The organism is Pectobacterium artocarpous, assembly GCF_046159765.1.
Taxonomy (GTDB): Bacteria; Pseudomonadota; Gammaproteobacteria; order Enterobacterales; family Enterobacteriaceae; genus Pectobacterium.
On the sequence record NZ_JBJXVK010000027.1, the window covers coordinates 1 to 52,368 of the forward strand.

64 protein-coding genes, 4 tRNA genes and 6 pseudogenes (1 of these 74 only partly in view) are annotated in these 52,368 nt (G+C 51.6%); 32 read left to right on the forward strand and 42 right to left on the reverse strand.

Translation table 11 applies throughout. From position 1 onward, the window contains the following. Together ACKQAD_RS16570 and ACKQAD_RS16575 are read left to right on the forward strand one after the other, a co-directional pair. Positions 1-519: ribonuclease domain-containing protein (locus ACKQAD_RS16570; RefSeq protein WP_409161163.1), on the forward strand; the 519-nt coding region annotated here is incomplete at its 5' end. Between the two features lies 1 nt (position 520). Then, the gene (locus tag ACKQAD_RS16575) at positions 521-889 is read left to right on the forward strand and encodes a barstar family protein (protein WP_409161164.1); all 369 of its coding nucleotides are present in this window, start codon (positions 521-523) and stop codon (positions 887-889) included. Positions 890-958: 69 nt separating this feature from the next. Here the strand turns inward: ACKQAD_RS16575 and ACKQAD_RS16580 are convergent. Further along, positions 959-1,093, reverse strand: a pseudogene (locus tag ACKQAD_RS16580) (SymE family type I addiction module toxin); the annotation flags it as partial. A 54-nt stretch (positions 1,094-1,147) separates the two neighbouring features. On the opposite strand from ACKQAD_RS16580, the gene ACKQAD_RS16585 reads away from it, so the two are divergent. Next, positions 1,148-1,513: a hypothetical protein gene (locus ACKQAD_RS16585; protein WP_409161165.1), complete on the forward strand. Its 366-nt coding sequence runs from the start codon at positions 1,148-1,150 to the stop codon at positions 1,511-1,513. An 86-nt stretch (positions 1,514-1,599) separates the two neighbouring features. Here the strand turns inward: ACKQAD_RS16585 and ACKQAD_RS16590 are convergent, their stop codons facing one another. The 3 genes and pseudogenes from ACKQAD_RS16590 to ACKQAD_RS16600 all read right to left on the reverse strand — a co-directional run bounded on the left by ACKQAD_RS16590 (position 1,600) and on the right by ACKQAD_RS16600 (position 2,676). After that, positions 1,600-1,944: a SymE family type I addiction module toxin gene (locus ACKQAD_RS16590; protein ID WP_409161166.1), complete on the reverse strand. Its 345-nt coding sequence runs from the start codon at positions 1,942-1,944 to the stop codon at positions 1,600-1,602. Beyond that, entirely contained in the window at positions 1,941-2,270 is a 330-nt protein-coding gene (locus tag ACKQAD_RS16595) for a SymE family type I addiction module toxin (RefSeq protein ID WP_409161167.1), read from the reverse strand. The genes ACKQAD_RS16590 and ACKQAD_RS16595 overlap by 4 nt, the downstream gene beginning before the upstream one ends. Positions 2,271-2,335: 65 nt before the next feature. Then, a pseudogene (locus ACKQAD_RS16600) lies at positions 2,336-2,676 on the reverse strand (helix-turn-helix domain-containing protein). Positions 2,677-2,734: 58 nt separating this feature from the next. Between ACKQAD_RS16600 and ACKQAD_RS16605 the strand changes: the two are divergent. Genes ACKQAD_RS16605 through ACKQAD_RS16615 form a run of 3 tightly spaced genes read left to right on the forward strand, consistent with a single transcriptional unit; the run spans position 2,735 to position 4,206 of the window. Next, positions 2,735-3,640 (forward strand): MTBMA_p00010-related P-loop-containing protein, encoded by a 906-nt coding sequence (locus tag ACKQAD_RS16605; RefSeq protein WP_409161168.1) that lies wholly within the window; start codon positions 2,735-2,737, stop codon positions 3,638-3,640. A 48-nt stretch (positions 3,641-3,688) separates the two neighbouring features. Further along, the gene (locus ACKQAD_RS16610) at positions 3,689-3,964 is read left to right on the forward strand and encodes a type II toxin-antitoxin system ParD family antitoxin (protein ID WP_044209770.1); all 276 of its coding nucleotides are present in this window, start codon (positions 3,689-3,691) and stop codon (positions 3,962-3,964) included. Positions 3,965-3,966: 2 nt separating this feature from the next. Further along, the gene (locus tag ACKQAD_RS16615) at positions 3,967-4,206 is read left to right on the forward strand and encodes a type II toxin-antitoxin system RelE/ParE family toxin (protein WP_409161169.1); all 240 of its coding nucleotides are present in this window, start codon (positions 3,967-3,969) and stop codon (positions 4,204-4,206) included. On the opposite strand, the pseudogene ACKQAD_RS16620 reads toward ACKQAD_RS16615, so the two are convergent. Continuing rightward, positions 4,181-4,380, reverse strand: a pseudogene (locus ACKQAD_RS16620) (SymE family type I addiction module toxin). The gene ACKQAD_RS16615 and the pseudogene ACKQAD_RS16620 sit on opposite strands and share 26 nt — an antisense overlap. Positions 4,381-4,736: 356 nt before the next feature. Beyond that, positions 4,737-5,238: pseudogene (locus tag ACKQAD_RS16625) on the reverse strand (IS256 family transposase); the annotation flags it as partial. A gap of 306 nt (positions 5,239-5,544) precedes the next feature. Between ACKQAD_RS16625 and pvcA the strand changes: the two are divergent. Both pvcA and ACKQAD_RS16635 read left to right on the forward strand, forming a co-directional pair. Then, positions 5,545-6,504, forward strand: a complete 960-nt coding sequence (pvcA, locus tag ACKQAD_RS16630) for an L-tyrosine isonitrile synthase (protein WP_409161227.1) — start codon at positions 5,545-5,547, stop codon at positions 6,502-6,504. Between the two features lie 211 nt (positions 6,505-6,715). Further along, positions 6,716-7,108, forward strand: a complete 393-nt coding sequence (locus ACKQAD_RS16635) for a hypothetical protein (RefSeq protein ID WP_409161170.1) — start codon at positions 6,716-6,718, stop codon at positions 7,106-7,108. A 281-nt stretch (positions 7,109-7,389) separates the two neighbouring features. Here ACKQAD_RS16635 and grxB read toward each other — a convergent pair whose 3' ends face one another. From grxB to ACKQAD_RS16655, 4 genes are all read right to left on the reverse strand, one after another. Beyond that, complete coding sequence (grxB, locus tag ACKQAD_RS16640; protein WP_409161171.1) at positions 7,390-8,025, reverse strand: glutaredoxin 2; 636 nt, start codon at positions 8,023-8,025, stop codon at positions 7,390-7,392. A gap of 462 nt (positions 8,026-8,487) precedes the next feature. Continuing rightward, positions 8,488-8,928, reverse strand: coding sequence for a GGDEF domain-containing protein (locus ACKQAD_RS16645; protein WP_409161228.1), 441 nt, complete (start codon positions 8,926-8,928; stop codon positions 8,488-8,490). 352 nt (positions 8,929-9,280) lie between these two features. Next, on the reverse strand, positions 9,281-9,955 hold the full coding sequence (locus tag ACKQAD_RS16650; protein ID WP_409161172.1) for a MarC family NAAT transporter: 675 nt from the start codon (positions 9,953-9,955) through the stop codon (positions 9,281-9,283). 88 nt (positions 9,956-10,043) lie between these two features. Continuing rightward, entirely contained in the window at positions 10,044-10,532 is a 489-nt protein-coding gene (locus ACKQAD_RS16655) for an SRPBCC family protein (protein WP_409161173.1), read from the reverse strand. A gap of 319 nt (positions 10,533-10,851) precedes the next feature. On the opposite strand from ACKQAD_RS16655, the pseudogene ACKQAD_RS16660 reads away from it, so the two are divergent. From ACKQAD_RS16660 to luxS, 13 genes and pseudogenes are all read left to right on the forward strand, one after another. Continuing rightward, positions 10,852-11,158 (forward strand): annotated as a pseudogene (locus ACKQAD_RS16660) (PM0253 family protein). A gap of 231 nt (positions 11,159-11,389) precedes the next feature. Continuing rightward, positions 11,390-11,884: a nicotinamide-nucleotide amidase gene (gene pncC, locus ACKQAD_RS16665; RefSeq protein WP_409161174.1), complete on the forward strand. Its 495-nt coding sequence runs from the start codon at positions 11,390-11,392 to the stop codon at positions 11,882-11,884. A 107-nt stretch (positions 11,885-11,991) separates the two neighbouring features. After that, entirely contained in the window at positions 11,992-13,065 is a 1,074-nt protein-coding gene (gene recA, locus ACKQAD_RS16670; protein ID WP_015841372.1) for a recombinase RecA, read from the forward strand. Positions 13,066-13,110: 45 nt separating this feature from the next. Then, positions 13,111-13,605, forward strand: coding sequence for a recombination regulator RecX (gene recX, locus ACKQAD_RS16675; protein WP_409161175.1), 495 nt, complete (start codon positions 13,111-13,113; stop codon positions 13,603-13,605). Positions 13,606-13,743: 138 nt separating this feature from the next. Continuing rightward, the gene (gene alaS / locus ACKQAD_RS16680) at positions 13,744-16,371 is read left to right on the forward strand and encodes an alanine--tRNA ligase (protein WP_409161176.1); all 2,628 of its coding nucleotides are present in this window, start codon (positions 13,744-13,746) and stop codon (positions 16,369-16,371) included. Positions 16,372-16,692: 321 nt separating this feature from the next. Beyond that, positions 16,693-16,878: a carbon storage regulator CsrA gene (csrA, locus tag ACKQAD_RS16685; RefSeq protein ID WP_005972168.1), complete on the forward strand. Its 186-nt coding sequence runs from the start codon at positions 16,693-16,695 to the stop codon at positions 16,876-16,878. A gap of 294 nt (positions 16,879-17,172) precedes the next feature. Further along, positions 17,173-17,265: transfer RNA gene (locus ACKQAD_RS16690), tRNA-Ser, on the forward strand. 8 nt (positions 17,266-17,273) lie between these two features. After that, positions 17,274-17,350, forward strand: a tRNA-Arg gene (locus tag ACKQAD_RS16695). Between the two features lie 72 nt (positions 17,351-17,422). Continuing rightward, a tRNA-Arg gene (locus tag ACKQAD_RS16700) sits at positions 17,423-17,499 on the forward strand. A 44-nt stretch (positions 17,500-17,543) separates the two neighbouring features. Further along, positions 17,544-17,620 (forward strand) — tRNA-Arg (locus ACKQAD_RS16705). A 388-nt stretch (positions 17,621-18,008) separates the two neighbouring features. Next, positions 18,009-18,437, forward strand: a complete 429-nt coding sequence (locus ACKQAD_RS16710; RefSeq protein ID WP_409161177.1) for a YqaA family protein — start codon at positions 18,009-18,011, stop codon at positions 18,435-18,437. Positions 18,438-18,519: 82 nt separating this feature from the next. Beyond that, on the forward strand, positions 18,520-20,073 hold the full coding sequence (gshA, locus tag ACKQAD_RS16715) for a glutamate--cysteine ligase (RefSeq protein ID WP_409161178.1): 1,554 nt from the start codon (positions 18,520-18,522) through the stop codon (positions 20,071-20,073). Between the two features lie 151 nt (positions 20,074-20,224). Further along, positions 20,225-20,740 (forward strand): S-ribosylhomocysteine lyase, encoded by a 516-nt coding sequence (gene luxS, locus ACKQAD_RS16720; protein ID WP_409161179.1) that lies wholly within the window; start codon positions 20,225-20,227, stop codon positions 20,738-20,740. A gap of 69 nt (positions 20,741-20,809) precedes the next feature. On the opposite strand, the gene ACKQAD_RS16725 is transcribed toward luxS, so the two are convergent. Next, the gene (locus ACKQAD_RS16725) at positions 20,810-21,604 is read right to left on the reverse strand and encodes a cytochrome C assembly family protein (protein WP_409161180.1); all 795 of its coding nucleotides are present in this window, start codon (positions 21,602-21,604) and stop codon (positions 20,810-20,812) included. A gap of 169 nt (positions 21,605-21,773) precedes the next feature. Here ACKQAD_RS16725 and ffh point away from each other — a divergent pair, with 169 nt between their 5' ends. The 5 genes from ffh to rplS all read left to right on the forward strand — a co-directional run bounded on the left by ffh (position 21,774) and on the right by rplS (position 25,313). Further along, positions 21,774-23,135 carry a signal recognition particle protein gene (gene ffh / locus ACKQAD_RS16730; RefSeq protein WP_409161181.1) on the forward strand — a complete coding sequence of 454 codons (1,362 nt, stop codon included), beginning with the start codon at positions 21,774-21,776 and terminating at the stop codon, positions 23,133-23,135. Positions 23,136-23,293: 158 nt separating this feature from the next. Beyond that, positions 23,294-23,542 carry a 30S ribosomal protein S16 gene (gene rpsP / locus ACKQAD_RS16735; RefSeq protein WP_225085518.1) on the forward strand — a complete coding sequence of 83 codons (249 nt, stop codon included), beginning with the start codon at positions 23,294-23,296 and terminating at the stop codon, positions 23,540-23,542. 18 nt (positions 23,543-23,560) lie between these two features. Continuing rightward, a complete protein-coding gene (rimM, locus tag ACKQAD_RS16740) occupies positions 23,561-24,109 on the forward strand; it encodes a ribosome maturation factor RimM (protein WP_409161182.1) in 549 nt (182 codons plus the stop codon). 38 nt (positions 24,110-24,147) lie between these two features. Further along, positions 24,148-24,903 (forward strand): tRNA (guanosine(37)-N1)-methyltransferase TrmD, encoded by a 756-nt coding sequence (gene trmD / locus ACKQAD_RS16745; protein WP_409161183.1) that lies wholly within the window; start codon positions 24,148-24,150, stop codon positions 24,901-24,903. A gap of 62 nt (positions 24,904-24,965) precedes the next feature. Continuing rightward, positions 24,966-25,313: a 50S ribosomal protein L19 gene (gene rplS, locus ACKQAD_RS16750; protein ID WP_010285987.1), complete on the forward strand. Its 348-nt coding sequence runs from the start codon at positions 24,966-24,968 to the stop codon at positions 25,311-25,313. A 162-nt stretch (positions 25,314-25,475) separates the two neighbouring features. Here the strand turns inward: rplS and ACKQAD_RS16755 are convergent, their stop codons facing one another. From ACKQAD_RS16755 to ACKQAD_RS16820, 14 genes are all read right to left on the reverse strand, one after another. Then, a complete protein-coding gene (locus ACKQAD_RS16755) occupies positions 25,476-25,694 on the reverse strand; it encodes a DNA-binding transcriptional regulator (RefSeq protein WP_103161059.1) in 219 nt (72 codons plus the stop codon). 87 nt (positions 25,695-25,781) lie between these two features. Next, a complete protein-coding gene (locus ACKQAD_RS16760; protein WP_409161184.1) occupies positions 25,782-26,942 on the reverse strand; it encodes a phage late control D family protein in 1,161 nt (386 codons plus the stop codon). Then, positions 26,939-27,424, reverse strand: a complete 486-nt coding sequence (locus ACKQAD_RS16765; protein ID WP_409161185.1) for a phage tail protein — start codon at positions 27,422-27,424, stop codon at positions 26,939-26,941. Before ACKQAD_RS16765 ends, ACKQAD_RS16760 begins: the two co-directional genes overlap by 4 nt. Before the next feature lie 4 nt (positions 27,425-27,428). Then, a complete protein-coding gene (locus tag ACKQAD_RS16770) occupies positions 27,429-30,254 on the reverse strand; it encodes a phage tail tape measure protein (RefSeq protein ID WP_409161186.1) in 2,826 nt (941 codons plus the stop codon). Next, positions 30,247-30,366, reverse strand: coding sequence for a GpE family phage tail protein (locus tag ACKQAD_RS16775; RefSeq protein WP_409161187.1), 120 nt, complete (start codon positions 30,364-30,366; stop codon positions 30,247-30,249). Before ACKQAD_RS16775 ends, ACKQAD_RS16770 begins: the two co-directional genes overlap by 8 nt. A 14-nt stretch (positions 30,367-30,380) precedes the next feature. Beyond that, complete coding sequence (locus ACKQAD_RS16780; RefSeq protein ID WP_409161188.1) at positions 30,381-30,677, reverse strand: phage tail assembly protein; 297 nt, start codon at positions 30,675-30,677, stop codon at positions 30,381-30,383. 59 nt (positions 30,678-30,736) lie between these two features. Beyond that, positions 30,737-31,258 carry a phage major tail tube protein gene (locus ACKQAD_RS16785; protein ID WP_409161189.1) on the reverse strand — a complete coding sequence of 174 codons (522 nt, stop codon included), beginning with the start codon at positions 31,256-31,258 and terminating at the stop codon, positions 30,737-30,739. Between the two features lie 14 nt (positions 31,259-31,272). After that, positions 31,273-32,442, reverse strand: a complete 1,170-nt coding sequence (locus ACKQAD_RS16790) for a phage tail sheath protein (protein WP_409161190.1) — start codon at positions 32,440-32,442, stop codon at positions 31,273-31,275. Between the two features lie 257 nt (positions 32,443-32,699). Then, entirely contained in the window at positions 32,700-33,341 is a 642-nt protein-coding gene (locus ACKQAD_RS16795; protein ID WP_409161191.1) for a tail fiber assembly protein, read from the reverse strand. Then, positions 33,341-35,770 (reverse strand): phage tail-collar fiber domain-containing protein, encoded by a 2,430-nt coding sequence (locus ACKQAD_RS16800; RefSeq protein WP_409161192.1) that lies wholly within the window; start codon positions 35,768-35,770, stop codon positions 33,341-33,343. The genes ACKQAD_RS16795 and ACKQAD_RS16800 overlap by 1 nt, the downstream gene beginning before the upstream one ends. Then, a complete protein-coding gene (locus tag ACKQAD_RS16805; RefSeq protein ID WP_409161193.1) occupies positions 35,767-36,378 on the reverse strand; it encodes a phage tail protein I in 612 nt (203 codons plus the stop codon). Before ACKQAD_RS16805 ends, ACKQAD_RS16800 begins: the two co-directional genes overlap by 4 nt. Beyond that, positions 36,371-37,279 carry a baseplate assembly protein gene (locus ACKQAD_RS16810; protein ID WP_409161194.1) on the reverse strand — a complete coding sequence of 303 codons (909 nt, stop codon included), beginning with the start codon at positions 37,277-37,279 and terminating at the stop codon, positions 36,371-36,373. The genes ACKQAD_RS16805 and ACKQAD_RS16810 overlap by 8 nt, the downstream gene beginning before the upstream one ends. A gap of 3 nt (positions 37,280-37,282) precedes the next feature. Next, positions 37,283-37,627, reverse strand: coding sequence for a GPW/gp25 family protein (locus ACKQAD_RS16815; protein WP_409161195.1), 345 nt, complete (start codon positions 37,625-37,627; stop codon positions 37,283-37,285). After that, complete coding sequence (locus tag ACKQAD_RS16820) at positions 37,624-38,259, reverse strand: phage baseplate assembly protein V (RefSeq protein ID WP_409161196.1); 636 nt, start codon at positions 38,257-38,259, stop codon at positions 37,624-37,626. The genes ACKQAD_RS16815 and ACKQAD_RS16820 overlap by 4 nt, the downstream gene beginning before the upstream one ends. A gap of 140 nt (positions 38,260-38,399) precedes the next feature. Here ACKQAD_RS16820 and ACKQAD_RS16825 point away from each other — a divergent pair, with 140 nt between their 5' ends. Beyond that, positions 38,400-38,744, forward strand: a complete 345-nt coding sequence (locus ACKQAD_RS16825; protein ID WP_409161197.1) for a type II toxin-antitoxin system RelE/ParE family toxin — start codon at positions 38,400-38,402, stop codon at positions 38,742-38,744. Next, on the forward strand, positions 38,744-39,043 hold the full coding sequence (locus ACKQAD_RS16830) for a helix-turn-helix domain-containing protein (RefSeq protein ID WP_409161198.1): 300 nt from the start codon (positions 38,744-38,746) through the stop codon (positions 39,041-39,043). The genes ACKQAD_RS16825 and ACKQAD_RS16830 overlap by 1 nt, the downstream gene beginning before the upstream one ends. A 37-nt stretch (positions 39,044-39,080) precedes the next feature. Here ACKQAD_RS16830 and ACKQAD_RS16835 read toward each other — a convergent pair whose 3' ends face one another. From ACKQAD_RS16835 to ACKQAD_RS16885, 11 genes are all read right to left on the reverse strand, one after another. Next, positions 39,081-39,710 carry a phage virion morphogenesis protein gene (locus tag ACKQAD_RS16835; RefSeq protein ID WP_409161199.1) on the reverse strand — a complete coding sequence of 210 codons (630 nt, stop codon included), beginning with the start codon at positions 39,708-39,710 and terminating at the stop codon, positions 39,081-39,083. Beyond that, positions 39,703-40,158 (reverse strand): phage tail protein, encoded by a 456-nt coding sequence (locus tag ACKQAD_RS16840; RefSeq protein WP_409161200.1) that lies wholly within the window; start codon positions 40,156-40,158, stop codon positions 39,703-39,705. Before ACKQAD_RS16840 ends, ACKQAD_RS16835 begins: the two co-directional genes overlap by 8 nt. Continuing rightward, entirely contained in the window at positions 40,121-40,363 is a 243-nt protein-coding gene (gene lysC, locus ACKQAD_RS16845) for an Rz1-like lysis system protein LysC (protein WP_409161229.1), read from the reverse strand. Before lysC ends, ACKQAD_RS16840 begins: the two co-directional genes overlap by 38 nt. Next, a complete protein-coding gene (gene lysB / locus ACKQAD_RS16850; RefSeq protein ID WP_409161201.1) occupies positions 40,248-40,697 on the reverse strand; it encodes an Rz-like lysis system protein LysB in 450 nt (149 codons plus the stop codon). Before lysB ends, lysC begins: the two co-directional genes overlap by 116 nt. Continuing rightward, a complete protein-coding gene (locus ACKQAD_RS16855; protein WP_409161202.1) occupies positions 40,694-41,182 on the reverse strand; it encodes a glycoside hydrolase family 24 protein in 489 nt (162 codons plus the stop codon). The genes lysB and ACKQAD_RS16855 overlap by 4 nt, the downstream gene beginning before the upstream one ends. After that, positions 41,169-41,462: a phage holin family protein gene (locus ACKQAD_RS16860; protein ID WP_409161203.1), complete on the reverse strand. Its 294-nt coding sequence runs from the start codon at positions 41,460-41,462 to the stop codon at positions 41,169-41,171. Before ACKQAD_RS16860 ends, ACKQAD_RS16855 begins: the two co-directional genes overlap by 14 nt. A 3-nt stretch (positions 41,463-41,465) precedes the next feature. After that, the gene (locus tag ACKQAD_RS16865) at positions 41,466-41,669 is read right to left on the reverse strand and encodes a tail protein X (protein WP_039491308.1); all 204 of its coding nucleotides are present in this window, start codon (positions 41,667-41,669) and stop codon (positions 41,466-41,468) included. Then, positions 41,669-42,172, reverse strand: a complete 504-nt coding sequence (locus ACKQAD_RS16870) for a head completion/stabilization protein (protein ID WP_409161204.1) — start codon at positions 42,170-42,172, stop codon at positions 41,669-41,671. The genes ACKQAD_RS16865 and ACKQAD_RS16870 overlap by 1 nt, the downstream gene beginning before the upstream one ends. A gap of 91 nt (positions 42,173-42,263) precedes the next feature. Beyond that, the gene (locus ACKQAD_RS16875) at positions 42,264-42,923 is read right to left on the reverse strand and encodes a phage terminase small subunit (RefSeq protein ID WP_320765320.1); all 660 of its coding nucleotides are present in this window, start codon (positions 42,921-42,923) and stop codon (positions 42,264-42,266) included. Between the two features lie 3 nt (positions 42,924-42,926). Next, positions 42,927-44,018 carry a phage major capsid protein, P2 family gene (locus ACKQAD_RS16880; RefSeq protein WP_400397662.1) on the reverse strand — a complete coding sequence of 364 codons (1,092 nt, stop codon included), beginning with the start codon at positions 44,016-44,018 and terminating at the stop codon, positions 42,927-42,929. A 49-nt stretch (positions 44,019-44,067) separates the two neighbouring features. After that, a complete protein-coding gene (locus tag ACKQAD_RS16885; protein WP_409161205.1) occupies positions 44,068-44,922 on the reverse strand; it encodes a GPO family capsid scaffolding protein in 855 nt (284 codons plus the stop codon). A gap of 139 nt (positions 44,923-45,061) precedes the next feature. Here ACKQAD_RS16885 and ACKQAD_RS16890 point away from each other — a divergent pair, with 139 nt between their 5' ends. From ACKQAD_RS16890 to ACKQAD_RS16900, 3 genes are read left to right on the forward strand one after another with little or no spacing between them, the layout of a single operon-like run. Beyond that, positions 45,062-46,831: a terminase ATPase subunit family protein gene (locus tag ACKQAD_RS16890; protein WP_039537284.1), complete on the forward strand. Its 1,770-nt coding sequence runs from the start codon at positions 45,062-45,064 to the stop codon at positions 46,829-46,831. Then, positions 46,828-47,574: a terminase large subunit domain-containing protein gene (locus tag ACKQAD_RS16895; RefSeq protein WP_409161206.1), complete on the forward strand. Its 747-nt coding sequence runs from the start codon at positions 46,828-46,830 to the stop codon at positions 47,572-47,574. The genes ACKQAD_RS16890 and ACKQAD_RS16895 overlap by 4 nt, the downstream gene beginning before the upstream one ends. Next, on the forward strand, positions 47,571-48,590 hold the full coding sequence (locus ACKQAD_RS16900; RefSeq protein ID WP_336710605.1) for a phage portal protein: 1,020 nt from the start codon (positions 47,571-47,573) through the stop codon (positions 48,588-48,590). The genes ACKQAD_RS16895 and ACKQAD_RS16900 overlap by 4 nt, the downstream gene beginning before the upstream one ends. 50 nt (positions 48,591-48,640) lie before the next feature. Here the strand turns inward: ACKQAD_RS16900 and ACKQAD_RS16905 are convergent, their stop codons facing one another. Both ACKQAD_RS16905 and ACKQAD_RS16910 read right to left on the reverse strand, forming a co-directional pair. Next, complete coding sequence (locus ACKQAD_RS16905) at positions 48,641-48,814, reverse strand: hypothetical protein (protein ID WP_336710604.1); 174 nt, start codon at positions 48,812-48,814, stop codon at positions 48,641-48,643. Between the two features lie 80 nt (positions 48,815-48,894). After that, on the reverse strand, positions 48,895-49,434 hold the full coding sequence (locus ACKQAD_RS16910) for a hypothetical protein (protein ID WP_336710603.1): 540 nt from the start codon (positions 49,432-49,434) through the stop codon (positions 48,895-48,897). Positions 49,435-49,662: 228 nt separating this feature from the next. Here ACKQAD_RS16910 and ACKQAD_RS16915 point away from each other — a divergent pair. Then, a pseudogene (locus tag ACKQAD_RS16915) lies at positions 49,663-49,896 on the forward strand (phage portal protein); the annotation flags it as partial. 299 nt (positions 49,897-50,195) lie between these two features. Here ACKQAD_RS16915 and ACKQAD_RS16920 read toward each other — a convergent pair. The 4 genes from ACKQAD_RS16920 to ACKQAD_RS16935 all read right to left on the reverse strand — a co-directional run. Next, positions 50,196-50,417 carry a 3-isopropylmalate dehydratase small subunit gene (locus ACKQAD_RS16920; RefSeq protein ID WP_039350821.1) on the reverse strand — a complete coding sequence of 74 codons (222 nt, stop codon included), beginning with the start codon at positions 50,415-50,417 and terminating at the stop codon, positions 50,196-50,198. 161 nt (positions 50,418-50,578) lie between these two features. Further along, entirely contained in the window at positions 50,579-50,917 is a 339-nt protein-coding gene (locus ACKQAD_RS16925; RefSeq protein WP_103184679.1) for a hypothetical protein, read from the reverse strand. A gap of 12 nt (positions 50,918-50,929) precedes the next feature. Then, positions 50,930-51,193 carry a hypothetical protein gene (locus ACKQAD_RS16930; RefSeq protein ID WP_240819764.1) on the reverse strand — a complete coding sequence of 88 codons (264 nt, stop codon included), beginning with the start codon at positions 51,191-51,193 and terminating at the stop codon, positions 50,930-50,932. Between the two features lie 4 nt (positions 51,194-51,197). Then, a protein-coding gene (locus ACKQAD_RS16935) for a replication endonuclease (RefSeq protein ID WP_409161207.1) crosses the window boundary here: on the reverse strand, positions 51,198-52,368 show its 3' portion. 1,127 nt of this gene lie beyond the right edge of the window; the window shows 1,171 of its 2,298 coding nt (coding positions 1,128-2,298); its start codon lies beyond the right edge, outside the window; its stop codon occupies positions 51,198-51,200.

The following is a 52,368-nucleotide window of genomic DNA, read 5'->3' on the forward strand; positions in this document are numbered from 1 at the left end:
GGACAGTATTTGTCGCCGGACCCGATAGGGCTGGGTGGGGGGATAAGGCCTCAAGGTTATGTATCCAATCCTTTAGAGTTCTGTGACCCGTTGGGGCTGGCTCGGTCTGTTTGTCAGGCTCGCTATGAAAGGTATAAAGACTATCGCTCACAAGGATATTCGGCTGAAGAGGCTGCGAAATTATCCAAAGGTGCTAACCCTGCAATGATTACCCCTGGCTCTCTTCCTGCTGCGGAAGAAGCAGCAGTAAATAGAACGCTAGGACATATTGATAACGGAGATAAACCTGCTGGAGCTCTTGGGAAAAAATGGGGAACTACATTTAAAAATCATCAAGGTGAATTGCCTGGTGGAAGTGGTGCAAATTCTCCTTATAGCGAGTATCGAGTAGATCCCGGTCCCGGTGTAAGTGGAGCAGGAGCTAGACGAGTTGTTGTCAACAATAATACGGGTGAAACATATTATACATGGACGCATTACGGTGATTCAGGAAACCCATCTTTTGTGAGGATTAGATGATATGTCTTTTAATTTTTTCCAAGCAAATGAATTGGATGCTCTATCTAGTGAGTATGAGAAAAATGGATATGTGATAATTAAATCCTGTTTCAGCCAAGCGAAGGATATATATGACGTCTTTGATGAAATAAAAATGTCTCTACCTTTAGATCCGCCATTATATAGTAGATGCAATTTTGATGCTTTTTCTGATTCTATGTTTAGTGGTTTGGACTCGCTTGAAAATGATAAAGTGTGTATCTTTTTAGTAGATATTAAGAAAGCGCTTAGAGATGACAGTAAAAGTTATAATATTTTACTGGATATATTTTCTGATAACTTGTCTTATCTTGAAACTGAAGGTAAAGAGGTTTTTTTATTTATTAGTTAATTAAAGAAGCCGGGAGGATCTGACGATCCTTTCGGCTTTTTTATTTTATGTTTATGGGTTAGTCAGTCGTTATAAATTAATCTGCGTCTCAATAATAATCCTGCCGCGCTCCACCGTAACGGTAACGGGCATCCCGGTGATAAAACCGGACTCTTCGAGCCAGCGGCCTTTAAGGTTGATGGCAGAGGGCGGGTTGGGCTTGCCAGAATAAAATATGATTTTTATCACGCTGTTGTTATTTATAAAAAGGAGTTTGTTATGAAGAAATATATTAAATATTTAGTGGTTCCGTTCGTGTTGAGTATGCCATTGACTGCAATGGGGGAAGATCCACAATGGCTTGAAGGTGTGTTTGTTAACCAGGACAAAACTTCCCTGAACAAAAGTCTGACATTTTGCCCCGCAGGGCAGGCACTTTATGATTTTGTTAACGCGGCGTATGTCGTGGAAGGAAAAGATGATAATCGCGTTATCACACTGTATTCCAATGGTGCTTTCACTATTAAGGTGTCTGATAACGGTAATGAGTTATTGCCGAACGACAAGTTCACCAAGGAGTGGTTGACGAACAGCAGTTTAAAACGTGACCCAAACCAAAAGTATGAATGTAAACCTCGTATCTGATTATTTTAAATATAAGTCTTGTTAAATAAAAGCCGGAAGCGATTGCAAAGATTCTTCCGGCTTTATTATTTTTAGCGGGTGTATTATTACGCCAGCATATTCCCCAACTCTGCCCGAATGGTTATTTTACCGGGCAGCACGTCAATATTTAACGGCTGGCTGAGTAACCCGCTCAGGGTAAGCCAGTCACCTGCCAGCGTCAGCTCGCCGTTGTCACTCACCCAGTCTGCGCCTTCTGCTTCGTTGCCATCCAGTTCAGCCATCAGCGCGGCGATATCGGTATCCTCATCCAGTCGCGTTAGTATCAGCCCGTTACGGTAAAGCTGAATACGGAACAGGGTGTTGGCGGTAAAACCTGCCAGCGCCAGTTCGTCACCCGTTAACGTCAGCTCCGGCAGTTCACCGTGGTGGAAAGCGTATCTGATGCTCATCGTGCGCCCTCCACGTTCAGGCCGCCGGGAAAACGGTTGAGCCAGTGGGTGACGGCGTACTCATCAAACGGGGCGATGCTGAGGGCTTGCAGGTTGCCCCAGAGTTCATGGATATCCTGCGTGGTAATGACAATGCAACCGGGCATGATGCGCAGCTTCAGCGGTTGCCCGGTGGAGAATCCGGCATCCTTCAGCCACTGCCCGGCGATGTTGATAGCGGGGGGTGTTGTGGTTGCCTTGATGGGTCGATAGCCGACGCGGGTAAAGCGTTCGTGCTGAGCGATTTTAAAAACGGTGGTATCTGGCGTAGAATGCGCGTCAGCCATAGTAACTACTCCTATAGTTGCTTGTGGTGAGCAATGTGTACGGGTGCCAGCCCGTATGCATTGCGCTACTTTAATTTAGATGACCATCGTTCCGCCTCGTACTTGACAATCATCCCTTCCAAGAGTTGCTTGATAACCTTCTGCTGCTCCGGCTCCATGTGGCTGATAGCCTGAAACTGCAAGGCAAGGTCAGCATCGGGCTTCAGCTCATCCCCTTCAAAAACCAGATAATCTGTTGTGACCCGCAAGACCTGAGACAGTTTTTAAGTGCGTCAAAAGAGGGTAAAGCGTTACCGCCTTCGTAGCGCTTTATCTGCGTGACATGAATCCCTGTCGCGTCAGCCAGCGCCTGTTGTGATAAGCCTTTTTGTTTACGCAGGGACGTGGTACGAACACCGACAGTCATAGCATCAGACCATGTTAAAAAGTGGTTCGTCACCGGTCAGCACTGGCGTATCCGTGGCATGGCGTCGGTCAAGGTGGGTAGCGGCGTGGTGTTCGCGGACAGCGTGGACATGATGAGCACCGGGAGCTGGGCGGGGTATGCGCGGCTGGCTGCGTCAGAGTTAGGGTTAGCGGAAAGCGACATCAAACAGCGCTTAGGGCGGGTGCTGCTGGCACTGGAAAATCACCTTACTCAACCCGAAACCGCCAGTGACACTGCGCTGGAACTGGATGAGGATGCGAAAGCGGACGCGCTGGCGCTGCTGCAAGACCCGAACCTGATTAGCCGTCTGACGTATGACCTGGCGGCGGTGTCACGCAATCTGGACAGGCCGTTGGCGGTGTTAATCCAGAGCAGTTCGGCGGCGGGGAAATCCAGCCTGATGAATGCGGTGCTGAATCTCATCCCACCGGAAGAGCGCCTGCAATACTCGGCGATGACCGGGCAAAGCCTGTTCTATCTGGGTGAAACCAACCTGCAACACAAGATACTGGCGATAGCGGAAGAAGAAGGTGTGCGGCAGGCAGCGTATGCCCTCAAGTTGCTTCAGTCGGATGGTGAGTTAACGATAGCCAGCACAGGCAAGGATGATGCCATAGGCAATCTGGTGACGAAACAGTACACGGTGAAAGGCCCGGTGATGTTGATGTTAACCACGGCGGCCATCGACGTGGATGAAGAGCTTCTCAATCGTTGCCTTGTCCTGACCGTCAATGAATCCCGTGAACAGACCGAAGCTATCCATGCGTTGCAGCGCCACATACAGGCTATCTTAGGCCATGAGAAGCTGGAGACGACGCAGATATATACCCGCGTGGCTATCGGTCATCTGAAACAGGTGCATGAGAAGGCGCACCCGGCAGAGCACAAGCCGAAAACGCGACGCAGGAAGAAAACAGCGATGGCTGTTCCTGACAATCGTTAAAAAAATGAGCATGATTAAATCCTACTTGGCGGGAGAAAGGGGTTACCAATGAGAACGACACAGCAGATGAGCATCACGTTGCCGAATGAGATGGCGGCACTGGTCAAAGCGCGTGTTGCCAGCGGCGAATATGCATCAGAAAGCGAGGTTATCCGTGAGGGGCTTCGGGCGCTGCTGGCACGTGATAATGCGGTGGAGAAATGGTTGCAGGAACAGGTTGTTCCGGCATGGAATGCGCTGCAACAGGGTGAAACGGACAGCCTCAGTGGAAACGACATCAGAAACAGGCTGAAAGCCGAGCACAAGAAGGCGACCGGAGAATAAGAATGGAGTATCAGGTAGTGTTCGCCCCCGAAGCGGAGGAACAACTTGCCGCGTTGTATGGTTATATCGCGGAGGCGGCGACACCCAACACGGCGCTCAGCTACACGGAAAGCGTGGTTGATTACTGTGAATCACTGTCGCTGTTCCCGGAGCGGGGGAATGCCCGTAATGACCTTCTGGTGGGGCTTCGTGTAACGAACTACCGTAAAAGAACGGTCATCGCCTTCCCCGCTCCACCGTGACAGTCACGGGCATCCCGGTGATAAAGCCGGACGCTTCAAGCCAGCGACCTTAAGGTTGATGGCGGAGGGTGGGTTGGGCTTGCCGTTGTGCGACGCGTATCCCACAGTGTAGTAACGCTCTGTTCTGGTTGCTTTATTAACTGTGACGTCTGACTTAGAATGTGCCTTAGCCATGATTAACTACCTCGTATAGTTGCTTGTGGTGAGCGGCTTTCATATGCTCGAACACACGGAAGCCGCGCTTCTTCTTTAGCTGCTATTTACTTCGCGAAAACCGGTTCGCATCATGCTTCAAAATCAATGACTCCAGCAGCACCTTAGCTACGGCTTTCTCTTCAGGAGAGAACTGGCTGATAGCTTCAAACTGCAAAAAAATAAAAAATACCTAAATCAATAAGTAATATTAATCTGGGATCGGAAGCAATAAATGAATTTTCTGATTATTGGTCTGGTTATTATTTAAAATTATTTGGTGATGGATTTTTCCCAAAAGACGACCCTGTAAATAATTCTGTGTAATTGTCATCCGATTAAAGGTGATCGCTCAGGCGGTCACCGAACTCGATAATAAAACGGCTTATTGCCAGCCGCCAGTTCTGGATTGGCATGCTCCATTTTTTCGACGCTGACTGTACCGCCAGATAAACCACTTTCCGCACTGAGTCATTTGTTGCGAACACTTTGCGTTTCTTTATCGCCTGCCGTATCACGCTATTCAGCGACTCAATGGCGTTCGTGGTGTAGAGGGCTTTACGGATATCCGGTGGGTAGCCGTAAAAGGTATTGAGGTTTTCCCAGTGCGTACGCCAGCTTTTGCTGATTTGCGGGTATTTCTCATCCCAGACACTGGCAAACTTCTCCAGCGCCATCAACGCCGCTTCCTCTGTCGGTTTCTGATACACGTTTTAGCCCGCTGGTGACCCCTTTGTAGTCCTTCCACGACACGTATTTCAGGCTGTTGCGCACCATATGGATGATGCATAGCTGGATATGTATCTGCGCGTAGACGTTGTTTATCGCATCAGGGAATCCGTCAGAATCCATTCTCCATTCTCCATTCTCCATTCTCCATTCTCCATTCTCCATTCTCCATTCTCCACTAATCCTATCTGCACTGTTGCCATCGCTTGCGGTATTGTGGCTTATCCCTGATTTTAATGCTTAATTATTTTTCTTATGTTTATTTTATGTTTAATGTGAATTATTAGCGGAATAAATAAAAATACTGAATATGTTATTCATTATTTTTTTTGTACTTGATAAGGGTTTTATTTTATTGTTGCTGCGCATAGCTATGCGTTTAATTTTACTCTTTAAGTTAATGAGGTTGTTGTGGATATGATAAATAATGAATTAATTTCATCGCTAATATTAAGTGAGTTAATCCAATATCGGCGTAAATTTACCCATTCAACGAAGCCGGTTAGTGAAGAAGAGTCTCAGGTGACTCAGGTTCAATTACCCAGAATTCGTGCTTTTGTTGAAAAAGGTCGTCGTGTTGAACTTATTCTGCCTGCGTTTCCAGTTAAATCCCCTAGCCCCTATAAAGTGCTGGGTAGAGTGCCAGATATGGCGGAGCGTTTGTCCCTGACCTTTCTTAATTCGTTATGTCAGCGTATTCAGCTTTATTATCCGCCAGGCGCGCATATCCGTATTTGCTCGGATGGGCATGTATTTGGCGATCTGATTGGAACCAGCGATGAAACGATTAACATCTATCAGAATGAGATTGAAAATTTGCTGCATGAACTGGGTGCCGTTCATCTCAGTGTCTTTAACCTTAAAGACGTAGAGAATATGGAACCACTTACCACTGATTATGATCATCTTCGCCAACGGCTGGTTGAGGATTACGCCGAGTCAGAAGAAGAGATCAAGGCGCAGCTTATGCAGAGCGAAGAAGGCTTGCAGCTTTATCGTTCAATAACCCGCTTTCTTTATGAAGATAGTCTACGGCCTGACTATACCGGATCTAATGCGGCGTTACAGAAGGATGCCAAAAAACGCGCGTGTGGCGTGATTCAGCGCAGTTGGGCGTGGGGTAACCTGCTTGCTGAACAATTCCCAGACGCTATCCGATTGTCTATTCATCCTCAACCTTCGGATAGTCTGAAGCTGGGTATTCATATGATGCCGACCAAGGACGATTGGTTGACGCCCTGGCATGGTGTTGCCGCCAATGTGAATGGGCAGTTTGTGCTGATGAAGAATGCCGAAGCACAGCAGTTAGACGGTGAGATTGTGAAGATCCGTGGTATGCCTAGTCATTACTTAGTTAAGTCTCCTGATATGGCATGAGCGTTATCGTTCACTAAGATATCGATATTGTCATCTTATAAATAAATACATTGGCGACTACCGGAGGACGAGCGGTTAAATCGTTGCAAGCCTCCTTACCTGAAAATGCCAGAGTAGTGAGTTTCCTCGCTTATGACGATTGGTTGTCGAGGGTGTCGATATTTATCATCAATAGTGGATACGATTCGATTAATGTCGAAGTGAATGCGCTATGTCCTCCACCGAAGAACTGTATGGCATCAGTCTGGGAGACAACTTTGCTACATGTGTAGCTATGTCGCTGTTATGGGGTGAAACGAGCCCCATAACGCTATTGCGAATCATGGTGCTAAATAGGATACACGCACGGATTTTCTATCGCAGGGTTGCAGTAAATGAAACTATTCTTGGCTGTAATTTTTTTCTATTGATGATTCCTCAAACCAGTTTTTCGGCAGCTAAAACAGATGCGCTGATGTTGCTGAAACATTTAGATGTAACCATTTTTTTCAGTTCTTTTGGGCTGAAGCATTTTCGCAAAGGGAGGTTGTTAAAGGATATCGGTGACTATGTGTTCAGTCAGGAAGATAACAGGGCAGAAGCAATGGAAAAAGATCGAAGTTGAATGTATTCATTACGTATTATCTCGGAAAATGAACAAGAGATTATTGCCTGCTTCGTGGATGATGTCCTCATTAGGCGTTACTTTTCGACAAGTCCTTTCCTGATAAAGAAAACGAAAAATATTCAGGCGTATGCGGTGATTGAACTTGAGCGCGACGTAGAAGGATGTGCTCTCAATCCTAAGAATCAATAATCCTGACCGCCATGAGTAAATAAGCAACGTGATCCGAACGTGGTTAACAATAGGAGCTGCCATAAGCCGCTCCTATTGTTATTTCTGCTTTACAGCGCTTTATCAGTCAACAACGCTACCTTGCTGGCTTCTGATACACGCTCAAGGTACGCCTGAAGGTTAGGGCCGAACTGCACGCCTTTCACGATCGTGAGCGACAGTAAGATCGGGAACAGAATGAAATCGGTGGTGGAAATGGCGCTGACGTTTGCCAGACGCGGTTCAAGCGTTTCGAGTTTTTGTTCCACTTCAGCCATCAGTTCTGGCGTTTTCGCGAGCAGTGCATCCAGATCACCGAAGGCTTTTTCTTCGCGCTGGATGTAAGCATGACGCGCTTCTGGCGTGGAAAGCTCTTTGAAATCGGCTTTCGTGAAGCGGGGAACGGCAAGGTTAAACACCGCGCTGGAAACGGACTTGCACCAGGCTTCAATCTCCGCGTCAACCGGTTTGTCGGCGATTAACGGCGCTTGTTTGCTGTCGACATAGTGGACGATATCCATGCTTTCCGGTATGAAGCTGCCATCTTCTTTTTGCAGGATAGGCACCACTTTGCGGCCCACCATACGCGTCGGCGTGTCGACGTCGCCTTCCATAATGACGGATTGCTCAACAGGCAGATTTTTCAGACCAAAAATCATTCTGGCTCTGACACAGAATGGGCAGTGTTCGTAAATGAAAAGTTTCATGCATCGCCTCGTAATATTTTGAAAAAAGGCGGCAAAAGATTGCCAGCCCTGTCATGACAAGTTATGCCATCAGAGTAATACCGGATACGGTCGGTGGTAAAGCGAATATGGCTTACCGTTGTGGATGGCAAGTAACGTGGTGATGTGCTGGCAATCATGTCGCTGCTGGCAGCGCTGATGAAAACGAAAAAAGCGTAGTTGAGACTAGGAGAGGGGGGAAATAGCCAGACAAGGCGACAGGGAAACATCGCCAATGTTGTTTTACAACCGGCAGACTAACCTTACTTGCTGATGACAATACTATACATTTGGCTTGCTATAGTCCTTACATCCCTTGTCAGTACCTCACATCTCTGTGAGTGTTGTGTTAGTTAACCATCCCTGTCATTAGAATGACCTTACCCGCCTTGTGCGGGTTTTTTTTGCCTGTTTTCTTGCTCGTGGGACGAGTGCTGAACGCATCTATTCTGTGCCGCTGTCGATTAAACTGTCGGGCACCACTTTGGCGACGACCCGGTTTCTGCCTTCATGTTTGGCCTGATAGAGGGCGTCATCCGCAATTTTCAACACGCTGTCTATCTGTTCCGTTCCCGGAATAAAGCAGGTGACGCCTAATGAAATCGTGATGTTTTCAGGAATCGGCAGCGGCTTTTTTTCCACTTTTCTACGCAGCCATTCTGCAATATCAATGGTTTGTTTCATATCCGTATCGGGCAGGCGTGCGAGGAATTCCTCTCCGCCAGTACGGCAAATCAGATCGGAGTCACGTGACCCCTCTTTTATGCTTTTAGCCAGCAATCTGATGACGTCGTCGCCGATATTATGTCCGTAGGTGTCATTCACGCGTTTGAAATGGTCTATATCAATACCGCGCTGTAGGCCAGTTCTTGTTGTGCGGAGGATAACAAACTTTCTGTGGTCGCTGCGAGTTTCGAAGAGTAGTTAAGGTTTGAACTCAATATCTGGTTGGTAATGCGCTTTTTTGTACTTTATAAACAGTAACATAGGCATTGGTCAGCGTAATGAGCATGCTGATAATGGCGAGGAATAAAATGAGTGAACGCAAATTGACAGGGAGTCGTTTTCTTATTTTCATGGTGGCCGCACCTATTTTCCGCCAAGTAAACAGAATCACGCTTTCTTTTTGTTATGTCACACGGGCGGGGCATCGCTTGCGACCAATGAATAAACCCGCCATTCAAAGTTATAGACGCTAATTAGGCTCAACGTATTGATATTTTCCATCATCTTCGACTTAATGGAGAGAATGCACGATCTCCAGCGTACCATTAATGATGAACTGTACCCCCATGCAAACCAGCAGGAATCCCATCAGTCGTGAAATAGCTTCAATGCCGCTTTTACCGATCAAACGCATAATCAGGCCTGAGCATTTCAGACTGAGCCAGACGATCAGGCTGATCAACACAAAAGTCAGCACGGGGGCAACGGTAATCACCCATGGCGTAATATCGACGCCGCTCTTGATTTGCGAAGCAGAACTAATGATGAGGGCAATGGTCCCTGGCCCTGCGGTGCTGGGCATCGCCAGCGGAACGAAGGCAATATTGACCTCATTGGCAGAGAAACTGTCGTTGATTTCTTCTTTTTTGCTTTTGACTTCAGGCGCATTTTCTGGTTTTTGCTGAGGAAAAAGCATGCGAAAACCGATAAACATCACGATGAGCCCGCCGGCAATACGTAATCCGGGAATAGAAATCCCGAAGGTATTCATCACGACCTGACCCGCGTAGTACGCGATGGTCATAATGATGAAGACATAGAGCGAGGCCTGAAAGATTTGACGATTTCGTTCCCCTCGGCTCATGTTGCCGGACATCGCCAGAAATACCGCTACCGTTGTCAGTGGATTCGCAAGTGGCAGGATTAACACCAGACCAATACCAATGACTTGAATCAATTCCAGCATTCTACGTTCCTCTTTTTTTGGGGGGGGGCGCTGTCGCCAGTTCAGGAAAAGGTTCAATGATGACCTGTCGCGAGGTGTCTGGTTCGGCTTAAACCAGTTCACCCTCCGCTAATTTTTTAAAACGATGGAGCGTTTTCGTCAGCATGTCGCGAGAAAACATATCAAACATTTGGCCAATCTTTTTCCCAATCAAGCCTCCCGGTGGATTGTAGCGAATCGTCAGCGTTACGGCTGTACCCGTTTCCGATGCGGCTGGTTGAAAAGAGAGCCTGCCTTCATTGGGAACCCGCGCTCCTTCCAACGAACGCCAGTGGATATATTCCCCTGGCTTCTCATCAATAATACGAGCCTGCCATTCAATGAGCGCGCCAATCGGCGTGTTAATCCGCCAGTTGGAGTCGGTATAGTTCAGTATCTCGATACTGGCGAAATGCCCCATCAGGATCGGCAACGTTTCCGGTTTACGCCAAAGATCAAACAAGCGTTCTGCCGGACTATTGATAGTAATGCTGCTGCTGATCTCATTGGCATAGTTGCCATTTTTCGCTGCGGTTCTTTTTAAGAAAGAGGGAAACACCCGTCATTCTCCCTAATCGATGGTTACCCCTTGATGGGCATATGTACACTATTCTGACTGATATAGGCCAGCGAAGCAAAGCGGGGGAGGCTGCCGATATGAGATAGTGTTGGTGTCGACTATCACAACAGTAGTCAGGATTTTTGCGCGCCTAATGTTGAGTTAATGTTTCTTCCGTACTGTAAGCATCAGACAGAAGCCGAATGCCGTGCCGCAAAAAACCAGGGTTTTTCCATAATAATAACCGTACCCCTTCCACTATTTTTTAGTGGGTTTTTTTATTTGTATTTCTCTGTTTAGGTATTTTATTTTTATATGAATTGATATTTATAATCGTTGCCACGGTCACTGGTTAATATCTTATAAAGAAAAAGATTTCACGTTACCGGAAAAATATAAAGAAAATCATATGGGAATGATAGGGGGTTACTCTATCTTCGATCCTGATGATGAAACCTACCGGTGACGGATTAGAGGAGGACGATTGGACTCTGGAAAATATCGACTGGTTGGCCGATAGCTTCGAAGAAAATAATGTCCCAATCGAAAAATGTTATTTTAGATATTTCTTTCAGGCTATAAATAAGCAGGACTGGCGATGCACCAGTTGCGCAGACTGTATGTAAATCATGCTATGATTAATTATTCCTATCCGCTTTGTACTCTAACCCTACTGAACACGTAGTAAATTAACGCTATTTTCCTCCTGATCACCTGCGGCGTTTTATTCGGTTTCTCTCGTTTTTCATTGCTTTTCATCTTCTTTGCTATGCGCTTCGCATGCCGTGCAGCGGGGCGTCTTTTTCAGGGAAAAGTGTTACCCTGACCCAACAATCCTTGATTAAGATGAGGCGGCAATGACGGAAACTGACATTCTGCGGTTAAGTGTTTTGGTCGGTGAAAAACTGAAGGCGCGTGGTGCCACGCTGACGTGCGCGGAATCCTGCACTGGAGGCTGGCTGGCTAAGTCTATTACTGATGTCGCAGGCAGCTCCGACTGGTTTGACTATGGGTTTGTGACATACAGCAATCTGGCCAAGCAGCGTCTGGTGAATGTGAGCGCGGAGACATTGGAATGGCACGGTGCGGTGAGTGAAGCTGTCGTCAATGAAATGGCAGCAGGGGCGTTGCAAGCTTCCGATGCGGATTTTGCCATATCAGTAAGCGGCATCGCCGGGCCCGACGGTGGGACCGAAGAGAAGCCAGTCGGCACGGTATGGTTTGGCTTCACTGATAAACAAGGCGGGGCATTCGCACGGACGATGCGATTCAGTGGAGACAGAAACGCTGTACGTCTGCAATCGGTCCATTTTGCGCTGCAAACGCTGCTCGACGCGTTTCTGAAAAAATAACCTTGATGCTGTATGCGCATACAGTATAATGTCAGTAATTATTCGGCAATTCATGATTAAGCAGCCGCGTAAAGACAGCAGCTTTACGCCGCATGACAGGAGCAGAAATGGCTATTGATGAGAACAAACAAAAGGCACTTGCGGCAGCACTGGGCCAAATCGAAAAGCAATTTGGTAAAGGTTCTATCATGCGGTTGGGCGAGGATCGCTCAATGGATGTTGAAACCATTTCTACAGGCTCTTTGTCCCTTGATATTGCTCTGGGTGCCGGCGGTTTGCCGATGGGCCGTATCGTTGAGATTTATGGCCCGGAATCTTCCGGTAAAACAACGCTAACCTTACAAGTTATTGCTGCTGCTCAGCGTGAAGGTAAAACGTGTGCGTTCATTGATGCTGAACACGCGTTGGATCCGATTTATGCGAAAAAGCTTGGCGTAGATATCGATAATCTGCTGTGTTCTCAACCGGATACCGGCGAGCAAGCGCTGGAAATCTGTGATGCGCTAACGCGATCTGGTGCTGTTGACGTTATCATTGTCGACTCTGTTGCGGCTCTGACGCCGAAAGCCGAAATTGAAGGTGAGATCGGCGACTCCCACATGGGGCTGGCCGCACGTATGATGAGCCAGGCTATGCGTAAACTGGCGGGTAACCTGAAACAAGCCAATACGCTGCTGATCTTCATCAACCAGATCCGTATGAAAATTGGTGTGATGTTCGGTAACCCTGAAACCACAACTGGTGGTAACGCTCTGAAGTTTTATGCTTCCGTTCGTCTGGATATTCGCCGTACTGGTGCTATTAAGGAAGGCGAAGAAGTCGTCGGCAGTGAAACTCGCGTTAAAGTCGTGAAGAATAAAGTTGCTGCACCGTTCAAACAGGCTGAATTCCAGATTCTGTACGGCGAAGGCATCAACATCCACGGTGAGCTGGTCGATCTGGGTGTGAAACACAAGTTGATCGAAAAAGCGGGTGCCTGGTATAGCTATAACGGCGACAAGATTGGTCAAGGTAAAGCGAATGCCTGTAATTTCCTGAAAGAAAACCCAGCGGTTGCTGCGGAACTGGATAAGAAATTGCGTGAAATGCTGTTGCATAAAGGCAATGAGCTGACGCCTGCCACAGCCGGTAACAGCCATGACGAAGATGCATTCGCCGACGAAGGCAACGAAGAGTTTTAATGGTGGCTGAATTCCCTGCGACAAAGTACATCAGCGGGTAGATGGATGAATAAACCCTTACGCTATGCGATGAATGTGCTGTCTGTTCGGGATTATAGTGAAGCCGAAATACGCCGCAAATGTGCGGCGTATTTATATAAATTAGAAAGCGCAGAAGCAGAAGATGAAGCGGACGACGCTACTGCCCGAGCTGGAGCAGAAGATGTGGAAGCGGCCATTGCTTACTGCAAGGAGCACGGTTGGCTGGATGATGCGCGCTATGCACGCCGCTATATCAGCAGCCGAAGTCGCAAAGGTTATGGCGTCCAGCGAATTAAAATGGAGCTTAGCCAGAAAGGAATCGATAAGACGATATTAGCCACGGCATTAAACGAGAGTGATGTTGATTGGTGCGCGCTGGCGAAATCAGTTGTGGAACGAAAATTCGGGCACCCTCTGTCCGATGAATGGAAAGACAAAGTCAAACATCAGCGATACCTGCTCTATCGCGGCTTTTTTCATGAAGAAATCCAGTCAATTTATACGAATTTTTCAGATTGAACGCATACGGGATTTTACTTCCCATCGAAGAAAATTTATCTTATTCCCACTTTTTTGTTCGTGAGTTGCTCGGTAGCGTCAGCATGCTGGACTAACCTTGCCCGCGACCTGTTCTTCTAGCTTGATTCCAGGACAATTATGAGCAAGAGCACCGCTGAGATCCGTCAAGCGTTTCTCGATTTTTTCCACAGTAAGGGACACCAGGTTGTTGATAGCAGCTCTCTGGTGCCGAACAACGATCCGACATTGTTATTCACCAATGCGGGTATGAACCAGTTTAAAGATGTGTTCCTCGGGCTGGATAAACGTAACTATGTCCGAGCGACGACCTCACAGCGCTGTGTGCGTGCCGGTGGTAAACATAATGACCTGGAAAACGTAGGTTATACTGCACGCCACCACACCTTCTTTGAAATGCTGGGTAACTTTAGCTTCGGCGATTACTTCAAGCATGATGCGATCCGCTATGCGTGGGAATTGCTGACGTCTCCCCAGTGGTTCAACCTGCCGAAAGAGAAACTGTGGGTAACGGTATACGCAACGGATGACGAGGCCTACAACATTTGGGCTGATGAAGTTGGCGTACCGTGCGAAAGAATTATTCGTATTGGTGATAACAAAGGCGGACCTTACGCCTCTGATAATTTCTGGCAGATGGGCGAAACGGGCCCGTGTGGTCCGTGTACCGAGATTTTCTACGATCACGGTGAACACATTGCGGGTGGCCCGCCGGGAAGCCTTGATGAAGACGGCGACCGCTATATCGAAATTTGGAACCTGGTGTTCATGCAGTTCAACCGTCAGGTTGACGGCACGATGCTGCCGCTGCCGAAACCTTCCGTCGATACCGGAATGGGGTTAGAACGAATTTCTGCCGTGTTGCAGCACGTCAATTCAAACTATGACATTGATTTGTTCAAAACGCTGATTGAGGCGGTAGCGAAAGCCGTTGGTACGACAGATTTAACCAATAAATCGCTGCGTGTTATCGCCGACCATATCCGTTCTTGTGCGTTCCTAATTGCGGATGGCGTGACGCCATCTAATGAAAACCGTGGCTATGTCCTGCGCCGTATCATTCGCCGCGCTGCACGTCACGGTAACATGTTGGGCGCTACGGATGCCTTCTTCTACAAACTGGTTGCGCCACTAATTGAAGTCATGGGGCCAGCGGCAGAAGAACTGAAGAAACAGCAGTCTGTCGTTGAGCAGGCGCTGAAGACCGAAGAAGAGCAGTTTGCTCGCACGCTTGAGCGTGGTTTGTCTCTGCTGGACGAAGAAATTAAAAACCTGAAAGGGGATACGCTGGATGGCGAAACGGCCTTCCGTCTTTATGACACCTATGGTTTCCCTGTCGATCTCACTGCGGATGTGTGCCGCGAGCGTGGCCTAAAAGTTGATGAAGAAGGCTTTGAAGCTGCGATGACGGCTCAGCGCCAGCGCGCGCGTGAAGCCAGCGGATTTGGTGTTGACTACAACAGCCTCATCCGTGTGGATGAGAACACGCCATTCTGCGGCTATGAAAAAACGCAGCAGCAAGCGAAGGTTATTGCGCTTTATCACAATGGAAACGCGGTTGATCAGATTGCGGCAGGTGATGAAGCCGTCGTGATCTTGAACGAAACGCCATTCTATGGTGAATCCGGTGGTCAGGTTGGCGATCAGGGGGAACTGAAAAACGTGGGTGCCAGTTTTGCCGTTCAAGATACTCAGAAATATGGTCAGGCCATCGGCCACGTCGGTAAACTGACTCAGGGTACACTGCGTGTTAACGACAGTGTCGATGCAAACGTTGATAGCAAACGCCGCGATCGCATTCGTCTGAATCACTCCGCAACGCACCTGCTGCATGCCGCGTTGCGTCAGGTTCTGGGCGATCATGTCGCGCAGAAAGGTTCTCTGGTTAACGACAGCTATCTCCGTTTTGACTTCTCACATACGGAAGCGATGAAACCTGAGCAGATTCGTCAGGTTGAAGATATCGTCAATGCGCAAATCCGCCGTAACCTTACCGTGCAAACGGATGTCATGGCGCTGGATGACGCGAGAGCGAAAGGGGCGATGGCGTTGTTCGGCGAGAAGTACGACGATCATGTCCGTGTCCTGACGATGGGGGATTTCTCCATTGAACTGTGTGGGGGCACGCATGCAAGTCGTACTGGTGATATCGGCCTGTTCCAAATCATTTCTGAATCGGGTACCGCAGCCGGGGTGCGTCGTATTGAAGCTACCACGGGTGAAAATGCGCTTTCTGCGCTGCACCGTCAGAGCGACGTTCTGCAAGATATCGCGCAACTGCTGAAAGGGGATAGTCACAACCTGACGGATAAGGTACGCTCTGTTCTTGATCGTGCCCGCGCGTTGGAGAAAGAGCTTCAGCAGTTGAAGGCTCAGCAAGCGGCGCAGGAAAGCTCCTCGCTGTCCGGCAAAGCGAAAGAGGTTAGCGGCGTGAAGTTGCTGGTTACGCAACTGGACAATGTGGATCCTAAACTGCTGCGCACGATGGTGGATGACCTGAAGAATCAGCTAGGGTCTGCTGTTATCGTTCTCGGAACGGTGGTAGAAGGCCGGGTTAGCTTGATTTCTGGTGTAACGAAAGATCTGACCGACCGCGTAAAAGCCGGCGAACTGATTGGGTTTGTTGCCCAGCAGGTGGGAGGTAAAGGCGGTGGTCGCCCGGATATGGCTCAGGCTGGTGGTTCAGACGTGTCTGCATTGCCTGCTGCGCTGGCAAGCGTTGAATCTTGGATTACTGCTAAGCTATAAACGATAGATAACGTTTATTCGCGTTATCCAGCAAAAACGCCATAACTTTCTGGTTGTGGCGTTTTTGTCTGCGGAAAAGGATCCGACAAATGGGATAAAACGTGTGCTACCTTCAGATATTCTGAAGTATGACATGCTCAGTCCTGCTGTTGTGATAACAAAAGCACAAGCTACTGATATCGACTAAACTAACAAGTAGTGACAAACCAGAATGTGGTGGTGCTTATACCATCGTCTAGGTTTACGTTTTCACGGCACATGATGGATAATGGCGGGGAGACAGAGAGACCCGACTCTTTATAATCTTTCAAGGAGCAAAGAATGCTTATTTTGACTCGTCGAGTTGGCGAAACCCTCATGATCGGCGATGAGGTAACGGTTACCGTATTAGGAGTGAAAGGCAACCAGGTGCGTATTGGTGTTAATGCACCTAAAGAGGTTTCTGTCCACCGTGAAGAGATCTATCAGCGTATTCAGGCCGAAAAATCTCAACCAACGTCATATTGATTCACAATGCGTCTCGTGTTCGCGGGACGCAATTGTTCTTTCCCGCTTTTCTCCCACACATTTATCGATAGATCCATTTTTACTGTGCACTTCCTTTCTCATGGTAACTGCCTGTTTTTCTGTCGATAAAACAGACTTTTTGTTGTGAAAATGCTCGTCTTGGATGCGAATTGTTCAAACGAACACAAGGTGGGAAAAATTGTTTGACTTATAAGTCTGGGAAAGTAATATGTGCGCCACGCAGTACCGGTGAGCACTAACAAGAAGTTCTGAGTAGTGAATCAGGTAATGTAAGGTGAGGTGGCCGAGAGGCTGAAGGCGCTCCCCTGCTAAGGGAGTATGCGGTCAAAAGCTGCATCGAGGGTTCGAATCCCTCCCTCACCGCCATTTAATATGCATCCGTAGCTCAGCTGGATAGAGTACTCGGCTACGAACCGAGCGGTCGGAGGTTCGAATCCTCCCGGATGCACCATTAAATACTTGCCTTTGTGAGGCAAGCAGTATTAGTAAAAGCAAGTTTTGTCGTAGATAAAGAATCATCAATGCATCCGTAGCTCAGCTGGATAGAGTACTCGGCTACGAACCGAGCGGTCGGAGGTTCGAATCCTCCCGGATGCACCATTCTAAGTATCTCGTTCAATCCCCTTATTTCTGCACCACACTCTGCATCCGTAGCTCAGCTGGATAGAGTACTCGGCTACGAACCGAGCGGTCGGAGGTTCGAATCCTCCCGGATGCACCATATTCTGATGTAAATAAAATCTTTTTCTTGCTTCATGCCTTAGCATGGCTTGATAGCGCAAGAATGGCATTACGTAATCGATGTCCTGTTATTGCGGTAGCAAGTCAGACAATGTTCTCAGGTACACCACGACTATTTTATCAAACGTCCTTTAGCATTATTATGCTCCCTTGCTGATATCAGAACGATATTTCTCTCATCACGTCCGTACCTGAATTCTTATATCCTGCCCGGTCTGTATACCTATATTGAATCGGTGAACAAATAAAGGTTTCTTACTACTATGGCGGTAATAACCTGTTTTTTATAAGGTTATTGAGTAAGCGACAACGTTTTCACTTTACGATAAAGTAAGCTCTCTTTTCAGTGATCATGACGTCCGTACATTGTGAGTGAGTTCTGGGCCGTTTTTTCTCTTTTCTGGAGTAGCCTGCTCAGTGCAACACTGTTGCCCGGCAGTTCAGAAGTGCTGCTGGTGACATTATTACTTGCTGATAGTGTGAAACCTTACCTGTTGATCGCTGTGGCAACGGTAGGAAATACACTGGGCGGGTTAATAAATATTTTTATAGGGCGCTTACTCCCTCAGCCAAAACAACAAGCTGGGTATACGGTGGCTATGCGCTGGTTACAACGTTATGGCTGTGCTGCGCTGTTATTTAGCTGGGTGCCGGTAGTAGGCGATTTATTGTGCGTGTTAGCGGGTTGGCTACGCATGCCCTGGGTGCGATCGGTGATTTTCATCGGTATTGGAAAAGCGCTGCGATATATCGTATTGGCAGGTATAACATTACAGGGTATGGCGTGGTGGTCTTAACCAGATTGCAATGTGAACTGGTGAGTGCTACTGAGTTTCAATTATGCTTACAACCATTACATTTTAACAACGGGAGGTCGATTTGATCCCGGACATTTCAGAAGCACTTTCTTGGCTGGAAAAACACCCATTGGCGGTGAAGGGCATTCAGCGTGGAATTGAACGCGAAACATTGCGCGTAACAGCAAACGGGCATCTTGCTACGACAGGGCACCCCGAGATATTGGGGTCGGCGTTGGCACACCCGTGGATCACGACAGATTTTGCAGAAGCGCTGTTGGAGTTTATTACGCCGGTCGATAAAGATGTCGATCACCTACTGACGTTTCTGCGCGATATTCATCGCCACGTTTCCCGCAATCTGGGCGATGAGCGGATGTGGCCATTGAGCATGCCGTGCTTTATCGATAGCGAGCAAAATATAGAGCTAGCGCAGTATGGCTCATCAAATGTCGGGCGCTTCAAAACGCTGTATCGCGAAGGGCTGAAAAACCGCTATGGCGCGTTGATGCAGACCATTTCCGGCGTGCATTACAATTTCTCCTTGCCGCTGTCATTCTGGCAGGCGCGCGAAGGTGTCGCTGATGCAGAAAGCGGAAAGAAAGCCATTTCTGCGGGGTACTTCAGACTGATTCGCAATTATTACCGCTTTGGTTGGGTGATCCCTTATCTGTTCGGTGCTTCTCCGGCGATCTGTTCTTCTTTCCTGAAAGGGCGGGAAACGGCATTGCCGTTTGAGCGCACGGAAAAAGGCATGCTGTACCTGCCTTATGCGACCTCTCTGCGGCTCAGTGATTTAGGCTATACCAATAAATCACAGAGCGATTTGGGTATTACGTTTAACGATCTGGATACCTATGTCGCCGCGTTAAAACGTGCGATAAAAACGCCGTCTGAGGAATATGCTCGGGTTGGTATGAAGAAGGGAGGGCGTTATCTACAATTAAATACGAACGTCCTGCAGATTGAGAATGAACTCTATGCGCCGATTCGTCCGAAGCGTGTAACACGTGCGGGTGAAACGCCGTCTGATGCCTTGCTGCGTGACGGAATCGAATATATTGAAGTGCGTTCGCTGGATATCAATCCTTTCTCTCCGACTGGGGTGAGTGAAGGTCAGGTACGTTTCCTGGATTTATTCCTTATCTGGTGTGCGCTTGCAGATGCGCCGGAAATGAGCGCTGATGAACTGCTGTGTACGCGTAAAAACTGGAACCGAGTGATTCTGGAAGGGCGTAGACCGGGGCAAACGGTGGGTATGCGGTGTGAAACCATCCAACAGCCGATTGCCGAGGTAGGGAAATCTCTGTTTGCGGATTTACGTCGCGTTGCCGAAGTATTGGACGCGGAAAACGGCCAACCGCACTATCAGCAGGTCTGCGATGAGCTACTTACTGGCTTTGACGATCCAGAAACGACGTTCTCTGGTCGATTATTAGCGTTGATGAAGCAAGAAGGCAATGGTAGCGTGGGGCTGAATTTAGCGGACGAATACCGCAAAATGCTCAGTAGCGAACCGTTGCAAGTGTTGACGGAAGAACAATTGTCTGCTGCGAGCGAGCGGTCCTGGCTGCGTCAACGTCAGATTGAGTCTGAAGATACGATAAGTTTTGACGACTATCTGGCCGCGAATTAAAAAGAAAGGCCACAGAAATTGTGGCCAAATAAACATCTCTAATAGGGATGATGATAATAAATGCGCGTCTTTCAATAAGTCAGACTCGCATAAAAAAGAAAAGTTTCCCGGAAACGAGAAAAAATAAATTTTTCTATGAGGAGGTGGCATTATGCCGTTACTAGATAGCTTTACTGTTGACCATACTCGTATGGCTGCACCTGCCGTTCGGGTTGCTAAAACCATGAAAACCCCTCATGGCGACAATATCACGGTATTTGACCTGCGCTTCTGTCGCCCGAATATCGAAGTGATGCCGGAGCGGGGAATCCATACGCTAGAGCACCTGTTTGCTGGCTTTATGCGCGATCATTTAAACGGGGATGGTGTAGAAATTATCGACATTTCTCCGATGGGATGTCGTACCGGCTTCTACATGAGCCTGATTGGTACGCCGGATGAGCAACGTGTCGCCGATTCCTGGAAAGCGGCGATGGCGGACGTTCTGAAAGTGACCGACCAGCGTAAAATCCCTGAGCTGAATGAATATCAGTGTGGCACCTATGAGATGCACTCGTTGAAAGAAGCGCAGGAAATTGCTCAGCACGTTGTGGATCACAATATTGGTATCAACCAAAATGACGATCTGGCGCTGCCGAAAGATAAGCTGGCCGAGCTACATATCTAGTTTGTCGGATAGATACAAATAAAAAAGAGAGCCAACATTCGGCTCTCTTTTTTTGTGTTCGAGGAAGAGTCAGACGGCAAGGAAGTGTTGTATAACCCGGCTACCAAAGTAGGAAAGCGTCAGCATCAGCGCACCGAGCAGGCTGAACCAGACAACGCGCCGACCGCGCCACCCTTCATGGTAATGTCCCCAGAGCAGCAGAATATAGATGAACCACGCAAACAGGGAGAACACGGCCTTGTGCAGGTTCTCTTTGTTATCGATCAGATCGTCCATGTAGAACAAACCGGTACAGAGCGTCAGCGTGAGCAGAATGGTGCCAATCTGCGTGATGTGAAACATTTTACGTTCAATGCCCATCAGCGGCGGCATGTCAGCAGCAAATCCCAGCTTTTTATTCTTGAGCAAATAATCAAGCCAGGCGAGTTGGAGCGCATAAAGGGCAGCAATTAACAGAGTGGCATAGGAAAAAAGTGCCAGACCGATATGGATCATCAAGCCTGGTGACGCTTCCAGATGCGTAATGAATTCACTTGGCATGAAGCTGGCGAAGGCCAGATTGATCAGCGCAAAGGTGTAGACGATAGGAAGAATAAACCAGCCACGATCGCGCGCGGCGACAATCGTCATCACCGTACAAATGATGAGACTGACCAGCGAACCGATATTCAGCAGGCTAAGGTTTTGGCCGACCTGAACATCGAAAATGCGTTGATAGAGCGCCCCCGCATGGCAGATTAGCGCAGCGCTGGCCGAGAGTATTGCCAGCCGACGATATGCACTGTTCTTGCGCAGCAGACTGGGGATAATCAGTCCGAGGCTGAGTATATAGGCGGCAAGCGCCACAATAGCGAAAACAGACATACAAATAGGTTATTAAATATCAACTAGGTAAAATGAAGAATCAGTATAGCGTTAGTCGCCGTGGGCACCAACAGTTCTCCGTCAGCAGCGCTGAGATCGTTCCCGCTTTTGTGTATAATCTCTTCCATTCGTGTCGCGCTGGCGGCCTGTCTTACGTTGAGCATGAGATATGTTTGAAAATTTAACCGATCGACTCTCGCGCACATTGCGCAATATCAGCGGCCGCGGGCGGTTGACTGAAGACAACATAAAAGAAACGCTGCGTGAAGTGCGTATGGCATTGCTGGAAGCCGACGTCGCGTTACCTGTGGTGCGTGATTTTATCAATCGCGTGAAAGAGCGTGCTGTAGGGCATGAAGTTAATAAAAGTCTGACGCCGGGCCAAGAGTTCGTCAAAATTGTTAAAAATGAACTCGTCAGCGCCATGGGTGACATCAACGCTGAGCTGAATCTTGCCGCGCAGCCGCCTGCGGTTGTTCTGATGGCGGGCCTGCAAGGTGCGGGTAAAACAACCAGCGTGGGTAAGCTGGGTAAATTCCTGCGTGAGAAGCAGAAGAAAAAAGTGCTGGTAGTTTCTGCCGACGTTTATCGCCCTGCGGCGATTAAGCAGTTGGAAACGCTGGCGCAGCAGGTGGGCGTCGATTTCTTCCCGTCAGACGTGCAGGAAAAGCCGCTTGCGATTGTAGAACGTGCGTTACAACACGCTAAGTTGAAATTCTACGATGTCTTGTTGGTCGATACCGCGGGTCGTCTCCACGTTGATGACGCGATGATGGACGAAATCAAACAGGTTCATGCGGCGATTAATCCCGTTGAAACGCTGTTTGTCGTTGATGCCATGACGGGGCAGGATGCGGCGAATACGGCGAAAGCCTTTAATGAAGCGCTGCCGCTGACCGGTGTAATTCTCACCAAAATTGATGGTGATGCCCGCGGCGGTGCGGCGTTATCTATCCGCCATATTACGGGTAAGCCGATTAAATTCCTCGGCGTCGGTGAAAAAACCGAAGCGCTAGAGCCGTTCTATCCTGAGCGCGTGGCATCGCGCATTCTCGGCATGGGCGATGTGCTTTCACTGATTGAAGATATTGAAAGCAAGGTTGACCGTACACAGGCAGAGAAGCTGGCGAAAAAGCTGAAGAAAGGCGATGGGTTTGATTTGACCGATTTTCTGGATCAGCTCAAGCAGATGCGCAATATGGGCGGTATGGCCAGCATGATGAGCAAGATGCCCGGTATGGGTCAGTTGCCTGATAATGTAAAATCGCAAATGGATGACAAGGTGTTGGTACGTATGGAGGCGATCATTAATTCAATGACGCTTCAGGAACGTGCTAAGCCTGAGATTATCAAAGGATCGCGCAAACGCCGTATCGCGATGGGTTCAGGTATGCAGGTGCAGGACGTAAACCGTCTTCTGAAACAGTTCGATGATATGCAGCGAATGATGAAGAAGATGAAAAACGGTGGCCTGGCGAAAATGATGCGCGGTATGAAAGGGATGATGCCACCTGGATTTCCGGGGCGTTAATCACTGAAATTCCGTGGCGTGGATAAACTCTTGGCGTGATTACACGCTTTAGATTGCTTTTTGCGCCAAAATGAGTAAAATTTTCGGGCTTTTTATATGACATACTGGGCTCCGTTCCTCGATGGAGCCCAGTTGTTTTATTCACTAAAGAGGATGTTATGGTAACAATTCGTTTGGCACGTGGCGGCGCGAAAAAACGCCCGTTCTATCAAGTAATCGTGACCGATAGCCGCAATGCGCGTGACGGTCGTTTCATTGAGCGCGTTGGTTTCTTCAACCCAATCGCATCAGGTCAAGCAGAAGCACTGCGCCTGGATCTGGACCGTATCGAGCATTGGCTTGGTCTGGGTGCAACTGTGTCTGATCGCGTATCTTCGCTGATCAAAGACGCTAAAAAAGCAGCATAATCTGTTGCGGTGGTGATAATGAGCAATCAACTCAGCCTAAAACCCCCCGTTAACCCGATTGTTATGGGGAAGGTCGGGTCGGCATACGGCATCCGAGGTTGGCTCAGAGTGTTTTCATCCACCGAAGATGCCGAGAGCATTTTTGATTATCAACCCTGGTTCACCCAGAGTAAAAGCGGTTGGCAGCTTGTCGAAATTGAAAGCTGGAAATATCACAATCAGGACCTGATCATCAAAGTGAAAGGTGTTGATGACCGTGATGCGGCTAATTTACTGACCAATTGCGAAATTGTCGTAGATTCGTCACAACTGCCCGATCTGGGCGAAGGTGATTATTACTGGAAGGATCTTATTGGCTGTCAGGTCGTGACCGTAACTGGTTATGAGCTGGGTAAAGTCATCGATATGATGGAAACCGGCTCGAACGATGTGATGGTAATAAAAGCCAACCTGAAAGATGCCTTCGGAGTCAAGGAGCGGCTGGTTCCGTTCCTCACTGAACAGGTTGTTAAGCGTGTCGACCTGTCTACTCAAACTATTGAAGTAGATTGGGATCCTGGTTTTTGAGCTCTGAATCGACCAGTAGTACCCAGCGGAACGAGACTATGTGGATTGGGGTGATTAGCCTGTTTCCAGAGATGTTCCGGGCAATTACTGATTACGGAGTCACTGGCCGGGCAGTAAAAAATGGCCTGCTGAACGTACAGTATTGGAGTCCTCGCGACTTCACTTACGATCGGCATCGCACCGTGGACGATCGGCCTTATGGCGGCGGCCCCGGAATGCTGATGATGGTGCAACCTTTACGGGATGCGATCCACGCAGCAAAAGCAGCGGCAGGCGAAGGCGCGAGAGTGATTTATTTATCACCTCAGGGCCGTAAATTAGATCAGCAAGGCGTACGTCAACTCGCTACAAACCAGAAGATGATTCTGGTGTGTGGACGGTACGAAGGGATTGATGAGCGCGTAATTAAAACCGAAATCGATGAAGAATGGTCGATAGGGGATTACGTACTCAGCGGTGGGGAACTGCCAGCGATGACTCTGATTGACTCCGTTGCCCGCTTTATACCGGGTGTACTGGGGCATCAGGCTTCAGCAGAAGAAGATTCTTTTGCCGATGGGTTGCTGGACTGTCCTCATTTCACTCGTCCTGAAATACTGGAAGGCATGGAGGTCCCGGCGGTGTTACTGTCTGGAAACCATGCGGAAATACGTCGCTGGCGATTGAAGCAGTCGCTGGGCCGAACCTGGCTTAGAAGACCTGAACTTCTGAAAAGCCTAGCTCTGACTGACGAGCAAACAAGGTTGCTGGCTGAATTCCAACGTGAATATCAGTCTGACCAACAAGAGTATTAGGTGGTTACGCCGGTTTACCGTGCGAACCCAACTATCAGTTTACCTAGGGTAAGAGACATATTATGAGCAACATTATTAAGCAAATCGAAGACGAACAAATGAAGCAGGACGTACCTGCATTTCGTCCGGGTGATACCGTAGAAGTGAAGGTATGGGTTGTTGAAGGTAGCAAAAAACGTCTGCAGGCATTCGAGGGCGTGGTTATCGCTATTCGTAACCGCGGTCTGCATTCTGCATTCACTGTTCGCAAAATTTCTAACGGCGAAGGCGTGGAGCGTGTATTCCAGACTCACTCTCCAGTTGTTGACAGCATCGCTGTTAAACGTCGTGGTGCCGTGCGCAAAGCCAAACTGTACTACCTGCGTGAGCGTACTGGTAAGTCTGCTCGTATCAAAGAGCGTCTTAACTAAGATAGCGCTTTCGCAACATCCGAAAGTTGTTATTTTTCAAAGGCCTAGCGTAATAGCTAGGCTTTTTTTTTATCTAAGTGGCGGCAAAGTGGCGGCAGAGAAAAAGCAGTGGCGACAGATAGGCAAAAGAAAACCCGCTTTCGCGGGCTTTAGGTTGCTGTGTTAAATCCAGAGTGTTCCCTGATTTGACCGATCAGGGTGTGGCGGGACGGGCTTAACATCGCCCGGCGTCATAATAATATCCGCGATGGTTTCCATTGACTTGAATGTGCAACCGCAGTTGATATTCTGGCACTGGTGATAACGTTCTTTTGTCTTGTTCGTAATGTAGCGGCTGGATCTCGCGTGCGCTGCATTTTGGCAGAGTGGGCAATGCATCATTTCGTAAATCGCCTTATCGTCCTGTCTGGTTCATATCATCAATCATATCACTTTATTCGATTTTTCAAATATTGATTTGAAAATGAATTACTGTTCATTCAGCCCATACTCAGCATCGGACAGCAGCACTTCCAGCTCCAGCGCGGTAACGTATCCTGAATTACTCAAATTGTGCGTCACTTTTGAGATAGTCCACGGCTGTTCGTCGATCACCTGTTTAAAGCCACTGACCTGAACGGGCGTTTCTGGGAACAGGTCAGCACGCCCCATCGCTAGTGTGATAGAGAACTCCGCGACACCGCGCTGTAACTTGTCCCATTCTGCTGTTGCCTTACGAATGGCCTGTTCTTTGGTCGCAAAAACCGTAGTTAGTGCCAGCACGTTTTCATCGGTGCCGACCAGATAATCACCCTCGCGGGCTTCCGGCGCTTTCTTGGCCTTTTTCGCTTTAGGGTGTGGCTGTTGGGGTTGTGGTCCCTGATGCAACAGCACTTTTTTCTGACGTTTTACCTTTACCGTTTTTGGCTTTTCAGGCTGCGGCTCTTTGGTATGCAACCAGCTTGCCGTGACGCCCGTGTACGCGCCTCGGTCAGCTAAGCTAAAACTGTGCTGATCGCCGTCGCTGCGTTCAATAATCTGCTGTGGGATAGGTTTGCCGCTGGCCGTCTTCCCCGTTCCGGGACGGATAAACAGCAAACGCCCGGCCTTGATCGCCACTATCGCCCCGTTGCGCTCGGCCAGCCGCGTAATAAATACCGCGTCGGTTTCCTGCGTCTGGTCGATGTGGGGAATTTTTATCCCCGCGAACCCGTCGGCCAGCATCGGCGCAAGGTTGTTACGCTTCGCCACTTGCTCAACAATCGCGCCCAGCGTGGTGTCGTGATAGGACAGCTCACGCCGGGAGTTCAGCGACCCGCGAAAATCGGCACTGCGCGCCCGGATGGTGAGTGTGTCCGGCGTGCCACGGTGCTCTATTTCATCCACCGTAAAATCGCCTTTGCCGATCAATGCTTCTCCTTCCCAGCCCAAAAACACCGACAGCACCGCGCCCCTACGGGGCAACTGCAACAATCCGTCGCTGTCGTCCAGTTCGATGTCGAGCTGGTCGGCCTCAAAGCCCCGGTTATCTGTCAGGCTCAGTGATAGCAGGCGCGGACTGATAACGGTCGTGATGTCCTGCTCATTGAGTCGCAGCAGGTACGCGGGAGCGATTTTACTGCCAGCCCGAACGTTCAGCGGGTTAATCATGCGAATAAGCCTCCAATAGCGGATTGCGCCCGGTTAGCCATTTCCCCGGCGCTGCCTATCAAGCCCTCCGCCTGCTGGCGTAAATCGCCCAGCATGGCAGACAGTGACGAGTCCACGCGGGTTAGCGTGATGGTAAACTCAATCCGCCGGGCGCGGCCATCAGGGAAAAAATCGGTTTTCGTCTGGCTGAGACTGTTCACCACAAACACGCCGTAAATGGTGCCGCTGCCCTCAATCAGCGGCCATGCACGCCCCTGATCGGCCATCGTCTCCAGCATCAGCAACGACAGCGTGCCGCCTGTGATTTCCGGCAATAACTCCCCCGACAATGTGATTTTTTCGTCTTCAATGCCTAAGAACTGCAACGCCGGACGTTGGCCTACGCGGCTGTTTGACGGCCAGCGGTAATCAACATTGCGTTGCATGTTCTGATATGGCAAGGTCTGGAGCTGGAACACAAACAGCCCCAATGTGAGCATCATCGGATTAGCCTCCCTGATAACTGTACTGACTGAATGCGCGTGACCGCGCCGCCCGTTCCCGCTGTTCAAGCTGACGCGTGACTTCCTGCGCGATGCCTTTTTCACTCTGTCCGGGTTGGGTAACGATACTGATCGGCGCGTGAATGCTGACCGGGGATGATGCCGCACTGGCCTGAACTGCTGGAGCTATCGGGCGATAAGCCGACATGCTCATGGTCGCTGAAGCCATCACCGCCGCATCCTGACGGTGTGTGAGGGTAGCCGGTTCTGCTGCGGTTTCCGGCTTACTCACACCGCTGTATCTGGCGGCAATCGCCTTTGCGTCGTTGCCCTGTGGTGTTGGGGCGCGGCTTACGCCTACCTTGAGCGCTGCGGCGTCTTCCGGCGGCAGGATACTGTCAGCGGTCGGCAGTTTCTTCGATTTTTCGTCAACCAGCCCCAGCTTTTCCAGCAGCCACGACACGCCTTTTTTCAGCGACTCCAGCGGGTGCATGATGATGTTAAGCCCGTTAGCCAGTGCCTCACCAAACCGTTTCCCCATGCTGGCCGCACCGTCCAGCTCGGCGGCAGTGGATTTGACGGGCGTCAGTAGATCGCCGAACCAGCCAAACAATGCTTTGATTTTGTCGCCAATCCACGTAAAGACAGGCTGGAGCGGTTCAAACGCCGCAATAATGGGCGCACTTGCTGCAACAAATCCCTCAACCACGCCGCCGATAAATGCCTGAATCGGCTCCCAGTATTTCCAGATAAGTAGCGCGCCACCGACAATCGCGGCGACAGCCAGCCCGACAGGCGACAGCAGCACGCCTAACGCACTGCCAACCAGCGTAATCCCGGTGCGCAGCAGTGCCAGCGGTGACGTAAACAGCCACATCAGCACCCGGCCAAATCCCGACATTGCGCCCCGGATCACGGCCAGTGGATTACCGACCGCCCCGAATACCGAGGTAAGCGCAGAGGTTCCCGCCCGTAGCAGCATCAGCGGCGATTTAGCCAGCCACGTAATCGCACCGCCGAGGCGGGTTAATCCCCCTGACAGCGGCGTGATGCCGCGTGTTCCGGCGGATCGTAATCCGGCACTCAGTAACCCTGCTCCGCCAACTAATGCGTTAATCCCGCTCATGACAGGCCACGCAACCAGCCCGATCCCACCCAGCACCGTGATTAACGCCGTGGCAGCGCCACCCACCATGACAATCTGCCGCGTCAGCTCCGGGTTAGCTTTGACCCATTCATTGACGCGGGTTAACCACGCCGTCGCGGCCTGCGTCAGTTTGCGCAGTGCGCCGTCATCGTCATTGAACAGGTTAAAGCGTAAGCTGGCCAGCGCACCCTGTAGCCGCCCGATATCCCCCTCAAGGTTATCGCGCAGGGTATCGCTCATGCGGTCAGCCGCCCCGGACACATCACCGAGCTTGTTTTCGGCTCCGGCCAGCGCCGCCAGAAATTTCGGTATCTGGTCAATCGACAGGTCTTCAATCGGCGTACCAAACAGGGCGATAGCGGCATTTGCCCGTTCTGCCGGGTCTTTAATTTTCAGCAGCCCGTTGGCGGTTTTCTGCATCGCGACCCGCGCCTTATCGCCCCCACTGGCAATGGCGGTAGACATTTTGGCGGCATTGAGTCCGGCGGCGTCATAGGCTTCAATACTGGCCTTTGACATGTCAGACCCACGAATGCTGAACTCCTTCACCGCGTCGCCTGTCTTGTCCAGCGCGAACTTGCCTTGCTGCGCCATCTCCACTAACAGTGTCATGGCTTCCGAGCCGCTGAATCCCATGTTGCGGAAGTGGGTCGAATATTCATGCAGAATTTCCGGCAGTTCGCCGCGCATCTGCGCCGACACGCGCTGCATCCCTGATACCATCAAGTCAAACGCATCGTCGCTGTTCTTCGCGAGGCCGTTTTTCATCATGATGGCGGCGATCTGGATACTCTCGGTTGCATCACCGCCGAGCGCCGTTTGTATGTCCAGCGCTTTCCGCGATATCCGCGCCAGCTCGGTTTCCCCGACGTCACCCATCGCACCCAATGTGCTCCGCACGGCGGCTACGGCATCCGCTATCTGGTTGAGGTCATTACTCACACCAGAGGCGTTAATATCTTTGATAACGCGGGTGTACTGTTCGCCGTCGGCAGCATTCCCGCCCGTCTGTGCCGCAATGCGCGCCCCGTGTCCGTCTGCCTGTACCGAGGGCGCAATCAGACGGCTTTCGGCATACAGTGCCGCTGAACCCAGACCAAACGCCGCCGCGCTGGTATTGCGTACCCCAGCGGTAATTTCTTTGCCTTTCTCATAGCGCTGTCTGACCGCGTTCAGCTTTTCCTGTTGTTGGCTGACGCGGGACAGCGCGGTGCGCTGTTGGTCAAGCTGCGTCGTTGTCTGGGTGATGTTCGTGCGCAACTGTCGCTCCGCACCGGACAGGTTGCGCGTGCTGACGCCAGCTTGTTCCAACTCAGTACGCTGTCGCTGTACCGACTGGCGCAGCGCGGCATACTCGGTTTTTAGCGTCGCGGCCTGACGTTTTGCCCGCGCCAGCGCCTGCGCCTGCCGTTTGGTGGGATTTTCGCTATTGCGCAGTTCCGCCGACAGCGTGGCGGCTTTAGCCCGTGCCTGCTGGAGTGCTGCGCCTGTTTCGCCTAGCTGACTTTTTGTCTTGCGAAAGCCTTCGATATCAGCCGCTTGTTCTTCCAGCGCTTTGAGCTGCACTTTTGAATCACGGATATCGCCCGACAGCTTTTTACTGGCGGTTTGCACCGCCTTAAAGGGTCGGGTCGCACTGTCCACGGCTTTCAGCAAAACGCTTAACTGTAGAGTGTTACTCATTATGATGTCCGCTACGTTTCAGCGCCTTGTCGCGCCACAGGACCAACTCGGTGAGGGTCATCGGGTACAGCTCGGATGGTGGCCAGTGAAAAATCACCGCGATATCCGCCATCAGTTCATCAACCGTCAGACTTCGGGGGAGGTCGTCTGTGGCGATTTCGGCGTCAAAAAACCGATCACCTTGCCAGCGATGGCAATCATATCCGGCAATTCCATGCGGGTGATTTCGGCCTCGGTGAGTGCCGGGACGGTCATACGCGGTAGCACTTTAATCATCGCGTCGACGTCCGAATTCGCCACCGCAGCCAGACTGACACCGCGCAGCGTTCCGGTAGTCGGTTTAATCAGGGTGATCGTGTCGATGGCAGTTTCGCCACGTTGAATCGGGGTTTCCAGTGTGACCACGTTGTCGTTTTTGTTCATGATAATTCTCTGCATTTAATGTGAAGAAAGACGGCCAGCGCCGGGCTGGCCGGACAGGGTTACGCCAGACCAATCGCCCGGCGATGTTGCTCCAGACGGTCAACGCCGTTGACACGCTCAATCATGTTGATAGTGTCAATCTCGATCATCTCTTTGCCGTCCACGGTCAGTTTGTAATACGTGCATTGGGTCGAAATTTTGGTTTCGGTGTCTTCTCCCTGTTTGCTTTCGCCGCCGTCAATTTCTTTATGACGGCCACGCATCACAACCTCTACCGCGACAATTTCCCCGGTGTCGTCGCGCTGGTACGACCCGGTAAAACGCAGCAGCACCGCATCAGCACCCGGTGCCGCATACTGCGCCAGCAGGGTTTCGTCAGCGAATCCGCCCATCGTCCATTCCATCGCCAGCGCGTCATCGTCCAGCCCAAAATCAATGGGTGCAGTGCCGTTCATGCCGCCGCCGCGGTAGTTCTCCAGCTTGCGCGTGAGCTTCGGCAGCGTAACGGCGGTGGCAACCCCCATGTAGCTCATGCCGTCATTGAACAGGTTCATAAATTTCAGTTTGCGAGGCAGTGCCATAGCGCGGTAACTCCTTAGCTGTTGACCGACGCGGCCAGATTCACCAGATATTTATCGGTGATGCGCTGGCGCAGGGTGAGATTTTCCAACGGAGGAACGGGCGTATAGTCATAATCGATATACAGTTTCCCGGCCTTGAGGGTTTCCTTATCGTTTGCGGTGTCGTCATACCAGCAATCCGCATCAATGATGTAGCCGTTAGATTTCAGCTCGCGGAACTTCGCCTTGATACCTTCGATAATGTCTTTGATAAGCGTCGCGGTAACGGGCTTATCGACTGCCCACAGGTGCGCTTCGGCCATCGTATCGGCCAGCACCTGCGCGGTGCGGGTGTAGTTCTCAAACAGGAATAGCGGATCGTCAGAACAGGTGCGGTTACCCCAGAAGCGGAAACCGTCTTTACGAACCAGCGTGGTAACACCCGCCTCATTCAGCAAATCCGCATCGGTGCCGGGTGCCTGCAAATCCCAATACACCGAGGCGCTGATACCCGTCACGCCGTTCACGCCGACGTTAGACAGGGTTTTATGCCATCCGGTTTCTTGGTCGATTTTGGCGCGTAGACCGAGGGCGCGGGCGGTGGCATATGCCGTAGCGCTGGCGTTGGCCGTGGTGTCCCACGCAATAAAATCCGGCCAGATCACCATCAGTTCACGCTGGCTGAAATTGTCCCGGTAGTTGATGGCGTCCGACAGGGTTTTGCAGCCCCATGCGCTGACGTAACCGAATGCGCGCAACGACTGGCAGATTGAGGCTAATGCGGTGGCAACGGGCAGCGAGTCAAGCCCCGGCGCACCGAGAATGCGCGGCTTCACGCCTGTTACTGACATGGCATCTAACAGGGCTTTCATCCCGGTGTATTTGCCGTTTTCGTCACTGCCGCCGATCACATTGCTGATGGTTTCGGCTTCGTCTTTACCCTCGGCCACGCGCACCACAACGGTAACGGGTTTGGACTGGTCGGCGATGGCAGACAGCGCAGCGGCCAGCGTGCCTTTTTTTCCGGCCTTGCCGACAGCGGACAGCACATTGGTAATCAGCACCGGGGTATTGAGTGGAAAGGTGGCCGCGTCGGCGTCAGATGCGGTGCACACCATGCCGACAATCGCAGTGGAAACAGTAGAAATAACTCGCGTGCCGTCGTTAATCTCGACGACCTGCACGCCGTGGTGAAAATCACTCATAAATTGAGGCTCCGGCTAATAGCACGATTGCAGTGTCAGGAGCGGTTATTGTCTGGCGTGAGGCGAGTGTGGGCGAGTGATGCGGGTACGGTGACGGCTGGCACAACAGCGAGGCAGAAAACAGGCATGAAAAAAGCCCACCGTCTCGCTAACGGTGGGCTTCGCTTTCCCCGGTGTATCATTATTATTTTAAAACCAATCACATAATGACATTTCGGGTGATTGTTTTATAAACGTTTATACAGATCGATTAGGCGTTATTGATCGGCGGTAGCGATCAATTCAGCATCCGGCGCAGTTGGCCAGTCTATATCAGTAGCATTAACATCGATACGGCTCAGCAACACGGCATAGGTCTGCCACGCAGTCAGCGCGGCTTTCTCTTCATCTGTCGCAATGTCCAGATTGACCGCATAGGTCAGTTCATTAATGCGTGATGTTGCAGCAGCTTTGCGTGTAGCAAGTTCCTGCTGTGCGGTTTTGAGCGCGGCGGCGGCTTGCGCGTCTTTGTCGATCACCCATGCTTTACCGTTCCAAACGTCGAATTCAGTAGCCGGTTTCAGCAATGTGACGTTATCTGGCAATTCGCCAAACTGGCTAACAGTCTGCGCCTGTCGTGTTTCCGTGTTGTAGACAGTTTTGCCGCGATAGTCCGGCACCTGCTCCCATGATTTACCGTCAGCGCTGCGGCGGAGCGCTTGACCGACTGGCGGCAATTCCGGTTCATCGACGTAGCTATCGGCAGGCAGGCCAACACCCTGCATAATGTATTCATAACTCGCGCTCTGATATTCCCTTGTAGCAGGATTAACGTGATAAACCGTAATCCAGCCTGAGTTGATTGCCAGCCCACTTTCGTTCAGTTCTGCGTTTTTGATTTGTGTTGAATAGTTGCTCATTATGCTGCTCTCACGATGTAGTTAAATGCAATATTGCGGGGGCGGGTTTCTGTATTGCCTGCTTCTGACGTGAGACTATCGTAATAGAGCCACATCCTATTGTCCGAATCTGTTCCCTGTGAACCTACGTTACTGTTGTAATTCAGTGGCGCAGTTTCTGAATATGCGACGTTAATGCCATTCCCGTTTTCAATGTAATAGCGGTCTCTGTATTCATGAGCGTGGCTCTGAATAGTATTACCCTGCGCTGAAAGCAGCGCACGCCCGCTATCAGCACCGCGCCCATCATCCCAGCCGCGCACGAATTCGCCGCGTAAATCGGGCAGGACACCAGACGGATAGCGTGAGGCTAAAACCGGATACAGGGATTTATCGAATGACTGGCCGTTGCATTTGAGCCATCCGGGGGGGGCAACCGCGCCGGGAAATGGAAGGGGAATGCCCGACAGCTCATCAACAGCAATTGCATTGATTTCTTTCGCAGTGGGTTTATTGTTGGGACTGTAGATGCGCTGGCCTTTTTCGGTGATTGAGCCAACCACATTCATATTGTGTCCTGTGGTGAAATCCCCTGTAGCCAGATTGATATCAAATGGCCGTAATGCATTAAAGCCACCTTTTTTATCACCTTTGTTGGTCAACAGCAGATAAAATCGGTTGCCGTCATTACGAAAAATAACGCCATAATCCCCATAATCCAGTCGCAATGCATTAGCCGATGATAGCTGGAGTTCCCCGGTTACCTCTCCACCGGATTGCCTTAAATAACGTGCGTCTCCTTCGTTTTTTGAGTATGTGCCGATATCTTCCGGTGTCGGTTTGTTATTCGGGCTATAAACCCGTTTCCCCACCTCATACAGCATGCCGGAAACATATAACGACCCGTTAGAAGTCAGTGATAACAGTTCGCTTAATGCCTCATGATTGCCGTTCCAGAATGAAAATCCGCCACGGCCACTGCCACGGTGATTCACAAAATCAGTGCGGCCTTCTCCATTCACCCGATTCCAGCACAAAAATGCACCCTGCGAGTCCGGCAATGCAGAACCTGCCCCGGTTACTTTTACAATGTCGTTAGTCTCCAGACGACCGGACATTTTGCCCCCTGTCAGCGACAGTTTTCCGGCTAATGCATTCAAAATAGTGGTTGAGAAATTCGGATCATTGCCGAGCGCCTGCGCCAGCTCCTGCAACGTATCGAGCGCACCGGGTGACCCGTTAATTAAGGCGGATATGGCTGCTTTAACAAATGCTGTCGTTGCAATCTGCGTATCATTGGATGCCTGTACCGCTGTTGGGGCGGTAGGTTTGCCAATCAGCGCTGGGCTTTCCAGCCGTGCATATTTCTGTGTAGCCTGCGCATCCGTCAGCGCGCCCACATCGGCGGCGGTGGGCTTATTGTTAGGGCTGTAGACGCGCTGGCCTTTTTCCAGCAATGTGTCGGCATCAACTTTATGCCCCAGCGCGACATCGCCCGTTGCCAGATTAATCCTGAATGGCCGTAAACTGTTCCATTTTCCGTAAGGGTCTTCTTTATCGGTCAGTAAAAAATAAAAATCACCGCCATCATGACGCAGAGTGACGCCGTAGCCGCCATTCACCATACGCACCGCATCAGCGACAGAGGAAACCAGCGTTCCGCTCATCGTTCCGCCGGCCAGGGGGAGTTTTTTCCCTAGCTCAGTCAGCATCGTTGTGGAGAAGTTTGGGTCATTGCCTAGCGCTTTCGCCAGTTCCTGCAACGTATCGAGCGCACCGGGTGACCCATTGACCAGCGCGGAAACGGCGGCTTTCACAAAGGCCGTTGTTGCCAGTTGTGTGTCATTAGCGGTTTGCGCGGCTGTGGGCGCGGTAGGTTTGCCTGTCAGTGCCGGGCTGGCCTTTGGCGCATATTGCGAGTGAGGATCAGCGGCGGCAAGATGGTTTTTCATCATGCTATCCGCATAGGCTTTCACCTCGATCACCGCGTTATCAACATAACCCCGCGTTGCCAGCACGACCGCCGGGTCGATTTTCAACGTCACGGCGTCGGTACTGCTGACAATCAGGATCATGCGCACGGTCTGAATACGACCGCTCCCTTCCTGAAGTTGTGGTTTGTAGGTTTCCGGGCAGTTGGCGACCGCAATCAGATTACCGTCATCATCAAACAGGCCGATTTCACGAATCCACCAACCGCCCTCATTTTCTGGAATGACCTGCTCGGCGATAATCTGGCTGGGGTTTTTCGGGTCAACACTCAGCGTATTGAGCGCCGCCCGACGTTTTTCGCCAATCAGCTTGGTTTGTGCCGGGTTCGGTGTTGGCAAGATGCCGCCGCCATCCCCGACGGCCATCCGGGTGATGTTAAGGCGACTACCCAGCGCGGTGGCGTTAGCCAGTTTGGCCGCGCCGATGTTGGTTAACAGGGCAAAATATTTTGCGCTCATGCGGTTACGCTCACGTTGTCGATTAAATGAAGTGCTGCTCCGGTCACATCCAGACCGGACACGGTGATAGTTTCAGGAAAATAGGGGTAAATGGTCAGGTCATCGCCGCCATAGGACAGCGCGGCAACATAGGCCGCACCCCGCGTGTCGAGGTTGATATTCAGCCCCAGCAGGTGACGTGACGCGGGTTTGGCGTCGGCAATCAGCCGCTCCAGCTCGTAAAAGGTTTCTTCGGTGATGCCGCTATCCTGTACGCCGATATCGAGTCGAAACGTGCCAGGCTCTCCGCCGCTCTGAAACCATTCGCTGATACGGATCAGATAACCGAACGGCTCAACCACGCGACGCAGCGCGCCAATGGTGCCTTTATGGCGATGAATAAAGAACGCATCACGGATCACCCGGCGTTTCAGATTTTCCGGCCACGTTTCATCCCAACGATCAACGGAAAACGCCCACGCCAGATACGGCAGCAGGTGTGCCGGGCAGGTATCCGGGTTCCACAACTGGCGCAGCGGAACGGGTACGCGGGTAATCTCGGCGCAGGCAGTGGCGGCGGCGACTTCCAGCACCGACGACCCGACAGGTAGCAGGCGGGTATCACTCATCGGCACCGCCTACACCCAGCCGATAGCCGGAACAGTAGGACGCCTGCGCGGCGGTCAGCACGATATCGTCGGCGGGTGTCGTCAGCTCGACTCGTTGCACGCCTTCAACGTGCAGCGCAGCGTAAATCGCCGAGCGACGAATATCCCGCCCTAATCGATGTTGCGCACTGATATAGGCTTTCAGCTTCTGTTCAGCGGCGGCGCGCACAGGCTCCGCTTCGGGACTCCGATACAGGTACAGCGTGGCGGCAATCTCATACGGCACAATCGCGGCGGATTGCACGGTTACACGGTCAGCCACCGGGCGCACGTCTTCACCGTTGAGTGCAGCGGCGACGATGGCGACCAACTCCGCACTGGCGCTGCCGTTGCCCTCGCGTGACAGTACCGACACGGTGACGCTGGCCGGGCTGGGGCTGATAACCGACACATCCGCCACGCGCCCGTCGGCGCTGCGTCCGTGATACTGATAGGCACCAACCGACCCGGCAACGCTCAGCCCCTCAAACGCCTGTTGAATGCGCAGGCGAAAATCGCTGTCGGATTCCATCAGGGCAGGCGTTGGCGGCAGGGTTGAATCGTCAGCCGGGGTGATAACCAGACGGGCAACGCTAAAATTGGCGCCGAGCTGGTCGAGGTCACTCCCTTGTGCATACGCCACCATCACGGAGCGTGCCGCTTCATTGACGCGCTGGCGCCACAATAATTCGCGGTAGGCGTTTTCCTGCAACAACTTGACGAGCGGATCTGATTCCAGCGTCAGAGTGCGGGCAACGGCGGCGCGCTGGTCTTCCGGGTAGAGCGACAGCAGTACCGCTTTACGCTCGGTGTAAATTGCCTCGTAGTCCAGTTCTTCCACCACGGCAGGCGCGGGAAGCTGGCTTAAATCAATCATCGCCATGTGTCAGCTCACAGGAACAGAAAGAGAAACGGCGTTGCTGTCAGCCAGCACGCCCGTAATATCAACGGCCAGCTTGCCGTCGAATGTGCTTGATAGGTTGATGGCCGTCAGTGTGATGCGTGGCTCCCAGCGCAGCAGCGCCATGTAGCACGCCGCCATCACCTGCAATTTCACAGCAGGATTTTGCGGCTGGTCGATCAGCGCCGACAGCAGCGACCCGTAATCCCGGCGCATCACCCGCGACCCGACGGGCGTAATGAGAATATCGCGCACGCTCTGGCGAATGTGTTCGATATCGCCGAGGGTCTGGCCGTTGTCACGGCTCATGCCGAGGTAACGGGCTGTCATAGTGGTGCGCCCGTTGTGCCGCCGCTGTCACCTATATGTCGGTGTGTATGCAACACTTTGCCATTGGACGACAGAGACCCGCCGGAATGCTGAATGTTGCCGCGCATTTCCCCGCCTTTTTGCACCTCCAGCGTTCCCGTAATCAGCTTGTTGGTACAGACCACTTCTGGCGTGTCGAATGTGATGCGGGTTGACGCCTTCACCGTGACCAGCGGCACCGTGGCGGTAAGGGATTCAGATGCGGTGAGTGTGGCGGTTTTAACCCCGCGGACGGTCAGCGCCCCGGTGTCGGGTTCGTACTCAATCACCGCACCGTCAGGAAAGCTGACGTGATACGCATCGGCAGAGGCCGACGGCGCGGGGTTGGCATCGGAATAGATGCCGGGCAATATAAAGGCGGTGTCCAGTTCGCCCCCGATGGACAAGATCAACACCTGTTCACCGATGGACGGTGCCCACCAGTCTCGGGAACGGCCAGCACGGCGGGTTAACCAGTTCAACCAGCCTGTAGTCATGTCTCCGGTTTGCACCCGGCATAGGGCGTCCGCTGTGTTGACGTGGGTCACGACGCCGACACGGATAATATTGCGCAAGAGGCGCTGAATTTCGGTAAGGGTGGCTTGTGTTTTCATAGGGAAAAGAATGCCGCCGGGGGAACATGGCAGCAATGTGATGCGGTTCGCTGGTCAGTTAGACAACAAGTGACTCAAATATTGACAAATAAGCTACAGCTTATATTATATAAGCCATAGCTTATTATGGAGGCGTAACAATGTGGACGGTGGTTTTTACTGAACGATTTACCGCGTGGTTGATGGAACAGGAACTTTCCTTACAGGAAAAAATGGCAGCAGACCTGACGCGGCTTGAGTTTTATGGTCCACAGCTTCCACGTCCGTATGCTGACAGCGTGAAAGGCTCACGTTATCGCAACATGAAAGAATTGCGAGTGCAGCATGAAGGCCGTCCTATTCGTGCTTTCTTTGCTTTCGACCCTGAACGTCAGGCTATCGTGCTGTGTGCCGGGGATAAAAGTAATGACAAACGTTTTTACGACACCATGATCCGCACAGCGGATGATGAATTTACCGAACATCTGGCAAAGAGGAATCACTAATGAAAACGCTCAAAGAATTTATTGCGCAACAATCACCAGAAAGCCAGTCTCGCATTAAAGAAATGGCTGATGAAATGATTCTGGAAACAGGTTTGCAGATGTTGAGGGAAGAACTTCAGCTTTCACAAAAAACCGTCGCCGATGTGATGGGGGTAAAACAGCCGTCGATCACGCAGATTGAACAGCGAGGTAACGATGTGAAACTGGCAACGCTGAAGCGCTACATTGAAGCGATGGGCGGCAAGCTAAGTCTGACGGTTGAACTACCGGATGGCGGCGGGCGGGTATTCCATATCTAAGTATAAGAATTTGCCCCGCCACAAAGCGGGGCTGATTTCATTTACTCAGATGCTGAATGACCAAATCGTTTACCCGCTCTTTATCTGCTGGCGTAATGCCTAAAAGCTGACGTTCCGGGTACTGGATCTCTTTGTTGTGACCTCGCTGTTTCTCTGTCTGTCCGTAATGATGGATTTCGGCAACCCGGCGCGCTTTATTGGCAAACTCCACCGTTGCATCATGGGGTGATGCCGTTGCCAGCATGTATTTATTCTTTACAAGCTGCTGAAACATGCGGGCTTTGGCTTTGCCTGACCGGGTATTGACCCGTTCTTTTTTTACTTCAACAAAGCGCTGGATATCACTCAGGTAAAATGAACGGATGGCTTTTCTGTCCGTGTCATACCCGGTAAATAATGTGCCAAACCGGGCTTTACGCTTACGCCAGTTTTTCAGGCTGCGCACTTCACCGTTCCACAGGATTTTCATTCCACGTTGTACGGTGATGACCTGTGCCTTACGCTGGGTAAATGCCGTCCCGTCTGGGCTTTTCTGCTTACGGATTCGGGCTTGGTTGGTTTTCCGTAAATCGTTAGCAATGTCTCTTGCTAACGCCTTGCGACTGGCGGGAGACATTTTAGCCAGTAATCCCGCCAGTTCATCGTCAAAGGGTTTCAGCTCATTCATGCCACTGACTCACTAACTCACCACTGATATACAACGACACCGGGCGTTCTACAGGAACAGGTAGCGGCGGCTCTGGCGCATGAGTGACGTGCAGCGCCTTATCTACCTCTTTGACGATCACTCGCTCAGTCAGTTTCAGGCTGATGCTGATATCACAGCTACCGTTATCGTTAATGTCTGCCAGATAGGTAAACCCTTTCGGGTCATTGGCGATATCGGGTTGATTCTCCCGTAACCATGCCTGAATCGGCACCAGTAGCCAGTCGATATCATCAGTAAAATCCGTGATGACCAGATTCAGCGTGTACTGGTTCTCAAACGACAGTGACCGCGCCAATGTTGACGCTATCGCGCCGCTGTCGATAAAGACGTGCAGCATATCCGGGTTATTTTTCAGTACCGGCACCGCGTCACTTAGGGCGAGGCGCAGGCTTTGGGGTTTCAGCATCGTGTTGTTCCTGACAGTGTTTGATGGTTTCAACCTGTAGCGCACAGCTCACCAGTGCGCCTTCAAGTTGGCGGTTATCCGCGCTTAAATCACCGTTGGTTTCCGGGCGGCTGCCCGGTATCGGGCAACTCGTTACTTTCGGACAGCCAACGTAAATAAGCGTCGGGGTTGTCAAAGGTGGGGCGGCGGTGCAGCCGCTTAATATCGTCAGGCAAAGCAGTGCCATACCAGCGGCGCAGATCGGCATTCTCATTCAATAGCCTCGTCATGGTTTTATCGCGTGAAGCGGCCAGTTGCCCGGCCTGTAATAGTTTGGTGCGCAGTTCCGCCTGTGCCTGTTCGTTGCGCCGGGCGTTGTCCTGCAACGACCCGATGGCGGCAGACTGCGCCAGCAACGTGTCTTTCTGCTGACTCAGGGCGATAGCCTGCTGGCTTAACGTGCTTTCAGCGCGGGACAGTTGCCACTTAGCCACAACCAGCACCGCCAACAGGCAGGCGGCAACGATAGCGAGAAACTGCGTGATGGGTTTACTCATCATGCCAGCATTCCCCCGGCCTGCTGGTACACCTGAAGCAGCTTATCAAGACTGTGTTCACGCTGGCCGTAACCCGCACCCGGCAACGACGCCCAGATATTACGGCACTTGGAAATCGCCCGTTCAATGTCGCCCCGTTCGATATCATCCAGCGCCCGGCGCTCGCTGATGAGTTGCACGGCGAGTTTGTCCTGTGACGCAGGGCTAAAATCCGGCAGCTTCATGCGCTGCTGATAATGCGGCCAGAACAGATAAAGCTGTTGATAACGCCCGGATGCCGTGGACTTCTCACCCCGGCGGTTAAATACTTTCGCCGGACGGCCAGACGCGAACGGGTGATCACGGTAGTCGGTGAAAATTTCCGGCTTGCCATCCAGCCCGGTGACAATCACGTCATAGCCATTGTTGCGCGTCAGCGGGTGCGTCGCCGTTCCCTCTGAAAAGGCCAGCATGGCCAGAAAGGCCGTCAGATTGTTACTGTTCGCCATCGTTTTTCTTCCTCTTGTCCAACTGACTTTTAATCAGCAGTTCAATCGCCTGATAGCCCGCTATTCCCAACGCGGCACCGATGCCATTAATGGCGACGGGTGACAGGTTAGGAAACTGCACCAACGCCACACCTGCCACCATTGACACAAAGCCGCCCAACAGCACGCGACCAATAAACAGGCGCAACGTGACAGGCTCCCCACCTGCCAGCACTTTTCCGACGACAATCAGCGCGCCGATCAGGAATAAAGACAAAATACTTTTATCGGGTTCGTTCACGGTTCACTCCCATAACTGAACGGACTCACGGACAGGGGCGGCAGCAATATCCGGCAGTGTCACGGCGGTGCCGTGGGGCAATATCGCCCCGAATTCGGCTAGCCCCGGATTAGCGGCTAACACTGCCTCAACGGCACCCTGTGTGCGCCCGTAATGGCGATAACACAGGGCGTCCAGCGTGTCGCCCTGCTGTGCGATGACGTTCATCAGATATGCCCGATGATGCAGCGGGGCTTATCCTGCAACTGACTGATTGACCAGCGCGCATCGCGCCACAGCTCATCAATCGTGCCGTCGAGCGCCTCGGCCTTACGGTCGCCTTTGGCGCTGGCGTCATAGCCCCGGTAGCGCTCGTACAGCGTCGCCGTGGTAATGGCACTGACCGCACGCAGATAGTGATGATGCTTTTCGCTCTGGCCGTCGAGTCGCTCAGCCGGGACAGTGGCAAGCGTGGTAAAGCCTGCCGCCATCTGCGTCTTGCGGTACTCGAACAGCTCGGCATTCACTTCGGAAATCGCGGTTAGCGCTGCATGGCGCAGGCGCTCCGGCGTAACGGTGTTCTCAAGGCGCATCAGCGTGCGCAGCGTTCCCGGCTCCACATCCGGCCAGAAAAAGGTGTTTTCGATAACTGCATCCTGTTTCGCAGGTATAGGGATAACCACCGCATCCGGGTGTGGCTCCGCTTTCGCGGGAAAAATCATTGTCGTCATGACAACCTCTGAATAGGTGGGCGGTGGACACAGGCACAGAAAACGGTAAACCGTTCCGGCCTGTGTGCCGCCCGGCGCGGGGCGCGTTGGGTTAACGGCTGGCCGCTGCTTTGCGCAGCGCGGTTTCCAGCCGCTCTATGTCTTTTTTCACACCGCTTCGGCTATCAAGCTGAAAGGCGCGTTTCAGGTGAAACAGGGCTTGCTCCGGCTTGCCGCCACGCAATATCAGGCCGATGATTTTATGCAGCTTGGCGCGCACCTGATCGGGCATGTCTTCCGCATCGGTCAGCGTCAGCGTGTCGATCAGCAGGTCAATATTGACCGCCTGCCCGGCGGTATGGGCGCGGGTTGCGGCGTCGGCCACCTCTTCGGCTAACAGGTACGGCGTCGGGCGGGTGTAGCCCTCCGGCATCACCAACTTGTGCTGGAGTGCATAACGGGCAATCTCCAACGCGCCGGGGACATCTCCGGCGTCGAGCTTCCACACCATGACCGTCATCAATACCGCGTCCTGTGCGCCGCGACCGTTGGCGAGGACACCCGCCACCCACGGTGCATACGTAGGCAACAGCCCGCTTTTCATCTCGGCTTTACGCTCGATTGAGCGCACCTGTTTTAACGTGCGTTTGTCAGCCGCAAGCCGGAACAGCATTTGCTCGTATCCGGTGGCCTGCCGCAGCGGATCATTCTCCCGCTGCGACGCCTCAGCAGCCGACACCCGCATCATGTGACGCTGGGCGGGGCTTAACATGGCTTAGGCTCCTGCTTGGGCTTTCGCGTCTTTGGCTTTCTCTTCGTCGGTGCGGAAATCACCCAACTCAATATTTTCAATCAGACAGCCACAGCCGTAATCTTCCACGACGTAATCCTGTTTAATGGATTCGTAGTTTTCGATTCGGTCACGTTTGGCGACTTCTTCGATGTGACGGCGGTGACTATCGTCCATGTAGTAAATCGACAGATTATCCAGACGGGTGATCAATAACGCGTTAGCCGGGAAATAGGGCACGCGCACGGCAGGTAAATTGCCGATACGCTTCTGACTGATGATGACGTCAGCGGCCAGTGTTTCGCTGTTGGGCTGCTGTTGGTTGACCAGCGGGAAATATTTATCAGCCAGCAACTGACGGCCACAAATCACCACCAAGTCGGGGTCTTCCTGATGCCATTCGTCGATCATGGTGTTGGTTGCATCCATCACCAGCGCATCGAGCGTGACATACGCAGCCGCTTCACCCAGGCCAACGCGGATTTTTTCGGAAATCACCGTGCCATCCTCTGCGACGACGCGACCCATCACGCGCTTAGGTGATTCGTTGCGGTATTTCTGCAACCAGCCCACGGCCACATCCTGCAACAGCGGATTTTTAGCACGATCAGAGGTCGCCGCACGTTTCACGCCGTGCCATCCGGCCATGATGTAATCCAGCGACTGACGTTTGGCGATGGCGTTACGTAAACGCAATTGGAAATCCTGAAAACGCGCCCACAGGTCAAGGGTGTTGTAACGGATATGGAAATCAAAATTCATCTGTTCACACTTGTACTGACGCGCTTCCAGACTTAGTAAATCAGCGGTTTCGCGCTCGTCACCGTTTGAGGTGTCCGTGGTGCTGGCAACTGACCCGGACACGCCGAGGCCGATCTTTTCCCCGGTCAGCTCGGCAACCGGCACGATATTGATGCGGGTCAGGAAGTCGGACGACTCTTGCACCACTTCCATCAGCGACTGCGTGACGGACGGCTCAACGCTGAATTTTTTACTCAGGGTTTCCACCTCAACGCCGTTGATGCTGGCAAGCTGCGTCAGGTAGGCATTAAATTTAAAACGGGTTTCTTTACGCATTGTTTTTCCTGTTCTTTCTTAAAAATGGGTTAGCGGGGCAGCGCCCCGATTAGCAGTTGGTCAGCAACGAGGCTTCACCGTCGCCACCTGTCGCCGGGGGGCGGCGTTTCTGCGACAGGCTTTCTGTGCCGTCCAGCGTGGCTTTGAGGTCGGTGAACTGCTGTTCATTGGCGTTCAGCTTCTGCGTCAGCGTGACAATGTCCTGCTGCTGGCGTTGCTCAAGCTGGGTAAAGCGCTGATCTACGCTGTCGGCGTTGGTCTGCACCTGTCCGGCCACTTCTGCCACGGCTTCATGCACGTCATTAAAGCGGGCGTCGTCGCTGGACTGCTTGCGGCCAAACAAGGCTTTCACGCGGGTTAACAGTGTCGGCTCCACGTCCGGCAGATCGTCAAATTCCAGCGTTACTTCGGTAGCGACAGAAAAGAGGTTTTCCGGGGACGATTTACGGGTTGCCAGCGGGCTATGTTTGGCTTTGGCGCTGAATTCCAGCATTTCCGTGCCGAGGCTGGCCGGGTCATCGGTGACCGCCAGCCCGACCAGATAGCTTTTGCCTGTGTTGGCAAAGTTGGGCTGGATCTCCATCGAGGTATAGATTTTCTGGCTGGCTTTATTCATTGCCACCAGTTCATCCGTTGGGGTGATTTTGGCGAACAGCGCCAGCTTGCCACTGATAGCCGAATCATCATCAATCCTCTCGGCTTTCAGCTCGATCACATCGCCATAGCGGCGAAACGGGCTATCGGGTAGCAAACCTTTCACATGCTCAATGTTGATGCGGCAGCCATAGACGCGCGGATCAAACGTATCCGCCATGTTTTGAATATCATTTTCATCAATGATGCGGCCGTCGCAGGTGTCGCCCTCGACACCGATACGGAACCACTTAGAAACTTTCTTTGCCATTTTCTCATCCGTTGTTTGCGGGAAGTCGGGGCGAGTATCCGGCGTGACACCCTGCCGCGCCATCAATCACGGTTCGCTAACCGCTGGCACAACAGGCACTTAAGGCGGGGAAGGTCGGCGCTGACGTAGCCTTGCCGTCATGAACACAGCCATCGATACCACCATCATCAGCGACCCACGACGACAGGCAGCCTTGCTTTACTGGCAGGGTTTTTCGGTGCGTCAGATTGGGGAAATGCTGAACCAGAAAACGCCGACCGTTCAGAGCTGGAAGCAGCGCGACGGCTGGGACGCTATCGCCCCGGTATCGCGTGTTGAAGCCAGTCTGGAAGCGCGCTTGATTCAGCTCATCATGAAGACGAAAAAGGAGGGGCATGACTACAAAGAAATCGACCTGTTAGGCCGTCAGATTGAGCGGCTGGCGCGGGTGAACCGCTACAGCCAGACGGGCAACGAGGCCGATCTCAATCCCAACGTGCGCAACCGCAATAAGGGTGAACGCAAGGCACCGGAAAAGAACGCGTTCAGTGAGTCGGCTATCGAGAAGCTGAACGACATTTTCCTGAGTGAGATTTTCGAGTATCAGCGCGGCTGGCATCAGGCCGGGCTACAGCACCGTATCCGCAATATCCTGAAATCGCGCCAGATTGGGGCAACGTTCTATTTTGCGCGGGAGGCGCTGATTGATGCGCTGACCACCGGGCGTAATCAAATTTTCCTGTCCGCGAGTAAGGCACAGGCGCACGTCTTTAAAAACTACATCATCGACTTTGCCCGGCTGGTCGATGTTGACCTGAAAGGCGATCCGATGGTGCTGCCGAACGGGGCGCGCCTGTTCTTCCTCGGCACCAATATTCGCACCGCGCAGAGCTACACCGGAAACCTGTATCTGGATGAATATTTCTGGATACCCAAATTTCAGGAGCTGCGCAAGGTTGCCAGCGGCATGTCGTTGCACAAGAAATGGCGTTCAACCTATTTTTCCACGCCGTCCAGTCTGGCGCACAGCGCTTACCCGTTCTGGTCGGGTGAGTTGTTCAACAAGGGACGCAGCAACAAAGCCGATCACCTCCATCTGGATTTAAGCCATGCCAACCTTTCCGGCGGCGTGCTGTGCGGTGATGGACAGTGGCGGCAGATTGTCACGGTAGAAGATGCGCTGGCCGGGGGCTGCAACCTGTTCGACCTTGACCAACTCACTCTGGAATACAGCCCGGCAGAGTATCAAAACCTGCTGATGTGTGAATTTGTTGATGATAAGGCGTCGGTGTTCCCGTTTGAGGAGCTACAGCGCTGTATGGTCGATGCGCTGGAAGAGTGGGAAGACTTTAACCCCTACGCGCTTCGCCCGTTTGCCTATAAACCTGTCTGGATAGGTTACGATCCGTCACACACAGGTGACAGCGCGGGCTGTGTGGTACTGGCACCGCCGCAGGCACCGGGCGGTAAATTCCGCATCCTTGAGCGCTTCCAGTGGAAAGGCATGGACTTTGCCGCACAGGCCGACGCTATCAAGCTGCTGACGGAAAAATACATCGTCGAATACATCGGCATTGATGCAACCGGCATCGGTCAGGGCGTGTACCAACTGGTACGCGGCTTCTTCCCGGCGGCACGCGAAATCAAATACTCCCCCGAAATCAAAACCGCGATGGTGCTCAAGGCAAAAGACACCATCACCAGTGGGCGGCTGGAGTACGACACCAGCCATACCGACATCACCCAATCGTTTATGGCCATACGCAAAACCATGACGGCCAGCGGTAACCGCACCACCTATGAAGCCAGCCGCAGCGAGGAAATCAGCCACGCTGACGTGGCATGGGCAACCATGCACGCGCTGTTAAATGAACCCCTGACCGCGATTAACGGTCATGTCCCTGTCAGCATTTTGGATTTTAACGAATGAAAATGACCACATTTACCCCCAGCCAGATAGACGACCTCCACACGGTAATTGAGCGCTTCACCTTTCCGCACCAAGCCGTCTGGCAGCGTGTCGGCAGGCTGAACGTTGACCGCACGATCACCAAGGCGCGCCAGATTGGCGCTACGGCATTTTTTGCACGCGAAGCGCTGCTGGACGCGCTGACTACCGGGCGTAACCAGATTTTTTATGCCCCGACGACAGGCGGCGCACAACAGGCACGCGCTTACATGCAGGCGGCGGCGTGGCAAGTGGGCGTTAACCTGTCAACCAACGCCGGGAATGTGCTTTTGCAAGATGCACAGATTTCATTTTTAGGGGAAAACAGCCACTGTGCGGTCTATTCAGGTAATGTTTATGTTGATGAATTTCCGTGGTTCAAAAACCCGCGCACAGCCTTTTTAATCGCCAAATCTATGTCGATGCATAAACAACACCGCCGGACGCTGTACGGCTCAGCCTCAGACAACTATGCCGCGTTCCGGGTATGGCGCGGCGATTTTTCACGGTGCAGGAATCCACAGCCAGCCCTCTTTATGCCGGGTAGCTCGTTTGGTGCTGATGGCGTCTGGCGCCAGTCGCTGACACTGGAACAGGCGGCCGCTCAGGGCTGTAACCTTCACGACATTGAGGAAATCAAGCGGGAATTTACACCTGAAGAATATCAGCAGCTTTTTGAATGCGACTGGTCACAGGCCATCAACAATAAGGGGATGGCCGCATGAAAAAGCGTAAATTCCAGTCAAAATCTGCGCCCGTTAGCCAGGCGCAACCAATAGAGGCTTTCACTTTTGGTGAGCCCTCCGCCGTTCTGGATCGCCGCGACATTCTGGACTATGCCGAGTGTATCCATAATGGCCGATGGATTGAGCCGCCGATCAACTTCAGCGGACTGGCTAAAAGCCTGCGTGCGGCGGTACACCACAGCTCACCGATTTACGTGAAACGTAACATTCTGGCGAGTACGTTTATCCCGCACCCGCTATTGAGTCAGCAGGATTTTAGCCGCTTTGCGCTGGATTATCTGGTGTTTGGTAATGCGTTTCTGGAAAAGCGCCTTAACCGAACAGGCGGCATACTACGCTTAGACTCCAGCCCGGCAAAGTACACCCGGCGCGGGGTAGAGGATGATGTTTACTGGTTCGTGCAGTCATTCAAAGAGCCGCACCGCTTTGAACCGGGGAGCGTGCTTCATCTGCTGGAGCCGGACATCAATCAGGAGATTTACGGGCTGCCGGAATATCTCAGCTCGTTAAACTCGGCATGGCTGAATGAATCCGCGACGCTGTTCCGGCGCAAGTATTACCAGAACGGCGCACACGCGGGTTACATCATGTACGTGACCGATGCAGCACAAAGCGGCACTGACGTAGACAAACTGCGCGCCGCGATGAACGGCACTAAAGGGTTGGGGAATTTTAAGAACCTGTTTTTCTACGCGCCCAACGGCAAACCGGATGGTATCAAGATTGTGCCGCTCAGCGAGGTAGCGACCAAAGACGATTTCTTTAACATCAAGAACGCCAGCCGTGACGACTTGCTCAGCGCCCACCGCGTGCCACCGCAGATGATGGGGATTATCCCGAATAATACGGGCGGTTTCGGGGATGTGGAAAAGGCGAGTCAGGTGTTTGTCAGGAACGAACTGACGCCGTTACAGGAACGAATGAAGGAAATTAATGATGTGGTGGGGATAGAGGTTATTAGGTTTGCACCTTATGCCTTAACTACTGGATATTAAGGCTAAAAAGCCCAGCTGGGCTGGGCTTTTTTTAACGCATAACAGAAGTGTCAGGCTGCTTTTTGCCTATCTCTAGGCTTGCCATGAAGCTCATTCCCTTCAAACTTGCCACTTTCTATCATGTGGGGAGCCGCTTGAAGTAATTCTTCCATTGCGACGCCCATACGGGTGAAAACATCAGTTACTCTATACTGAGTTTTCTTGTCACTTTGCGTCATAATCATATATTCCTCTTAGAGGGGGTGCCTCATCATCCTACGTCTGAAGGATTGGCGCAGCATTGTACCACTGCGTAAATTTTTATCTACTTTTTGTTCGCTTCAATGTAGCTTCTAACTACATCAGCAATTGTAGCAAAAGGTGCGGAAAGCAACGTTAGGTTTCCTGAGAAACCATACTTTTTGTAGTGATCTACTACTTTTTGGTTCAGTGAATCAGGTATGTGTATTGCCTTGCAATCCACAGCAGAACCGAACAAATAAACCGCCCACAGTGTTATCAAAAACATCTGACCATAAAGCGGATGCCCTTGATCTTCATTAACAAAAGACTCCACGAAGTGTATCTCTATAACTCCGCTTTCCTCGTCAAATGTACATAAAGCAGCGCCTGATGGAATATGTCTTAGCGGTCCAGCAAGAACTTTAAGACAAAACTCAAACTTGTCTTCTCGGTTCCCATATCGACAAAAACCATAATCCCACTCTAACTGAGAGAAACCAGACGTGAGAATTATGTAGTCCTCATCGCTGATAGGGCCTACTGCCAGCGGTATTTTCATGCTGTCTAACAATAGCTGTAAATTGCTTATAGTTAAACTGGCTATTTGTTCTAAGTTCAACACCCTATCCCTAATAACGACTAAAAAGTGATTAACTTTAATGTCATTTTCGGACGATTTCCATATACATTTGTATGATGAATGTTTTTTCAAGGCTAATCCACTAATCTTATTTATAGCCTATACCTTTTATTGGTGTTTAAACTGCTTGTGATGCACTAATTTAGTCACTATTTCGTTCGATTAGTTCCTTAAGATTGTACTATGCCGCGATGCTAACCCCCCAATGGATTCCTTAACATCAAAAACGCCGAACGCCAGTCGTGACGACCTGCCCACCGCGTGCCGCCACAGATGATGGGGATTATCCCGAATAATACGGGCGGTTTCGGGGATGTGGTAAATGCCAGTCAGGTGTTTGTCAGGAACGAGCTGACGCCATTACAGGAACGGATGAAAGAAATTAATGATGCGGTTGGGATGGAGGTGATCGCGTTTAAGCCCTACAAACTAACAGAAGAGTAACCCAGCGGCTTTTTTACATCCCTTTCAGACGTCACCAATCGCGTTCTACGCGCACTAATGAAAAACCAACTCCACGCATGATATCAATACGGAACGCCTCACAGCGGGGCGCAGCGGCGCGGGATGAATCACGCCTAAACGCCCTTGCGCGCAATGCTATCCCCGCCACGCCTGCCCGCTTTGTGTGTCGCTTTTCATGCACTCGCACGATCCAGCGCGATCCGCGTCAGCTATGGCGTTAACGGGGATAAATTGGCAGTAGATCATCATGCAAAATCATGCGGGTTATGCATGCATGGCTAAAAGACGGCATCCTCTAATCGTTTTCTCAGGTATTCGACCAGTTCCGACTTATCAGTAATCTGCCGATATTCTCTGGTTTCTATCGTGCCGTTCGCCAAATCCGCAATCAGTGACATCGCGGTTTTTAATTCGTCTACATCGCACTGAGCCACTAACGATATGTCAGCGATTAACTGAACCCGCGACAAAACGGCTTGTATGTGTTCCGTGTTTTCCAAGGGGTGCCATTTCCTTATTTTATACTGTATACGTATACAGTATTTTACATATTGAAATTTTCGTCAATCACTTCGTGTGCTACGGGTGACTGATTGGTTATGTGTTCCACACCATGAAAAATGGCGTGACATGTCACTTAAACATTTCACGCCGTGACACGTCACAGAATCAACTTTAAATCATGCCAGCCTTGTGTGTTCCAACACTCAGACGCACCGGACAGGCAGCACTTAGCGACGGGTAATTTCTCTCCGCATTTCTGGCAGTTACGCTTATTCAGAACGGCTATTTTTTGTTGTAGGGCAGCAGCATCCTGACGAATTAACGTGGTCAGGTACTCGTCGATATCATACGGATCGCGTCCCGGACGACGCAGGGCGCAATTACGCTTAAGCATCTCCAGCTCTTGCGCATCAACATGAATCTCGACCTTCACCACGCCAGCATCACGCTGACGTGCGCGCTGTGCGGCTTTACGGTCTGCGGGGGATTTAGGCATGTTATTTAATCCTCATCCTGCTGTGGATTCGACAGGCGATGGAAATTCTATACAACCTTCAATGTGCGCTCCTGCTACTCGACACGCAGGAGACCAGTCGGACGCTTTTCCTGAGTCCATGGCTTGTACAACATCTTTATATTTTCTCAGGTCATACAAGAACACATACGAATCGCCTGTGGTGTAGAAACCAATTTTCTCTGGTGATGGACAACGGTTCAAAACGTCCTGTACTTCCGCTATCCACTCCGTTTCTTTCTTCGTTAACTTAGCCATCGTGTTAAATCTCCATCTGGTTACTAAACCCCGGCCACTCATCAGCCGCCGGGTATGAAATAAGCTCGCCGTCCACCTTCATCTTTGCCCCACGCGCCAGCGCTTCCAGCTCCCAGCGCTGAACGCTGATACCGCGCTGCATCAAATCACGCTGGATACGGGGTATCCGTTCCCGTTCTTCGCCCGTCAATCTGGCTGACGGTGACGGATCGCGGAAGCTATTGGGGTCAAAGTCGCGTTGCTTATGGTTTTTCCTGACGGATTGCTCACGTAGACGCATTCCTAGCGCCCTCACAGCCGCGTTGTCACTCCAATCAATCGGTGGGTTATCGGTTTCTGATGTCGTTGCTATGCCGCTGTTTTCGGCCTGTTTTTTGACATCTGCGCCCGACCGCTGAGAACCCAACCCACAGTTATTGACAGGACTCCGAGGCGCGCCGGAGGCGCTTTTTAAAGTCAAAGGCTCAAGGTCAACGGCTTTAGAAACGATGCGCCATTCGGTTGTCCGGGTTTCAAAAACATGACCGGCACCCAAATGCGGGGCGAAAATCCCGACAACCTTTTGCACCTCTTCGTCATACTCATTGAGCTGGTCAGATACCCGGCGCGCAACACGCACCGTTTGCAGTTCGCGGGAAACATTCGCGCCGCCTTGCGCGGCCATGTAGGCGGCAAAGTCGCCAGCGTCGGCAGCAAAGCGAACCGCTTCGACCTGTTCGTCAAACTGGTCAGTAAGATTGACGCTACGTAACGTGCCGCTCCGGCACTCGCGATAAGCCCCCATCGTGGGAACACCGATAGGTTTAAATTGAGGGATACGCCACGTTGACGCCCACGCTGTGACGGCGGCGGCCACATCACGCAGTGGCTTTCCGGTTTCGTCATCCAGTTGGCCGTCGAGTGCGTAGCCGTCAATGTTTTTGGCGATGTACTTAGCGATATAGCCAGTCGCACCGCCCTTGTTGAGGTGCTTACATTCAAAGCGGTACTTAGCCGCGCCGCGTTCGTCGCCGTCTTCTTTCAGGGCGTAGCGGCGCATAATATTGATGACTGACTGGCGATGTGCGCGCTTGCAAAACAGCATCATGTGCCAGTGTGGCGTCCCGTCGTGATGAGGTTCGACAACGCGCATCCCGTAAACTTTCAGGTCTGCGTCTTTAAATGCGGTGCGCATC

Excerpts from the sequence above, each read along its gene's own strand:
- ACKQAD_RS16575 (WP_409161164.1), top strand. The coding sequence starts at position 521 with ATGTCTTTTAATTTTTTCCAAGCAAATGAATTGGATGCTCTATCTAGT.
- ACKQAD_RS16585 (WP_409161165.1), top strand. The coding sequence starts at position 1,148 with ATGAAGAAATATATTAAATATTTAGTGGTTCCGTTCGTGTTGAGTATG.
- ACKQAD_RS16590 (WP_409161166.1), bottom strand. The coding sequence starts at position 1,944 with ATGAGCATCAGATACGCTTTCCACCACGGTGAACTGCCGGAGCTGACG.
- ACKQAD_RS16595 (WP_409161167.1), bottom strand. The coding sequence starts at position 2,270 with ATGGCTGACGCGCATTCTACGCCAGATACCACCGTTTTTAAAATCGCT.
- ACKQAD_RS16605 (WP_409161168.1), top strand. The coding sequence starts at position 2,735 with ATGGCGTCGGTCAAGGTGGGTAGCGGCGTGGTGTTCGCGGACAGCGTG.
- ACKQAD_RS16610 (WP_044209770.1), top strand. The coding sequence starts at position 3,689 with ATGAGAACGACACAGCAGATGAGCATCACGTTGCCGAATGAGATGGCG.
- ACKQAD_RS16615 (WP_409161169.1), top strand. The coding sequence starts at position 3,967 with ATGGAGTATCAGGTAGTGTTCGCCCCCGAAGCGGAGGAACAACTTGCC.
- pvcA (WP_409161227.1), top strand. The coding sequence starts at position 5,545 with ATGATAAATAATGAATTAATTTCATCGCTAATATTAAGTGAGTTAATC.
- ACKQAD_RS16635 (WP_409161170.1), top strand. The coding sequence starts at position 6,716 with ATGTCCTCCACCGAAGAACTGTATGGCATCAGTCTGGGAGACAACTTT.
- grxB (WP_409161171.1), bottom strand. The coding sequence starts at position 8,025 with ATGAAACTTTTCATTTACGAACACTGCCCATTCTGTGTCAGAGCCAGA.
- ACKQAD_RS16650 (WP_409161172.1), bottom strand. The coding sequence starts at position 9,955 with ATGCTGGAATTGATTCAAGTCATTGGTATTGGTCTGGTGTTAATCCTG.
- pncC (WP_409161174.1), top strand. The coding sequence starts at position 11,390 with ATGACGGAAACTGACATTCTGCGGTTAAGTGTTTTGGTCGGTGAAAAA.
- recA (WP_015841372.1), top strand. The coding sequence starts at position 11,992 with ATGGCTATTGATGAGAACAAACAAAAGGCACTTGCGGCAGCACTGGGC.
- recX (WP_409161175.1), top strand. The coding sequence starts at position 13,111 with ATGAATAAACCCTTACGCTATGCGATGAATGTGCTGTCTGTTCGGGAT.
- alaS (WP_409161176.1), top strand. The coding sequence starts at position 13,744 with ATGAGCAAGAGCACCGCTGAGATCCGTCAAGCGTTTCTCGATTTTTTC.
- csrA (WP_005972168.1), top strand. The coding sequence starts at position 16,693 with ATGCTTATTTTGACTCGTCGAGTTGGCGAAACCCTCATGATCGGCGAT.
- luxS (WP_409161179.1), top strand. The coding sequence starts at position 20,225 with ATGCCGTTACTAGATAGCTTTACTGTTGACCATACTCGTATGGCTGCA.
- ACKQAD_RS16725 (WP_409161180.1), bottom strand. The coding sequence starts at position 21,604 with ATGTCTGTTTTCGCTATTGTGGCGCTTGCCGCCTATATACTCAGCCTC.
- ffh (WP_409161181.1), top strand. The coding sequence starts at position 21,774 with ATGTTTGAAAATTTAACCGATCGACTCTCGCGCACATTGCGCAATATC.
- rpsP (WP_225085518.1), top strand. The coding sequence starts at position 23,294 with ATGGTAACAATTCGTTTGGCACGTGGCGGCGCGAAAAAACGCCCGTTC.
- rimM (WP_409161182.1), top strand. The coding sequence starts at position 23,561 with ATGAGCAATCAACTCAGCCTAAAACCCCCCGTTAACCCGATTGTTATG.
- trmD (WP_409161183.1), top strand. The coding sequence starts at position 24,148 with ATGTGGATTGGGGTGATTAGCCTGTTTCCAGAGATGTTCCGGGCAATT.
- rplS (WP_010285987.1), top strand. The coding sequence starts at position 24,966 with ATGAGCAACATTATTAAGCAAATCGAAGACGAACAAATGAAGCAGGAC.
- ACKQAD_RS16755 (WP_103161059.1), bottom strand. The coding sequence starts at position 25,694 with ATGATGCATTGCCCACTCTGCCAAAATGCAGCGCACGCGAGATCCAGC.
- ACKQAD_RS16760 (WP_409161184.1), bottom strand. The coding sequence starts at position 26,942 with ATGATTAACCCGCTGAACGTTCGGGCTGGCAGTAAAATCGCTCCCGCG.
- ACKQAD_RS16765 (WP_409161185.1), bottom strand. The coding sequence starts at position 27,424 with ATGATGCTCACATTGGGGCTGTTTGTGTTCCAGCTCCAGACCTTGCCA.
- ACKQAD_RS16770 (WP_409161186.1), bottom strand. The coding sequence starts at position 30,254 with ATGAGTAACACTCTACAGTTAAGCGTTTTGCTGAAAGCCGTGGACAGT.
- ACKQAD_RS16775 (WP_409161187.1), bottom strand. The coding sequence starts at position 30,366 with ATGGCGGATATCGCGGTGATTTTTCACTGGCCACCATCCGAGCTGTAC.
- ACKQAD_RS16780 (WP_409161188.1), bottom strand. The coding sequence starts at position 30,677 with ATGAACAAAAACGACAACGTGGTCACACTGGAAACCCCGATTCAACGT.
- ACKQAD_RS16785 (WP_409161189.1), bottom strand. The coding sequence starts at position 31,258 with ATGGCACTGCCTCGCAAACTGAAATTTATGAACCTGTTCAATGACGGC.
- ACKQAD_RS16790 (WP_409161190.1), bottom strand. The coding sequence starts at position 32,442 with ATGAGTGATTTTCACCACGGCGTGCAGGTCGTCGAGATTAACGACGGC.
- ACKQAD_RS16795 (WP_409161191.1), bottom strand. The coding sequence starts at position 33,341 with ATGAGCAACTATTCAACACAAATCAAAAACGCAGAACTGAACGAAAGT.
- ACKQAD_RS16800 (WP_409161192.1), bottom strand. The coding sequence starts at position 35,770 with ATGAGCGCAAAATATTTTGCCCTGTTAACCAACATCGGCGCGGCCAAA.
- ACKQAD_RS16805 (WP_409161193.1), bottom strand. The coding sequence starts at position 36,378 with ATGAGTGATACCCGCCTGCTACCTGTCGGGTCGTCGGTGCTGGAAGTC.
- ACKQAD_RS16810 (WP_409161194.1), bottom strand. The coding sequence starts at position 37,279 with ATGGCGATGATTGATTTAAGCCAGCTTCCCGCGCCTGCCGTGGTGGAA.
- ACKQAD_RS16815 (WP_409161195.1), bottom strand. The coding sequence starts at position 37,627 with ATGACAGCCCGTTACCTCGGCATGAGCCGTGACAACGGCCAGACCCTC.
- ACKQAD_RS16820 (WP_409161196.1), bottom strand. The coding sequence starts at position 38,259 with ATGAAAACACAAGCCACCCTTACCGAAATTCAGCGCCTCTTGCGCAAT.
- ACKQAD_RS16825 (WP_409161197.1), top strand. The coding sequence starts at position 38,400 with ATGTGGACGGTGGTTTTTACTGAACGATTTACCGCGTGGTTGATGGAA.
- ACKQAD_RS16830 (WP_409161198.1), top strand. The coding sequence starts at position 38,744 with ATGAAAACGCTCAAAGAATTTATTGCGCAACAATCACCAGAAAGCCAG.
- ACKQAD_RS16835 (WP_409161199.1), bottom strand. The coding sequence starts at position 39,710 with ATGAATGAGCTGAAACCCTTTGACGATGAACTGGCGGGATTACTGGCT.
- ACKQAD_RS16840 (WP_409161200.1), bottom strand. The coding sequence starts at position 40,158 with ATGCTGAAACCCCAAAGCCTGCGCCTCGCCCTAAGTGACGCGGTGCCG.
- lysB (WP_409161201.1), bottom strand. The coding sequence starts at position 40,697 with ATGATGAGTAAACCCATCACGCAGTTTCTCGCTATCGTTGCCGCCTGC.
- ACKQAD_RS16855 (WP_409161202.1), bottom strand. The coding sequence starts at position 41,182 with ATGGCGAACAGTAACAATCTGACGGCCTTTCTGGCCATGCTGGCCTTT.
- ACKQAD_RS16865 (WP_039491308.1), bottom strand. The coding sequence starts at position 41,669 with ATGAACGTCATCGCACAGCAGGGCGACACGCTGGACGCCCTGTGTTAT.
- ACKQAD_RS16870 (WP_409161204.1), bottom strand. The coding sequence starts at position 42,172 with ATGACGACAATGATTTTTCCCGCGAAAGCGGAGCCACACCCGGATGCG.
- ACKQAD_RS16875 (WP_320765320.1), bottom strand. The coding sequence starts at position 42,923 with ATGTTAAGCCCCGCCCAGCGTCACATGATGCGGGTGTCGGCTGCTGAG.
- ACKQAD_RS16880 (WP_400397662.1), bottom strand. The coding sequence starts at position 44,018 with ATGCGTAAAGAAACCCGTTTTAAATTTAATGCCTACCTGACGCAGCTT.
- ACKQAD_RS16885 (WP_409161205.1), bottom strand. The coding sequence starts at position 44,922 with ATGGCAAAGAAAGTTTCTAAGTGGTTCCGTATCGGTGTCGAGGGCGAC.
- ACKQAD_RS16890 (WP_039537284.1), top strand. The coding sequence starts at position 45,062 with ATGAACACAGCCATCGATACCACCATCATCAGCGACCCACGACGACAG.
- ACKQAD_RS16895 (WP_409161206.1), top strand. The coding sequence starts at position 46,828 with ATGAAAATGACCACATTTACCCCCAGCCAGATAGACGACCTCCACACG.
- ACKQAD_RS16900 (WP_336710605.1), top strand. The coding sequence starts at position 47,571 with ATGAAAAAGCGTAAATTCCAGTCAAAATCTGCGCCCGTTAGCCAGGCG.
- ACKQAD_RS16905 (WP_336710604.1), bottom strand. The coding sequence starts at position 48,814 with ATGATTATGACGCAAAGTGACAAGAAAACTCAGTATAGAGTAACTGAT.
- ACKQAD_RS16925 (WP_103184679.1), bottom strand. The coding sequence starts at position 50,917 with ATGCCTAAATCCCCCGCAGACCGTAAAGCCGCACAGCGCGCACGTCAG.
- ACKQAD_RS16930 (WP_240819764.1), bottom strand. The coding sequence starts at position 51,193 with ATGGCTAAGTTAACGAAGAAAGAAACGGAGTGGATAGCGGAAGTACAG.